Genomic DNA, 57,671 nt, shown 5'->3' on the forward strand with positions numbered 1-57,671 from the left:
CAGCGGCGCGGCTCGGCGTCGGCTCGGCGCGGGCTCGGCGGCGGCAGCGGCGCGGCACCGGCACCGGCACCGGCACCGAGCATAATCGCCTCGGAACACTCCAATCCGCGGACCTTCAGCGCCCACGGTCATTGGGCACACTCATCTGGCCGGGGAGGGGTCAGTTGGTGAGGGACTAATTGAGGATGAAGAACTGGTCCGCGATCTCGACCCGGGAACCACGCGGCACCAGATAGCGCCGGCCGGGTTCGCAGCGCACCGCCACCGCATCCGGGCGACGGATGATGGTGCCATTGCCCGAGTACCGGTCACTGACCCAGAACTCGCCATCGTACTGGCCGAACTCGAGGTGGCTCTTCGACACCGAACGGCCGAGGTCGTTGATCTGCACCAGGATGTCGACGCGTTCGGTCGGCTGGGGCAGCGGCCGGCGACCGATCAGGCCGGTGCCGAGGGCCGAGATCGTCTCCCCCGTGCTGAACTGGAGCACGAACAGGGACGCGGTAGGGGCGGGGGCGGGTTCCGGAGCCTGGAGCGGCACTGGGGCGGGAGCCTCGACCGGAGCCGACACAACCGGCACCACGACCGGCACCGACACAACCGGCACCACGACCGGCACCGACACAACCGGCACCACGACCGGCACCGACACAACCGGCACCACGACCGGCACCGACACAACCGGCACCNCCGGCACCGACACGACCGGCACCGAGATCACGGAGCGCCGACGGAGCGGCAGGATGACCGTTGTGTCGCTGGGCCGCGGGTCCGGTCGCTTCCGGGTTAGCGGGGTGGCCGTGCTCGAGCTGCCGCATTCGCCGCAGAACATGGCGCCGACGGGAAGCTGCGCACCGCAGATCAGACAGTTCATGGGCGGGCTCCTCCCGGTGCAGGGCCGCTCCCGCTCGGGGCAGATCGGCGAACGGATGCCCCTCCAGCGTACCGACCCAGCGAACGCAACGACACGAGGGCCCGAAGCCGGTCGGTGCGCCTGCTCCCCGCGTTGAGCGAGCGACGCAGGTCGGTGACCGCGGTCCACACGTCCTCGGCGGCGGCATTGCCCGGCCGTTCCGGGGAGAACACGGCACGGTCAACGGCGACGGCCAGTGTCAGAGGTTCCGGTCCCGGCACCAGCGCGGCCACTTCCGTGCGGGTGGCCCCCACCGGAACATCGATGCCATGGTCCACGGCGGCGTCGGTGAATTCTCGCCAGCCGCCCCGAATCCGGTCGAGCGGTGTGGACCGGGTGCGGCGCAGTTGCCGCCTGCGTGCTTTGGCCAGGGCGATCAGCAGGAGGGGCGAGATCAGTACGCCGAGACCGAGGAGCGTCCAGGCGGCGATGGTCGCCGCGGCGAGCAGGAAGACCAGCAGCGGGTTGAGCGGTTCCGGCGGGTCGTCGCTGGTGCTCTCCGGCGGGGCTGGCTCGCGCAGTTCCACCGGGTCGGGGAGGGCCGGGGGCACAACCGACTGCGGCCGGGAAACAACCGACGGGTCATCGGGGGCCCGAGCCGGGATGTCCCGCACGGCCGGGTTCGGATCGATCGTGGCCCAGCCCTCGGTAGAGGAAACCTCAATCCACGCCGAGATGTCGGAACCGACGACGGGGACCGCCTCGGCCCCGGAGGCGGCCTCGGCGCCGGCGGCCGCCTGCGGCACGAAGCCGATGACGACCCGGGCCGGGAAGCCGAGCCGGCGCGCCATCAGGGCCGCGGCCACGGCGTACTGCTCGGCGTCGCCGAGCATGGGCTGGTCGGTGAACAGCTCGCTGATGCGGTCGGCGCCGTGCCCGGACCGGCTCGCCGGTTCGTCCGGGAGGATGCCGTGGCTGATGTAACCATCCGTTTTCAGGCCGTCGAGCACTGCCTGCAGCTGCACACCGGGCGGGTCGCCGACTTGCACGTAGCGGGCGAGCGTCTGTTCGACCTCGTCCGGCAGAACAGCGGGCGCAGGCAGCACGGCGCTGCCGGGTCGCAGGTCGGCCAGGCTGTCCGGTGACCGCGGGATGACGCCCACGCTCTGGTAACCATCGCCCCGGACCAGCCCGGTGAGCACCGCGGCCGTGCCGCTGTTGTCGTTGTAATAGAAGGAGTCGGAGCGCAGGATCCGGGTGGGGCCGTTGAACGTGATGCGTTCGAGCTGGCCGGCGCCGGGCACCCAGACGCCGGTGTAGCCCTCGACGGTCACCGTGAGGGTGGCCGGGTCGCCGTCGACCAGGGACTGGTCGAGACGGTCCGGCAGCCGGGTGAAGGAGCCGGACGCGCTGCTGACCTGGTCGCTGCCGACCGAGTAGACGATCCCGTCGTAGCTGTCCAGGGTGGCCAAGCGGAGGCGGCCGCCGCTCGGGAGGCCGGTCACCTCGAGGAGCACCGCATCCGCCCGCCCGGCCTGCAGGTAACCGCGGAATTCGCTCAGCGGGCTCGGGTAGGCCCGAGGGTCGAACGGCTGCTGCACCCGAGCGCGCAGCACGTCGCGCGGCACGTCGGCCGGCAGCACGACCGCGGCTCCGGTTCCCGCGGCGATCGCCACCGCCACGATCACGGCTGCGCTGACCAGCCCGCGGGCCGCCGCGAGCCGCCGGTCGGACGACGACGCCGTGCTGCGGCGGGATTGCTGCAGGGCGAGCCGCACGCCGGAACGGCGGCGCATCCAGCGAAACCAGAGCAGCCAGAACAAGAGCACAACAAAGAGGCCGAGACCGGTTCCGATCGGCATGGTCGCGACCGTCGGGCCCAGCACGATGCCGCTGACGAACAGGATGGCGGGGGCCAGTGTGCCGAGCTCGCCGACCGGGGCGCGGAGGGCGACCGACAGCCCGATCACGGTGCTGAGCAGCACCAGAATGAAGGCGGGCACGAGCAGCGCCTGATAGGAACCGACCGGAAGCACGATGGTGACGAGCTGTTTCCAGCTCAGCGCGGTCGCGGCGAGCAGGTCGAGCAGGCCGTCCGGGGTGGGCAGGATGCCGCGCACCGCCCGACCAGGAACGGCCAGTGGCACCCCGGCGAGTAGGTAGACCCCCACGGTGGAAAGCGCCACCAGCCAGGTGCCCCAGCGGAACAGCGCCCCCAGTATGGCGACGACGGTACCCAGCCCGAAGGTGACGCCGACCAGCACGATGAACTCGCGGCTCTGATAGACCGGCCAGAGCGAGGCGCTCGCGATCAGGGTCGCCAGGAGCAGCCCGACGGTGTTGCCGACGATGAAGCGCCAGTCCAGACGGATGCCGCGGACCGCCATGCCGCCTCGGCGCGCGCCTCCGCTCCTCACCCACCGCGCGCTCATGCCGCCTTCGTTCGGGCGAGACTGTGCTGCAGGTCGTCGAGGTAGCCGATGGTGAGCACGCTCAACTCGGCCACGCGGCGGAGGCTGGGGACGGTCTCCGGGGCGCAGATCACGGCGACCACGTCGACGCCGGCCGGAAAACGGCTGGCGGCCGTGCGCACCTGCGTGAGGGTGGTGGCCGACCCGCACACCAGGAAGGCCACCGAGATGCCGGCCACGGTGTCCGCTGCGGCCCTGGCCAGCTCGCTGACCGGCAGGGCGGCCAGGGAGCGTTCCACGCCGCTGAGATCGTCGAGCAGCCGGGTGCGGGTGAGGGTGCTCAGCGGACGGAGTCCCGGCATCCGTCGTCGGCTGGAGTCCGGCGGCACCGCACTGGCGACAACGGAGACCGTGCGCGCGTCGCGGATGGCCCGCACCCCCAGGCTGCCGGCGACGCTGACGGCCATCTCGAATTCGTCCTCGCCGGCATAGTCGGACTGCGCCAGGCTGAGAGCGACCATGAGGTGGCTGCGGCGGGATTCCTCGAACTGGCGCACCATGTAGCGGCCGGTCTTCGCGGTGCTCTTCCAGTGGATGGTGCGCCGCTCATCCCCGGGCACGTATTCGCGCAGCGCGTGGAACGAGACGTCGCTGTTGGTCAGGTCACGGGTGGGATTGCCCTCAAGGTCGCGGATGAAGCCCGTGCTCATGCTCGGGATCGAGACCGTGCGCGGGTGCACGAACAGCGAGACCTGTTCGGCCCAGACGATCTCCCGGCGCAGTAGCCCGATCGGGTCGGCGCGCGCCGTCCGCACCGGACCGATCGGCATCACGCCGCGTCTGCGGGTCGGCACGATGAAGACGTCCGAAAAGTCCTCACCGCGGGCGAGGCTCGGCATCGAGAATTCGGCCAGCCCGGAGCCGACCGGCACCTCGACGCCCACGCCCGGCAGCCTCCGGCGGGTCGGGTTCCGCACGCTCACCTGGCCGGGCACCCGCTCCCCCACGACCACCCGCTCCACGGGCAGGTGCAGGTGGATCTCGAACGCGTTCCGACCGATCAGGAAACAGGATGCCGCCACCAGGAGCACGAGCCCGGCCCAGCCGATCACGATCAGCTCGGTCCAGCCCAGCGCATAGCCGAACAGGAACGAGACCCCCACGACCGCCAGGACGGCCCAGCCGAGCGGGGTGACCACGGACAAGACCGCACGCAGGGCGCCAGCGACACGAGCACCGCATTCCCGCCCGAACCGGACTCCCGCCGCGGCGAAGTCGGCCAGCCGGCCGTCACCGGAGACTGCGACCGGCAGAGTAGCGGGCGGCGCGGGCGCGAGCAGCGCAGGCGCGGTAGCTGTGCCTGCGCCCGGACCCGGCACGATCTGCGTCACGCAGCCTGCCTGTCGCTGGGCGGCGGAGTCTCGATCAGCACCCGGGCGATCACACTGGAGGCGGTGACACCGTCGAATTCGGCTTCGGGGTCGAGCACGAGCCGGTGCCCGAGCACGGCGTGAGCCAGCTCCTTGATGTCATCGGGCACCACGTAGTGGCGGCCGTTCGCGGCGGCGAGGGTCTTCGCGGTGCGGATCAGCGCGAGCGCCCCGCGCACGCTGACGCCCAGACGTACCTCGGAGCTCGTGCGGGTGCCGTCGATCAGTCGCGCCACGTAATCGTTGATGGTGGCGTCGACGTAGACGGTGCGGGCCAGGGCGGCCAGTTCGACGACGGTCGCCGCGGACACCACCGGAGGCACGGTCACCTCGTGCGCGCGCTGCCCGGCACCTTCGAGGATTCGAATGGTCGAGGCGTGGTCCGGGTAGCCGATGGAGGCCTTCATGATGAATCGGTCCAACTGCGCCTCGGGTAGCCGGTATGTGCCGGCCTGCTCGATCGGGTTCTGGGTGGCGATCACCATGAACGGGGCCGCCACCGGGTGGGTGACGCCGTCGGCGGTGATCTGACCCTCCTCCATCACCTCGAGCAGCGCGGCCTGGGTCTTCGGGCTGGCCCGGTTGATCTCGTCGGCCAGAACGATGTTGGCGAAGACCGGCCCGCGGTGGAATTCGAACGCCCCGCTGCGCTGGTCGTAGATGCTCACCCCGGTGATGTCGCCCGGCAGCAGGTCGGGGGTGAACTGCACCCGGTTGCTGGTACCGCGCACGCTCTGTGCGATGGCGCGCGCGAGCGAGGTCTTGCCGGTGCCGGGCACATCCTCGAGCAGCAGGTGTCCGCCGCTGAGAAGCGCGGTGAACGACATCCGGATGACGTGGTGCTTGCCCAGCAGCACCTGCTCGACCCCGGTCACCAGTCGGTCGAAAACGTCGGCGAACTGGGCCGCCTGCTCCGCGGTCATCGTCATGGGGTGATCACTTTCGTTGGTTCACGGCGCATAGGTATAGGTCTGATTATTCACGGTCACTGCCAGAAGCACGGCACCGGCCGGCGGGGGCGGCGCGCCGGTGCCGAACCTGCAGGTGTTCGGGGAGTCGGCATCCCGCGGGGTCACCGTGGCGTCGCCGGGCACCGAGCAGCTGTAGGCGGCGGGAAGGCCGTTGTTCTGAGGCCCATTGGTCCAGCTGATGACTCCGGTGGCCGGGTCGTAGGCAAGCCCGGTCACGGTGAAGCTGACGGAGGCCTCGGGCGCGGTCAGCGTGCCCGACCACGGCCCGCACGAGCCCCAGCCGGTACAGGCCGAAACCTGATAACGCACGATCTCACCGAACGGGAGACTCAGAAGTTCGCGCGGCCAGCCGGCCCCGCCGAAGACGACCTCGGATCTCGGAACGACCCCGCCGGAGCCGTCGACCGCGCGCAGCCGGTAGTCCCGGATGCCCGCACTCGGGTTGATCCCGTCGACGCGCAAATCCCAAGCATCGCCCCGCGCCGCCATGGTGCTCTGCACATCGGTGACCGGTCCGGGCGCCGGGCGCACGAGAACACTCGCCACCGCCGTCGGGGCGCAGCCGGCCTTGTTGTACCCCCAGACGGCGAAGTAGTAGCGGCCGTTGTCCGCGAGGAGGCTGTCGAACACGGTGCTGGTCGCGTCGCCGCCGAGCGCCTTCTGCTGGGCGACGATGCCGCCCTCTGTCGGTGGCTGAAGCTCCCCCGACGCGGACACCGTGCACGCCTGCGCACCCGTCGGAACCTGATCTTCGCGCAGCCGCTGCACGAAGTAGCCGCCGATGAGGGCGCCGCGGCCGTCGAACCCGTCCCACGTCACGGTCACCGCTCCGTCGGCGTCGGCCGCGCTGGCCGTGATCGCGCCGGCGCGGGCCGGGCCGAACGGCGTCGCACTCCCCGCCGCGCTGTTCCAACCGGCCAGGGCCGGGTAGGCGTCGTTGCGGGCGCTGACCGTAAAGGGAGTGTTCACGCCGTTGACGAGGCCCATCACGTCGACGGAGCAGGTTCCCGCCGCGCAACTCGATCCGGAAGCGCTGACCTCCTCCTGGACGGCGCCGTTCCGGGTCACCACATAGCCGCGAATCGCCGTCCCGCCGCCCACCGGGGCAACGGTGTTCCAGCGCAGGCGCAGCCCGCCGTCGAGCGGCTCCGCAACCAGGCCGGTCGGCGCGGTCGGCACCGAGTCGGACCAGACCCGATCGGACAGCACGGTCGCCTCGGACAGCCCGATCCCGTTCTGCGCGGCGACCGACACTCGCAGAGCATTGCCCTGGCCGTTGCCGGGCGTCGCGACCTGGCAGGAGGTCGCTGAGCAGAGCGAGGTGGACAGCACGGCCCCCGACGCGGCGTCGAGGAGGGAAATCTGATACCCGGTGATCGCTGAGTTGTTGAAGGCCCCGGCGTTGAACGAGAAGGACAGGCCCCGATCGAAGAAGCCGGTGACGCGCAGGCTGGACACCGGGTCGGGTTTGTCCTGCACCGAGATGCGCACGGTGCCCCAGGCGTAGCGGGCAGGGTCGTTCGTCGCGTCGGCCACCTGGTACTGCAGGGTCAGGTCGGTCGGCGCGGCGTCCGAGGCCACCCGGACCGACAGCCGGCTTCGGTCCGTGCTGGGCGTGATGCTCACCCCGGCCGGAACGGCGCCGCCGTCCAGGCCGCGCACCGCGAGCACGCGCAGCGGCACGGACGGGAAAGGATTGGTGGCGCCGTCGTTCGCGAGCACGTCGACGACGGTCGTGCGACCGCGGGGAGCGACCGCGGCATCCGTCACGGGGATGGCGACGGGTCGCATTGACGCGACCACGCGCAGGTCGACCCGGCCGGCTCGGCCCTCCTGAACGCCGTCGCGCACGCCGATCGTGATCGTGCTCCGCGCGCCCTTCGGGGTGGATTCCGTGGCGCGCAGGGTGAGCGTCTGCCCGTCGAGCGCGTAGCTGAAACCGGTCGGAAGCGGGTCGAGCACGGTGTACGCCAGCTCAGGTTGGTCGTTCGGATACGGGTAACTGGTGAGTCGGGTCAGGTCGATGACCTTCTCCTGGTCGGGCTCGAACTCGAGCACCGCTCCATTGAAACCGGGCGGCTGATTCTCGCGGGGCGTGACCTCGATGGGCAGCACGATGGTCGCCGTGCGCCCATCCGGGTCTTCAGGCCCCGAACCGTCGGTGACCTCAAACGAAATGGACGCCGGCCCGAAGTATTTGTCGGTGCTCGCGAACGCGAGGCCGGTGTCGTTCCGGGCCAGGTCGGCCCCGTCCGAATGCGTCGCCCGCACGAGGCTGCGGTCGGTGAGGCGCACCTTTTTTCCGCCGACCGCGACGACGTAGTCGTTGATGTCGATGGAGAGCAGCGCCTCGCTCTGCACGGTCAGCGGCGGGGCACCGCGGCGCACCTGGGGTAGGGCGTCGTCGGTCCCGGGAACCCAGATGAACGCGTAGGACACGATGCTCGCGTCCTCCGGGTGCGTCACCGCGAACGGGATGATCTGGCTGGTCGAGCCCACCGTGACCCGGATGCGCCGGGCCGGCGTCACCTCGGCGATTCCCGAGAAACGCTCGGGCACCGTCAGAGCCAATGCGGTGGCCGGCCCTTCCGCGAAGAAGACGTTGGCCAGCACGTCGACGTCGACGGTCCGGGCCTCGAGCACGTCGGACAGCGGCACGTGAGTGTCGCGTGCATCCGGACGCGAGCGCGGGGCGTCCTCGCGGACCACGACCGTGAGGAAGGTGGAACTCGTTCCGCCCCGCACGTTCTGGATTTCATAGATGAAGCCGTAGCGGCCCGGTGTCACGGGTGAGGTCACGGCCACGGTGTCGCCGTCGACGACGGCGGTGCCCGAGTCGGCCTCGCCGCTCGCCTGGCCGCTCGCCTGGCCGCTCGCCTCCACGCCGGTGATGCTCAGGGTGCCGCCGTCGGGGTCGGAGTCGTTTTCGAGCACCCGCACGGCAATCGTGCTGCCGGGGCGCACCACGACTTCATCCGGAGTGGCGACCGGGTTGCGGGCGCCGTCGAGGCGCGGGCTGATCCCCACCCGCACGGTGCCGACGGCCCGGGCCCCGAGCGCGTCGACCACCGAGTAACTGAACGTGTCCGTGCCGGCCGAGTACTCCCCGGCCGTGTAGTCGAGCGAGTCCACGCCTGTGACCGTGACCGACCCCTTCTCCGGACTGGTCTCCTGGCCGACCAGTTGCACGGAGTCGCCGTCGGTGTCGATGCCGGACAGCGGGATCGGGATGCTCACCGTGTCCCCGGCGAGCACACGGGCCGTCACGGTTTTCGGCACGGGGGCGCTGTTCGAGGTGGGATCGGCTTCCCGCACCGCGATGCTGACCTCGGCGTTCGCGAACTGGCCGTCTGGGGCGTTCACTCGGTAGACGGCGGTGACGTTGCCGGCCGTGTCCGGCGCCAGGAACCGCAGCACCCGGCCCGAGACGAAGAGCAGACCGCCGCCAGCGGGCAGTTCGGTCGCGAGCTCCGGCGCCAGGGTGAGGGTGTCGCCCTCGGGATGCTCGTCATTCGCGAGCACGGGGATGTCGATGGCGTCGCCGACGCGCACGGAGATCGAGTCCGGCACGGCGATCGGGGCCTGCTTTTGGGCCGGCGGCGGGATCTCGATCACGGTCACCGTGCCCGCGGCGTCGGCGAGGCCGTTGCTGACCCGGTAGCCGAACACGGCCGTACCGCCCTCGAGGGGTTTGGTCAGGGTCACGCGCAGGATGCGCTGGTCGAGGATCTCGATTCGAAGCCCGCTGTCGGCGGGGACATCCGTGATGCCCGTCACCAGGAGTACCCCACCGGCCGGATCGGAGTCCGTGGCGAGCACGTCCACGAGGGTGGCCTGCTGGCCGCGGATGAATGCGGTGTGCGGCACGGTGACGGGGGCGCTGCTGGCGTCGGGCGCGGCCGTCACGTTAACGCGGATGCGCCCGGTGGCGGTGAGTTCGCCATCCGTCACCGCGTACTCGATCTCGTGCACCCCCACCACGCTGCTCTGCAACCGGAAGGTGCCGGCGTCGAAGTCCGCAGTGATGTTCACCTCGGGTTTGGCCGGCACGCTGCTCAGGCGCAGCGGCGCCGATCCACCGCGCACATGCTCCAGCGGCGACACGGTCACCTCGCTGCCGGCGGTCGCAAGCACCACGAACGCCTCGGCGACGATGGGCACCGAGCCGCTCGGCCGCACCATCACCGAGAGCGCGCCGGCCCCGCCGGCACGGCCGTCGGAGACGGTGAGGCCCACCGTTTTCGCGCCCCCGCCCGCGCCGGCATCCGTGTAGACGACGGACCCGGCCGGCGTGAAGCTGACCTGGTCCGGTGCGGGCGCGGTCGCCGCCGCCAGATAGAACGGGTCGCCGTCCGGGTCGACCCAGTCGCCCAGCACCGCCGTGGTCACCCGTCCATTGGCGCGCACCGTGGTGTTCGTCGTGCGGGCCTGCACGGGTGCGGCGTTCTCCTCGGGGGAGCGCACCGCGACCGTGACCGTCGCCGAGGCGCTCCCGCCGCGCCCGTCGTCGATGATGTAGTCGAAGCTCAGTGATCCGGATGCCTCCGGCGTGAGGGTCAGCTGCACCTGCTGAGTGTCCGCCACGAGCTCGAGCCGCCCGGCCGACTCGGGCACGGGGGTGAGCGCCGAGATCACCAGCACGTCGCCGTTGGGGTCGAAGTCGTTGAGCAGTACGGGCAGGGTGACGGTGCGTCCCGGCCGGCCGCCGAAAGCGTCATCGACAGCGACGGGTGGCACCTGGGACTTCTCGAACTCCGGCGGGGTGTCGTCAGCCGCCTGCTCGACCTGCTGCTGATCGGGGTCGGTGTCGATCAGTTCGGCCCAGTTGTCGATCAGTTCGTTGCCCTGCTGCACTGCCCAGGTCGTGCCGTTGCGGGCGTCGTTCAGCACGAGTCCGGTTCCGTTCCGGCGGAAGGCCAGCCGGGCGTCCCCGGCGACGCCGGACAGGGTGGCGGTGGCGCCGTCGCTTCCGGTGCCGCCCTCCGCGCCGGCCGCCGCGCAGTCGCGCCAGACGGTGCCGTCCGACCAGGCGGCATGGGCGCAGTAGGCGTCCTGTACAGGCGCGGCGGCGTCCCCGCTCCGGCCGGTGACGAGCGGAGTCAGGCGTCCGCCGGCACGGGGCACCGCAATGAGCCCCTCACGGTGGGCGATGAGAACGCGGTCGCCCGTCACGCTCGGCTCCGACAGGACGGGCTCATCCCCGGAACGGATGCTCCCGGACAGGTCTTCAACCCCCTCCGCCTGGAACAGTCGCCGGCTCGAGGCGTTGAGCAGCGCCCACCGGCCGTCGACGCTGGTCAGCTGGTAGCGGTCATCCTTTTCGCCGGCCGTGAGCGTGACCGTACTGGTAATGGTGTCCGCGGTGAGCAGGTCGACCTGGGAGAGTTCCCCCGTCGCCGGCGTGAAGGCGAACAGCACGCCGGCCTCGTCGAGGCTGACCACGGAGCCGGCACCGAAGGCCAGCGTCGGCTCGGTGGTGCTGTCGAACTCGGACAGCTGGCTCGCGGCCACGCTCCAGACGTCGCCGTTCGCGGTGACCACCGCCCGGTCGCCGGCCAAGAAGACCGAAGCAGCGTCCGGCGGCAGGGCCACGCTGTCGGCCACCTCCGCGGTCGCGGGGTCGAGGATGTCGAGGGCGCTGTTGCCACGGTCCAGCACCAGCACGGTGGCGCCCCGTTGCACCACGTCGAGGCTGGTGCTTCCGGCGCTGACCACCGTGTTCAGTTCGAAGACGGCCGTATTCGCTCGCCCGACGACCTGGCGCGCCTCGTTACTCACCCAGACGGCCGCGTCTCCGAGGTCGAGGCGCTGCGCGGTGTATCCACCGGAGGCGATGGCCACGGTGGCAATGACGGCCACGACCACGGTGCCGCTGAGCGCGGTGGTGAAGAGCGAGCGGTGGCGGGCGAGCCAGCGACGGATCACCCGGCGCCGCCGGACGCGCCCGGAAGGCCGGTGTCGACGCATTTTTCCCCGCTCGGAGCGCCGAGCTTGCCGTCCCGGTTGACCGTGACGGTCACACAGACCCGAGATTGTCCCTGCGGGTCGACCCGGAATTCCGTTCCCCGCTGGATGCTGCTCTGACCGCTGCGCAGGGTCACCACGAAGGTGTCGCCGTCCCGGACCCCGGGGTCGGCCCAGCTGAACACGATGGTTCCAGAGCGGAGCGCGCCATCCACATCACTGACCAGAGGGATGTCGGTGCCGGCCTGGGTCACCAGCACGGTCGCCGCCGTGGTCGCGAGTCCCACGATGATCACCGCCGCAGACACGAGTCCCCATACCGTGAGCGTGCGCCTCCGCTTCTTGGGCCGGGTGGTCACAGTGTCCCCCTGCGGGCCGGTGGTCAGCTGCCCTGTACTCAGCAGTGCCGAGGTCGCCGAGCGCGCGCCGAGGCCGGTTGGCGACGCCTTCCGGCGGCGGCGGCCGGCGTAGGCGTCGACTGAGTTGATGCCCGTGATCCGGGTCCGGTCCTCCTGGTCGGCGGGGGCAGCGACGGCCCAGCCGTCCTGCTCCACCTCGAGGGGCGTCTGCGCGAGACCGAGTTCGGCCTCCACCGATTGAAGCTCTCGGATGAGTTCCAGCACGCTCGGCTGCCGCAGTTCCGGCCGCCGCGACATCGAGCGATTCAGGATGGCGCCGAGCCGGGCCGGCACGTCGGCGCGGTCGAGCGGCGGCACGCGGGCCTTGTTGATGCGGGCCATCATCTGGGCCGAACCGTTCTCGGTACCGGCCACTTCGAACGGGGACATACCGGCCAGGAGCGAGTAGAGGGTGGCGCCGAGCGACCACACCTCCGAGGCGACCGACCCGGAGATCTCGCCGAGCAGCACCTCAGGGGCCGACCACGGAATGGAGAGCCCGATGGCGTCGCTCCTCTCGGCCTCGCCGAGGGTGGCAGCGATCCCGAAGTCCGACAGCACCGGGTGCCCATACGCGGTGACCAGGATGTTGGACGGCTTCAGGTCCCGGTGGAGCACCCCGGACCGGTGCGCGGTCTCGACAGCGCTCGCTATCTTCACACCGATCCGCAGGGTATCCGGCACCGAGAGCGGTTCAAAGCGGTAGCGCTGGCTGAGGGTCGAGGAGCAGTACTCCATGACGAGATACGGTCGTCCGTCCGCGGAGACACTCGCCTGGAAAACCGTGAGAATCGACGGATGCGAGCTCAGCTGGGCCATCAGGTTGGCCTCGGCCTGGAATAGCTGGCGCACGTGATCGTTGACGATCTCGGACAGGAGTACCTTGACCGCGACCTGGCGCCTGGGCATGTTCTGCTCGTAGAGGAACACGTCGGCGAAACCGCCGGATCCGAGCGGACGGAGATAGGAGAATCCCGGCAGGTTCGGCGGCGTGGAGGGTAAGCGCCGTGCCATGTCGCCTCCCGGTGTCATCATCAGTGCGGGTCGTGCGTGAGTAGGCGCATATCGACCGGGTGACTCGACAGGCGCTCCCTAATTTTAGGTGTCTCGCTGCCGGACGGGCGGTAGAAAGCTACCCCAACTCTGGGGGTACGACATCGCCGACGGTGATCACGTCGAGCACGATCACCGTGACGTTGTCGCGGCCACCGTTGTCGAGCGCGGCTTCCAAGAGAGCCCTGGCCGCGTCATCCGCCCGCGGGTTGGAGATCAAGAAATGACGGATGCCGTACGCCGTCAGCTCCTTGGTCAGGCCGTCGGAGCAGATCAGGAGCCGCATCCCGGCCTGCAGGGGGCGGATGCGATAGTCGGGCACGGGCGGTTCGTGGAAGCCCACGGCGCGGGTGACGATGTTGCCGTGCGGGTGCACATCCGCTTCGTCCCTGGTGATCCGGCCCGCGTCCACGAGTTCCTGGACCACGGAGTGGTCGGTGGTGACCTGCTCCAGCACGCCGGAGGTGAGCTGGTACACCCGGGAGTCGCCGATGTTGAACACGATCCACTGCGGCTCGCCGGAGACGACGGCCAGCGCGGCGCCCGTCACGGTCGTTCCGGTGCCAAGGTCGGTCACACCCTCGCCCGAGGCCATGTCGACGACGGAACGGCTGAGCGCGTCGTTGATCGCCTCCGCTTCGACGTGGTCCGTTCCGGCGAGCTCGGCCAGCCGGGTCACGACGGCGGCGCTGGCGACGTCGCCGGCGGAGTGACCGCCCATGCCGTCGGCGACCGCGAAGACGGGAATTTCGGCGACAAGGCTGTCTTCGTTGATCTGGCGGCGGTGCCCGGTGTCGGTGATCGCCGCCCAGGCCAGCGTCACGGTTTTCTGCACCGATGGAAGTACGACGATGGAACCGGTTGAGCCTTGACCAATCTGGGTCACGGTTGTGCCTTCCGAAATTGCCGTGCGATTACTGACCGGGCGTGTTGCCGGCTGCGGGGAGGATCTCGATGATATTACCGTCCCCTAAGTGCACCGTCGTACCGGGCAGCACTGCGAGCGATTGGCCGGAATGGAGCCGTTGCCTGCGCCCGCGTGGCGGAGCCACCACGGTGCCGTTCGTGGAACCGAGGTCGGTGACAACGACAGAGCCGCCCTCCTGTCGTATTTCCACGTGGGTTCCGGAGACGGCGGAGGTGGGCGAGGCAACCTCGATCAGCCGCACCGGCGCGGTGGCACTGATGCGCGGCGCTCGCGGTCGGCGACCGAGCCGGCAGGGAAGGTCCAGCGGGATCTCCTCCCCGTTCGGCAGCCGGAACGCAAAGCGAGCCTCGGCGGCCCGGGCCCGTGCGCCGGCCGCAGGCCCGGGCTGCCCGGGCGCCCGGACGTCGGAGATCAGGGTGTCGGCCCCGGCCGGGCGGGCGAGAACGGTGTCGGCGTCCGCCGCGCGGCCCGCGGCGCCGGAGCGCACGATCGTGGCATCGTCGGCAGGTGAGTCGTCAGTCAGCGCAGCGTCGGCCTGCGCAGCGTCGGCCTGCGCAGCGTCGGCCTGCGCAGCGTCGGCCTGCGCAGCGTCGGCCTGCGCTGCCTCGGATTGGCTGTGCTCTGCCAGCGACCAGAACAGGGTGTTCGCGAACACGGATCCGAGCCCGAATGGTCGGCCGGAGTCGAGGGCGCGCGAGGAGGCCACGGGTCGCCCGGTGGAACCCACCGTGAGACCGGTCACGGCCTGGAAGTCGGCCAGCAGCCAGGGGCGAATGCTGACGTCCGAGAACCGGCGCGACCCACCGACCGAGTACACGTCGACCGCGACTTCGCCGCGAAGGACCACGGAGACGGGGATGCCGTCTCCGTCCGTGGAAGCGCGCTGAATGATCACCGCAAAATGCTCGACGGCGTGCTCGCCACCGAGTGGCAACAGAGCGACGAGCTCTTCGGCTTCGACGTGGGGTGCCGTCACCAGCGCGGCCAGGGTCAGGGTGATGCCCGACGGGGTGCCGGCGGGCAGGGCGGCGATGAAGCCGCGCCCCACGACGAAGGTCCAGGCGGCTTCGGTGCCGCGACCGGTTTCGTATCCGACGCGCCCCACGGGTATGGTGCCTTTCCGTTACGTTGACGATCAATATTCGGACGCCGATTCAGTGGCCGATCAGGTCGGTGGCCGATGTATGACATGGCGTGCGTGATTTGCGCGTAGTCCTCGAGCTCGTACATCGACAGGTCTTTACCGTAGCCGGAGTGCGTGAGTCCGCCGTGCGGCATCTCCGCGACGAGGCCATTGCTCCCGCCGCCGACACAATCGAGCAGTGGGCCGCGGCGCGGGATGAACGTCCGTTCCGGCCACCACGTCGATCCGAACCGAGCCGAGGATCAACTCCGTCCCGAACGAATTCGACGGAGATTCTGGCTGGATCGGCCCTGAACCCGCCGAAGCAGCTGGTTATAACCAAAATCTCCGTTGAATTGGTTATCCACGGTGGCCGCCGATGACGAAATTGCGAAGGTCGCGAGCGCTCACGGGACTCCCGAGTGGTTCGATGAGCCGGCGGAACCTCCCCATTAGCGACTATCCCAGCGGCGGGAACCGAGCCTGAACCAGGCAAACTCCCAAGGATTCCGTTGTGTTTGACGTGAATTGCTGCGGAATCGCTTGCCTGAGGTCACTCCCGCTGGCATACTCGCTGGATGAGCGTAAACGGGCGCAATGCGGGCAGGCCGGCAGCACTGGATGAGGTCTCGAAGAAGATCATCGAGCAGCTCCAGAACGACGGCCGACGCTCGTATGCCGAAATCGGCAAGGCGGTGGGCCTAAGCGAGGCCGCAGTGCGGCAGCGCGTGCAGAAATTGACGGATGCCGGCGTCATGCAGGTCGTCGCCGTCACCGACCCGATGCAGCTGGGCTTCTACCGCCAGGCCATGATCGGCATCCGCGCGACCGGGGACACTCGACTGCTCGCGGACCGGCTGTCCGCCATTCCGGCCGTCGACTACGTCGTCCTGACGGCCGGATCCTTCGACCTGCTGGTCGAAGTTGTCTGCGAGGACGACGACGAGCTGATCGACCTCCTCAATTCACAGATCCGTGGTCTCGAGGGCGTCAGCTCCACCGAGACCTTCGTTTATCTCAAACTCCACAAGCAGTTCTACAACTGGGGAACACGGTAAAAAAAATGACAATCACATTAGCCACCACCGACTCCGCCGCGCCCGTCGCCGCAGTCGCCGCCGAAGTTGCCACCGACAGCACCGGCGACACCACAGCCGAGGTGTCGGCCACACCCCGCGTCTACACGGATGCAGAGAACGCCACCCTGCAGCAGAAGGCGAAAGACCACCTCTGGATGCACTTCTCGCGCCAGTCCGTGCTCGAAAGCGGCCACGGCGTGCCGATCATCACCAAGGGTGTCGGCCACCACATCTGGGACTCGAACGGCAAGAAGTACATCGACGGCCTGAGCGGGCTGTTCACCGTCAATGCCGGCCACGGCCGCAAGCGGCTCGCCCAGGTGGCGGCGAAGCAGGCCGAGGAACTCGCGTTCTTCCCAATCTGGTCCTACGCCCACCCGAGCGCCATCGAACTAGCCGATCGTCTGGCCGCAAACGCGCCCGGCGACCTCAACCGGGTCTTCTACTCGACCGGAGGCGGCGAGGCCGTGGAGACCGCCTTCAAGCTGGCCAAGTACTACTGGAAGCTGCAGGGTCGCCCCACCAAGCACAAGGTCATCTCCCGCAACGTGGCCTACCACGGCACCCCGCAGGGCGCCTTGGCCATTACGGGCATCCCGGCCATGAAGGAAATGTTCGAACCGGTCACCCCCGGCGGATTCCGCGTCCCGAACACCAACTTCTACCGCGCCGACGAGCTGGGTTCCGGGCTCGGTGACGACGTGGAGAAGTTTGGCCTGTGGGCCGCCAACCGCATCGAAGAGATGATTCAGTTCGAGGGCCCGGAGACCGTGGCCGCGGTGTTCCTGGAACCCGTGCAGAACTCTGGTGGCTGCTTCCCGCCGCCCCCCGGCTACTTCAAGCGGGTGCGCGAGATCTGCGACCAGTACGACGTGCTGCTGGTGGCCGACGAGGTCATCACCGCTTTCGGACGCATCGGCAACATGTTCGCATCCACGACCTTCGGGATCGAGCCGGACATGATCACCTGCGCGAAGGGCATGACCAGCGGCTACTCCCCGATCGGCGCCACCATTATCAGCGACCGCATCTACGAGCCCTTCAAGCACGGTGACACGACCTTTTATCACGGTTACACTTTCGGTGGCCACCCGGTTTCCGCGGCCGTGGCCATGGCCAACCTCGACATCTTCGAGGAGGAAAAGCTCAACGAGAATGTGCGTGAGAACTCGCCACTTTTCCGGGCCGAGCTCGAGAAGCTGCTCGCCCTGCCGATCGTGGGCGACGTGCGCGGCGAGGGCTACTTCTTCGGAATCGAGCTGGTGAAGGACAAGGTCACCAAGGAGACCTTCAACGACGCCGAGTCTGAGCGCCTGCTGCGCGGCTACCTTTCCAAGGCGTTGTTCGAGGCCGGGCTGTACTGCCGTGCCGACGACCGCGGAGACCCCGTCGTGCAGCTCGCTCCCCCGCTGACCATCGGCCCGGCCGAATTCAGCGAGATCGGCGACATCCTGTACGGCGTGCTGTCGGAGGCGCCCAAGTACCTGTAGCCGCTACGGCCAACCGGATGCCTGAAGCCGGTTACCTGCCGCCGGAAGTCCGATAGCGGCATTCCACTCAGGCGTTTTCGGGTTCGTCCGGAGGGACCGCAAACGCCCAGTCTGGTAGGTGCCCCGAACCGAAAACGGTATGGAGCAACTCAGCCATGCCGTACTGCCGGTCAATGGCGAGTGCCTGGTCGACGAAGATTCCGGCGACCGACCCGCGCCCCATCGCCCACGACAGCCAGGCCAGCATGCACAGCGGCGCCGGTCTGGCCGTGCGCGGCGCCAGAGCGACCAGCACCTTCAGCAGTCGGATCGCCGGCTCGATGCGTTCGGGGTCGGGGCGCTCCCGGCCGAGCCCGAGCATAAGGTCGCTCGTGACCCGGGAGTGCGGGCTGTCGAGTCCGTCGGACTGCTCCTCAGCGATGATGTCGTCCAGGCTCCGCCCCGTGGCTCGCTGCAGGATGGCATACCGCAGGTTGAGGCAGTGCGTGTTGCGGCCGACCGTCTCTCCGAAGGCGAATTGCAGCATCATCTGGTCCCGGCAGGCCGGCCCCTGCATCAGGAACAGCAACGCGGCCGCGTCGTCAAGCCCCAGGTTCTGCGGGTCAAAACCGAGCGCCGCCTCCGCGACCACCACCGGGTCAAGGATGTCACCGGCCAGCTCAAGCAGTTCGGGCATTGTGCCGGCCTGGCCACCGAGGCGTTGATAGCGCGCCAGCCGGCGGCCGAGCCGCTCTCTCATCGACGGGTCGACCACCGGCAAGTCCGCGCGACTCTGCAGCGTCGCGAGGTCGCGGCGAACCTCGTCGGGGATGGCCCGGTGCACCTCGGAGGCGGCGATCGCGCGGAGCGGATGCCCGCCGGCCGGGCAGTCCGGGTCGAAGTACGAGCCCCACCCGTCGGCGGCCACGCACAGGGCGTCGCGAAGCAGGAAACCGGAGAGCCGGGCGCGAGCGCACAGCACCTCGACGAAGCGTTCCTGCGGCAGGCCGGCCACAGCCACGATGTTCTCGTCGCTGTAGACGACGGGCACCAGCGCGTCGACGTCCGGGATCTTGCAGAGCGTTCCCACGAGCGTGGTGGCGATGCGCTTGAGCACCTTCTCCGGTGCCGCAGGGTCGGGCAGGTTGAACCGCATCGCCCCGCAGGTACGGTTGCCACGGAAGGCGACGAGCACCAGGCTCTTCTCGGGCAAGAACCCGGCGAGCTGCGGCACGAGCGCGAGGAAGTCATGTGCTTCCCTGGTCTTGACGATTGTCCTGTTCATGGGTCCACCCTCTCCGGAGCCGCCTCCACCTCCCGATCCGGGCCGGGTCGGTGCACGACTCGGCGGATTCACATTCTGGGGAGGACTGGCCACGTACTCTGGTTCAGACGGATGCGGCCGGTGGGCAAGCGCACGACACCGACAACAGGACGAGGTTCACGGATGGCATTCTCAATTTTTCTGGATGTGTTGCTGCTGGTCGTTCTGTTCGGCTACCTGATTTCCGGATACCGCAACGGCCTCATCGGCAGCATCGCCGGAATCGCCGGACTCGCGGCGGGTGCCGTCGCCGCCTACTTTCTGGTGCCGCTCGTGGGCACCTGGGTTCCCGCCGCGGAGTGGCGCACGGCCGCGACCCTCGCGGCCGCAGCTGTTCTGCTGATCGGCGGCCTCTCGCTCGGACGCTCCATCGGCAGGATCCTGACTCCCCAGGGCACTCGCAACAAGCTCCGGGTCGTCGACCGCGTGCTCGGCGCCGGCGCAGCCGTCGCGGTGTCGGCCCTCGTGGTCTCGATGATCGCCTTCAGCGTCGGTGCCCTCGGGGTCCCCGTGGTGTCGTCGGCGGTGAGCTCGTCGAGCGTGATCCGCTCGATCGACTCCCTGACCCCGGACCAGGTGAAGAGCTTCCTGGCCCAACTGCGCTCCATCGTGGTGACCGAGGGCATCCCGCGTGTCGTGGAGGCCTTCAACGGCGAGGCCCCGGTCGTGCCGAGCGTGGGCACCGACAGCGACGCCCTGCGCGCGGCGAGCGCGTCGGTGATGAAGATCAGCGGCACCGCCTATGCGTGCGGGCAGAATCAGTCCGGCAGCGGTTTCGTGGTCGCTCCGGAACGGGTACTCACCAACGCTCACGTCGTCGCCGGGGTGGAGGAGCCCGTCGTCGTCACGCCCGACGGCAGGTCCCGTTCGGGTCAGATCGTCTACTTCGACCCGATCGTGGACCTCGCCGTGATCGCAGTGTCGGGGCTCGATGCTCCCCCGCTCTCCCTTGGCGACAATCTTCCGCCGGGCAGCCTTGCGGTGAGCAGCGGCTATCCCTTCGGCGGGCCATTCGAATCGGCGCCGGCCGAGGTCGTCGCCGTGGCCCCGGCCCTGGTCGCCGACATCTACGGGCAGGACCCGTCCTCCCGGCAGATCTACACGCTGGCTGCCGACGTCGACCATGGCGAATCGGGCGGCCCCCTGCTCAGCGAGGCCGGTATCGTAACGGGCGTCATCTTCGCGAAGTCGACCACCACCGAGAACCTCGGTTACGCCCTCGCCATGGAGGAAGTCGACCCGGTCGTAGAGCAGGCCGCCACGCTCGGCTCCCCGATCTCGTCCGGCACCTGCATCAGCGGCTAACTGAGTGAGTCCTCGTCGACTGGCTGTGTCGCTGCCTGCGGTCAAAACTGACTGTGCCCGGTGGACCCTGGTCCTCCAGAGCCGGACGCCGCACCCGGTACCGAACCAACTCGTTCGGGCTGGGCTGAAGAGCCAGTCGGAAACCCCCGTCCGCGAACTCTCAGTGGCCGCGGCCATGAGGACTCGCCCATCTGGTCCGCGATGGCAGACTAGACAGGTCCTGAACCAGCGGGACCACAGGAAAGGCTCACTGTATGACGATCATCGCCGCCGCCGACGGTTCGGCTCTGGGCAATCCCGGCCCCGCCGGATGGGCCTGGTTCGTCAACGATTCCTGCTGGGCCGCCGGCGGCTGGAAGCACGCCACCAATAATCAGGGCGAACTGAAGGCCGTGCTCGAACTGTTCCGGGCCACCGCGCACCTCGACGACGACCTTCTCGTGCTGTGCGACAGCCAGTATGTGATCAACTCCATCACCAAGTGGATGCGAGGTTGGAAGGCCAAGGGCTGGCGCAAGGCGGATGGCAAGCCCGTGATGAACCTGGATCTGCTCCAGGAGCTCGACGAAGCTCTGGCCGGACGCCGCTACCGGTTCGAATGGGTCAAGGGCCACGCTAACCACCCGCTCAACGAGGCCGCGGACAGCCGGGCCCGAGCCGTGTCAGAGGCGTACCAGCGGAACGCGCCGATCAACGCCGGCCCCGGCTGGGTGCGGGAGGGCGATGCCGCACCGGTTCGGCGCCCCGCGCTGACCTCGGCCACGAAAGCACGGGCCGTCGCTTCGCCTGCCGCCACCCCGAAGCTCCCGGCCGGCCCGTCGCATCCGGAGCTGTTCGCGTTCGACGAGCCGGATGCCTCCCACACCGTGTCTCTGGAACTCTCCGCCGACGAGCACGCCCGTCTGACCGAACGTGCCGCCAGGCTCGGCGTCAGCGTCGGAGAACTTCTTCACGGGCTTATCTGACCTCGGTCTGCTTCACCGCGTTCTTCGACGCGGTCTTCGCCGCGTTCTTCGGCGGCAGAAGGGTGTTCGCCTCGTCGAGGGACATGCCATTGGTCTCCGGAATCTTGGTCAGCACGAACACGAATGACAGCGCCGCGAACAGCGCATACAGGCCGTAGGTCAACGGCAGCGAGACTGCCGCCAGTGTCGGGAACGTGACGGCGATCAGGAAGTTCGCGATCCACTGGGCCGCTGCGGCGATGCCGAGCGCCTTCACCCGGATGGTGTTCGGGAACATCTCGCCGAGCAGCACCCAGACCACCGGGCCCCAGGACGCACCGAAGAAGACCACGAACACATTGGCCGCGACCAGGGCGATCCCACCCCACGCACCGGGCAGGCTGATCTCGCCGCCCACAGTGACCGCCTGGCTGAAGGCGATCGCCATCGTGGCCAGCGACAGCGTCATGCCGATGGAACCGGTCATCAGGATCGGCCGACGTCCGATCCGGTCGATCAGGGCGATGGCGATGAAGGTAACCGCGATGTTGGTCAGGCCGGTGAACACCGAGATGGTGAGCGAGCTCGACTCCTCGAAGCCGACCGCCTTCCACAGGGTGGTCGAGTAGAAGAAGATCACGTTGATGCCGACGAACTGCTGGAACATCGACAAGAGGATGCCGATCCAGACGATCGGGCGCAGGCCGAAGGCCTTGCCACGCAGTGACCCGGTACGCTGACCCAGCGTGTCGGCCTTGATCGAGGCACGGATGTCGCGGATCTCGCGGTCCACATCGCCGTTGGGCCACACCTTCTGGAAGACCGCGCGGGCCTCCGTCTCACGGTCTTTCAGCACCAGGAACCGTGGGGACTCCGGGAGGATCTTCGCGATCACGAAGTACACGGCGGCGGGCAGCGCGCAGGCCAGGAACATCCAGCGCCAGGCATCGATCCCGAACAGGGAGGGCTCACCCGCGCCTCCCGCGGTGTTGGCGAACAGGGCGTCGGATAGCAGAGCAGAGAAAATACCGATCGTGATGGCGAGTTGCTGGAGCGATCCGAGGCGTCCCCGAATCGCTCGCGGTGAGATCTCGGCGATGTACGCCGGGGCCACCACGGATGCGAGCCCGATGCCGAGACCGCCGACGATGCGCCAGAGCACGAGGTCGTAGATGCTGAAGGCGAAGGCGGAACCGACCGAACTGACGAAGAACATGATCGAGCCCAGAAGCATCACCGGAATTCGACCGTATCGATCGCCGACCCGGCCGCCCAGGTAGGCCCCGGCTGCGGCGCCCAGTAGCGCGCTCGCGACCGCGAAGCCGGTGAGGGTCGCCGTGAGCGCGTACTCGTCTTGAATGGCATTCACCGCGCCGTTGATCACGGACGCGTCGAACCCGAAAAGAAACCCGCCGAAGGCTCCCGCCACTGCCAGCGCAATGACCTTTCCGTTCGTGGATGGTTTCTCGGTCTGGGTCATCGTCAGGGCCTCTGTCCTTTTTGTTGAACAATCCGAAAAGACTACGCCCCAACGAAGGGGCGCCGAACCTCGGCGGAACCTGCGCCCGCCATCTCCCTGTGCTATCCATAACTCATGACGCGATTCCTCGGAGTTGACCTGGCCTGGGCCGAAGGCAGCACGTCGAAACCGGCCAATGAATCCGGCCTGGCTTGCATCGACGAGAGCGGCCGGGTGCTCGACGCCGGCTGGGCCCGCGGCACGGATGCCGTGATGCGCTGGATCGACTCCCTGTGGGAACCCGGCGCCGTGCTGGCGGTTGACGCGCCCCTGGTGGTGAACAACCCCACCGGCATGCGCCTGTGCGAGCGGGAAACCGGCAGTCGCTACGGCCGCTGGCATGTCTCCGCGAACGCCTCGAACCTCGGCCGCCCCTGGGCCGGCGGGGTGACGATCCGCCGCCGATTGGAAGCCTCCGGCTGGACCTACACCGACGGCCTCGCGCCGATGGATAAGGCCACCCCCAGCTTCTTCGAGTGCTACCCCTACACGACGCTCGTGGGTGCGGCGGAGTTCGGCTACCTCGACAAGCGACCCCGCTACAAGCGCATGGGCACCTCTCTTCCGCCGGACGAACGCCGGACTGCGCGGGCCATGGTCTGCGATGACCTCATCCAGCGGATCTGGGGGCTCACCCGAGCGTCGCCGCCGCTCGACCTGGGCTCCCATCCCGTCTCGGACGCCCTGGTGACGGAGCATTCACCGTTGGTCGACCGAGCCTACAAACACCGGGAAGACCTGATCGACGCCCTGCTCTGCGCCTGGACGGCCTCGCTCTGGTGGCACCGGGGCACGGAGCGCTGCCAGGTTCTCGGCGCCCGGGACAACGTGTCGGAGCTCGGTCACCGACCGACCATCATCGCGCCGGCCCGGCCTGAGCAGCGCCGCGGCGACGAAGGGGCGCGGCTCGTCACCGCACCGGGTACCAGCGCGTCGTGACCCGCTCGGTCACCTGCCACGACACCGGCTCCACGTGGGTGCGGGCCGCGACGAGCACTCGGTCGCCGACCCGGAGGGCCATCGCGGCGTCATCCGCCGTGAAGCGCACGATCGCGCGCGGAGAACCGGCCACCACGGCAAGATCGGATGCCTCCACGGTCGTCAGCTCCGCGGCGGCGGCCGTCAGATGCGGCAGGACGGAGTCCGGGGCGATGCCCGAATGGAGAGCACCGATGATCAGGGTGATACGGAAAGACGGCATCCTGTCAGCGTAGGCGGGTGCGAACGAACAGGTGTCTACCGGTCTTAGGTGTTTCCCGACGTCCCGACGACCCGACGATTCGACGGAATCGAGGCCCACCATGATCTGGCGCGGCCCTCTTCTAGCACTGCAGGCGTTCCTGACACTCACCTCCCGGTCGGGAGGTCTAACTCTGCAACTCGGGCTGGACGTGCTCAGTCCCCGGTGGCCGACGCGGAATCCGGCTCCGGCTCCTGCCCCGGCCCCGGCCCCGGAAAGCGCACCTCGACCCGGGTCCGGTCCGCCAGCTCGTCCCCGGCCGGATGAGTCAACTCAATGATCACGACGCTCGGTGACTGGCCGAGCAGGTCGAGGATGGATCCGATCTCCAACCCGGAGTAGGGGTCGTCGACATCGAGCACCTCCGGCCGCATCCCGAACAGAGGGTCGGACTCGGCGATCATCAGCACGGCGCCGCGGTGTTCGGCCTGTTCGAAGATGCGGCCGAGGTTGTCCTCGGTGGCGGCAGCACTGGCTCCCACGACCTCGTTCAGGGGCACCGTCACGAGAGGCTTGCCCAGTTCGTTCGCGACGGATGCCGCGGCCTCGGCCTTCGTCACGGCATCCGCTCCCGTGAACACGGCGAGCGCACCTGCCCCGGCCAGCTTCACGACATCACGGACGGTTCCGACCACTGCCGTGCGCTCAGCTGCGTCCAGGGTGAACGAGGCCATCACGCCGAAGGACAGTCGCAGCGGTGCATTTGATGCCAGCCAGAGGGAGGTCAGCACCTCGTTGGTCAGCGGCGAGGGTGAGAGCCAGACCTGCAGGTTGTCTGCCGAGCCGATCGGGACGTTCAGCACGGGATGGCGTTCGATGGCGGCCCGCGCTGCACCGAAGGCACGGTGGCTGCCGGCATCCGTGTCGACGTCGTCGCCGGGAAAAGCACTCACCAGGTAGTGCAGCTCCGAAATCACTCGGCTGGGTCCCCTCTGGGTCTCCTCCCGATAACTGATCAGGCTGTCGTAGTAGAGGAACAGGTTGATGGAGGGGCCGATGACACCGGTGCGGGGTGCGCCGAGCACGTAGGCCGTGACCTGCAGCCCGATCGGCGGAGAAGACAGCAGTCGTTGGAGCGCGACGGTCGTCGAGGCGATGGCCTGGCCGTAGTTGGTGAGCGACGACATAGGGACCCCGGCCTCTGAGAGCTTCTGGATGCGAAAGTGAGCAGACAGTGCCACGGTACTCCGGCTCACCCACAGGTCGAGGAGTTCGGCTGCGCCACGGCGGAACCGGCCCGGTGCCCATCCCGCGGATGCCGTAGCCTGCTTCGATAGATGTGTTCCTCGCGATGTCCGCCTCAGTGAAGGAGTTCCATGGACTACTCGGCAACGATCGTGGCCCAGACCCACGTCACCAAGCCCGACGCACTGCGGCTGATCGCGGAGGCGGCCGGGTCGACCGTGCGAAATGCCGGGACGGCGCATCCGTTCGTGCCCCTCGTCGGCGGCGGTCGCGTCGAAGTGGAGATCCCCAAGTTCGGCGAGGGCCCGCCGCTCGCGATCGATGTCTTCAACCCCCACGGGGCCGAGCAGGCTCGGGCTTCGGCACTGTCATTGCAGGCTGCCCTCGCCAGCGTGACCGATTGGCCGACCGAGGTCAGGTAGCCGCGTGCGCGGCAACCCGCCCAGATAGACCCCCACCCGCCGCTGGACTCCTCCCCCCTTCCCGACGCGGATCAAGCCCCAGCAAACCTCGGTGCGACGACCGCGTCCCGATGACGCGCTCCCGAGGTCTCCCTCCCGCCTGCCATCCGCGGCCAGACCCCTGCACGCCTCGCGGCGCACCTTATAAGGTCGGCGCAGGTTAGATCCTGCGCCGGCTTCCACGACCCGCGCCGCCCTGTGCCTGGACTCAAGCTCTGACTGACCTACAGAACCACACACTTGCGCGGCAGCTCGCTCAGGGGAAGTCGAGGGCTGCTCGGGTTACAGGTCACCTTCTGAGAAGTTTGACTCTAACGGTGTCGTGGTTGACCTACGGGCCGCGACGGACTCACGAGGCGCCCCGCGGGCGACGCTCACCACTCGGTGCGTGCACGCTCCTGCTCGACGACCTCTTCCCGGTCGACCAGGCGGCGCAGTCCGGCGAGCGGTTGCGCCATACGGTGATTGCCCCGGATGTGTGGCTCCACCCGGTCGAGGAAGGCCCAGTACCCGGCGGTGAACGGGCATGCGTTCTCGCCCAGGCGTTTCTTCGGGTTGAACGTGCACGCGCCACAGAAGTCGCTCATCTTCGAGATGTAGGCGCCCCCGGAGGCATACGGCTTCGTGGCGACGATCCCGCCGTCGGCGTGCTGGGACATCCCGACCACATTGGCGGGCATCACCCATGGGGCGCCGTCGACGAAGGCGTTCGTGAACCACTCGGTGAGCTCGACCGGTTGGTAACCGCGCTGCAGCGCCCAGTTGCCGAGCACCATCAGCCGCTGAATGTGGTGCGCATAGCCCGTGCGGCGCACCTCGTCGAGCACATGGCTGAGGCACTTCGCCCGCACGGAACTGCCATCGAGCTCAAGGAACTCCCGCGGCAGGGCCACCCGCGCCTCGAGGTGGTTGCTGCGCCGCACGTAGTCCTCACCCAGGTGCCAGTACAGGTGCCAGACCCAGTCCCGCCAGCCCATGATTTGGCGCACCACGGCCTCCACGCTCTGCAGTGGGGCTCCCCCGGTCTCGTACGCGGCGACTACGGCGTCGATCACCTCCCGCGGATGCAGCAGCCCCAAATTAAGGGGAACGCTCAGCCTGGCGTGGGCCATCGTCTCATCCCCGAGCAGCGAGGCATCCTCGAAGGGGCCGAAGTCGCTCAAACGCGTCTCGACGAAATCGGCGAGCGCCACAAGCGCTTCCGCCCGGGTGGCGGCGAACCGGCGGGGTCCGTCCTCGCCGATCAGTCGAATGCGCCCCTCGGCCTGCCACCGGTCGAGGTCGGCGCGCACCTGCTCGTCGATGTCGTCCTCCACCGGATGGAAGGGGTCCGGCAGCCCCAGGCCCACCGCTCCCTTCGGCGGCGGCTGACGGTTGTCGTGGTCGAAGTTGAACCGGCCGCCCTCGGGATCGGGCCCGCGCATGAGCAGCCCGGTTTCCGTGCGTGCACGGCGATAGAACTGATCCATGATCAGCCGGGACGGCGGTCTCCCCGCGGCCCAGACGGCGAAGTCGGCCTCACTGGTCACGAAGCCGCGGCTGGGCAGCACCCGCGCGCCGAGCTCGTGAACCAGCGCGCGGGAACCCCACGAGGTGGGGTTGACCACCTCGAGGTCCCGGCCGGCCAGCACATCCCGGTAGTGCTCGGCGCGCAGGTACTCGACCCGATCACCGAGCTCCCTGGCCCGGTGCCTGAGGGCGCTGAGAATGAGGTGCGCCTTGGCGCGATGGTAGGGGCGCCGACCGAGAACGCCGACGGACTCCACCATCAGGATCGGTCCGCCGTCGTCGAAATGCGGGCCGAGCTGGTCGGCGAACAGAAAGCGAGGCACTGCCATGGCTTCGAGTTTAGATGCTTTGCCGCACGCAAGGTTCGAGGCCGATGCCCAGCCGCGACGGGTTAGCCTCGGACCATGGGCAGGTTCGTGGACAGTTGGCGGTCGCATCTTCTGGTGACCTTTTCGGGGAACGGGTCTGGTCGCCCGCAGTGGGTCGAAAAAATCGAACAGGGCGACGATATCGGCTTCTTCGGTCCGGGCTCCGCCTCCTGGGCCGTGCACGGCGGGATGGCGACGATGGTCGCCGGCATCCGTGCCCTGCTCATGCAGACCCTTCATCCCGGCGCGATGGCCGGCGTGCACGATTGGTCGCGCTATCGGGAAGACCCGCTCGGACGGCTCTCCGGCACCATTCAGTGGCTCGTCACCGTGACCTTCGCCGACACGACCCTGGCCGAGCACGAGTCGTCCCGCGTGGGGCGCTTCCACGACCGGGTCACCGGCACCTACCGCGACGCCCACGGTATCGAGCGCCCCTATGCCGCCGGGGACCCCGAACTGCTCGCCTGGGTGCACATCGTTTTCACCGACGCCTTCCTGGCCTCGCACACACTCTGGGGCGACCCTATCCCCGGCGGGGCCGATAGCTACGTGCGCGAATGGGCCAAGGCCGGAGAACTCGTCGGCGTGCACAATCCGCCGCGCTCCGCGTCCGAACTGCAGGCACAGCTGGATGCGTTCAAGGATGCCGGCATCCTCAAGAGCGACGAACGCGTGGCCGAGGCGGTGCGCTTCATTCGCAATCCTCCGCTCCGGCCCGCCATGATGCCCTTCTACCGGGTCATGTTCGCCGGCGCCGTCGCCTCGATCCCCCGCGAATACCGCGAGCTGCTCGGCCTGCGGCGCTCCCTGCTCCCGGTGGTCTGGGGCACCGGAGCCGTTCTCCGCCTGGTGCGCCTGCTCCTTGGCCGGTCGTCGACCTCGGAGGATGCCGCCCGGGCCCGTATCGCGCGTCTCTCCGCCGAGAACCCCGCCTAGACTGCACGGATGCCTCCGCGCCCTGACCTCTCGCGTACGGGCGCGACTCGCACTCGCCGCTTCCCCTTCCGACTGCTGGTGATCGGGCTGGCTGCCCTCGTTCTGACCTCACTGGGAATCTTCGCAGCCGTCAACCCCGACCTCTCGGAGACCGACGGGGACGTGCAGGTGACCCGCCCCACTGACCGCCCCCTGCGCGTGCTGTTCGTGGGCGATTCGATCAGCTACGGCCTCAACGCGGAACTGCAAGACCTGGGCTTCCGTCCGCTGATGGTCGATGCGCTCGCAGAGGGCGGCCCGGTTCAGGAATTCCACAAGAATCGGGCCGGTGCCACCACCCGCACGGTATCCAGGCTGGTCGATGTGCCGGAGAACCTCGACCTGGCCGTGGTCGAGCTGGGCACCAACGACGTGCTCGACCAGACCGCGCCCGACGAGTTCGCGCTCAGCTACCGGTCACTCCTGGACCGCGTGCACACCGAATCTCCGGGCGTCCCCCTCGTCTGCGTTGGCACCTGGGGCAGCGCGGATGAGACCGACGCGTACAACGACATCATCGACCACGAGTGCGCCCGAGAAGGCGGCGCCTTCGTCAGCCTCTACGACCTCTATCTGATCGAGGCCAATCGCGGCCCCGCCGGACGGGATGTCTTCGGCGGCACGAGCGATCGTTTCCACCCCAATGACGCAGGCTACCGAGCGATTGCCGAGCACCTTCTGGGCCACATCAGCATACGCTGAACTGTTTTGCATATCGCGGGGTGAAAGTACACCCCCTTGATGATTTCCTCTCTGTGAGGAAACCTCCAAGCATGAGACAAAACGACTGGGTACTCACCGTCCACTGCCGGGAGTGCGGGATCGGCGGCACAGCCCAAGTCGGAACCGACCGGCGCATCGTCTGGCCGGTGATCGTGCACGAGGGCGACTGCGAACTCGCCGATGACAAGGACCTCGTGGAGTCCCGCTCCGGGCATCCCGTGCATGGAGTCCGCCAGTCGGCTTACGCGCTGTGACGCCCCGCGGCACCCCGAACGAATTCGACGACGGCCAGCCACGTGCGGCCTGCCGTTAGACCTCCGAGGCGAAGAACGCGCCGATCGCCTTCCGGAGAGCGACCGGGTCGCTCACGTGGCACAATTCGCGGGCGGAATGCATCGAGAGCAGCGGGATACCCACGTCGACCGTGCGGATGCCGAGCCGCGTGGCGGTCAGCGGGCCGATTGTGGAGCCGCACGGCACCGTGTTGTTCGACACGAATTCCTGGTATTCCACGCCGGCCTGCGCGCAGGTTCGGGCCCAGAGGGCCGCACCCGCCGCATCCGTCGCGTAGCGCTGAGTGGCGTTGATTTTCAGCAGCGGGCCGCCCCCGGCGACGACCATGTTCGCCGGGTCGTGCTTCTCCGGGTAGTTCGGGTGCACCGAGTGACCCGCGTCGGCCGACACGCACCACGAGCCGGCGTAGGCGCGCAGGCGATCACTGACGGATGCCCCGAGTCCTACCCCGATCCGGGTCAGGATATCGCCCAGCAGCGGCCCGCTCGCACCCGTTCGGGTCTCGGAACCGAGTTCCTCGTGATCGAAGGCCGCGAGCACCAGGATCTGACCGGCCGGTGCCGGGGCTCCGATCAGGGCGACCAGGCCGGCGTGCACCGAGGAGAGATTGTCCATGCGCCCCGCGGCGAAGAGTTCGCGGCCGAGGCCGAACCGGGCCGGATTGGCCGTGTCGGCCGTGAGGATGTCGTAGCCGGCGACCTCCTCTCCCGCCAGCCCGGCCAGGCCCGCCAGATGCCCGACCAGGTCGGCCTGACTCGTTTCCCCCACCCCGAACACCGGGGTCAGGTGCCGCTGACGATCGAGAGTGAGGCCGGCGTTGGCGTCCCGGTCCAGGTGGATGGCCAGCTGCGGGATGCGGCAGAACGGGCCCGTGCGCACGAGGTGTTCGGTGCCGTCGATGGTGGTGAGGCGGCCGGCGAGTTCGAGTTCGCGGTCGAGCCAGGAGTTGAGCAGAGGACCGCCGTAGACCTCGATCCCGGCCTGCAGCCAGCCGTGGGCGCCGATGGTCGGCTTCGGCTTCAGCTTGAAACCGGGCGAATCGGTGTGCGCCCCCAGAATGCGAAACGGTGTCGTCGGGCCGGCCCCGTCCGGCTGCACCCAGGCGACGACCGCGCCGTCGCGCACGAGGTAGCGCCGTCCGGGCGCACCGGACCACTCCTCGGTTTCGCTCACCCGGTCGAAGCCGGCGGTGTCCAGGCGTCGGGCAACCTCCGCGGCAGCGTGGTACGACGACGGGGAGGCGGTGATGAACTCGGCGAAATCGTCGATGTAGTCCGGTGTGGATGTCATGGGTCATATCCAACCACCCTGCGTACTATGTCCACATTCAGGGCCGAGCAGTCACGGCCAGGCATTCACGGCCCAGAGGAGCGCCCATGAACCAGCCGAACCAGCCGAGCCAGCCGCCGCACCCGGCCCGCGCCGCCTTCGACGCCGTGATCTTCGACCTCGACGGCGTGGTCACCGACACGGCCGCCGTGCACGCCCGGGCGTGGAAGGCCCTGTTCGACGAGGCACTGCCGGGGCTGACGAAGTCGCCGGTGCCTTCGTTCGAAATCGAGAGCGACTACCGGCGGTACGTCGACGGGCGGGCGCGGGAGGACGGCATCCGTGCGTTCCTGGCCTCGCGCGGGATCGAACCGACGCATGGCCGGGCGACCATCGACGCTCTCGCCGGCCGCAAGCAGGAGCTGTTCACCCGCGAGCTCGCCGTCGGCGGCGTGCAGGCGTTCCCCGGCACGCTGGAGCTGCTGCGCCGGTTGAAAGAGCAGGGGCTGCCGGTGGCCCTCGTGACAGCGAGCCGCAACAGCGCCGCCGTGCTGACCGCGGCGCGCCTTACGGGCCTATTCGACGTCACAGTCGACGGCACCGACGCCGTGCGGATGCGCCTGGCCGGCAAACCCGACCCGGCCCTGTTCCTCGAGGCGGCCCGGCGACTGCACGTGACGCCGGACCGCACAGTGGTCGTCGAAGACTCCGAGGCCGGGGTGCAGGCCGCGGCGCGCGGCGGATTCGCCCTGGTCATCGGCATGGAGCGTACGGGCGACAGCCGGCTGCGCTCGGCCGGCGCCGATCTCGTGCTCACCGACCTCGCCGACCTGGACCTGGCCGGCCTGGACCCCGCTCTGACCGGGAAGAACCGCGGCTGGGCCGGAGGCGAGACCGGCAGCGACCCGTGGTTGCTGCGCTACATCGGCTATGACCCCGCGACCGAGGGGCTGCGGGAGGCGCTCTGCACACTCGGAAACGGCTACTGGGGCACTCGCGGCGCGGCGGCCGAGTCCACCGACGACGGCGTGCACTACCCCGGAACCTACCTCGCCGGCGTCTACAACCGGGTGCAGACGACCCTCGGCGAGCGCACCGTCGAAGACGAGCACCTGGTCAACGCCCCCAACTGGCTGCCGCTGGGATTCAGGGTGGCCGACGGGGACTGGTTCGACGTCGGCCACACCGAGCTGGTCACCTATCTGCAGGAGCTGGACCTGCGGCGCGGCGTGCTGACCCGGGTCATCCGTTTGCGCGACGAGGCGGGGCGCACCACCCGGGTGACCTCCCGGCGGTTCGTGTCCCAGGCCGCCCCGCATGTGGCCGTGCTCGACACCACGTTCGAGGCGGAGGACTGGACCGGCCCGGTGACCGTGCGCTCGGCCCTCGAGGGCCGGGTCTTCAACCGCAATGTTGCCGCCGACCGGCTTCTCACCAACGCTCATCTGATTCCCCACACCGGCACGCAAATCGACGCCGAGACCGTGCTGCTCGAGATGGAGACCACGCAGTCCGGCATCCACATCGCCCTGGCGGCCCGCACCCGGGTGCGGAGGGACGAGCAGCCGGTCGAGCCCCCGCGGCACCTGCTCACCGACGACGCCGGCTGGGTGGCGCACGAGTTCACCCTGGATCTGGAGCCGGGGCATCCGGTCAGGGTGGAGAAGACGGTCGTCGTCACCACCTCCCGCGACCGGGCCATCGCCTCGCCGGCCCGGGCGGTGGCCATCTGGTTGCGGCGCCTGCCGCACCCGGCGGACCTGTTGGAGGCGCACGAACGGGCCTGGCAGGTGCTCTGGGACGAGTTCGCGGTGGGCATGCGCGCGAGCGATCACCAGTCGCTCGCGCTCAACCTGAACACCTTCCACGTGCTGCAGACGGTGGCGGCCGTCGACGCCGACCTCGACGCGAGCATGCCGGCCCGAGGGCTACACGGCGAGGGGTACCGCGGGCACGTCTTCTGGGACGAGCTGTTCGTCTACCCGATTCTCACCCTGCGCCGCCCCGACCTGAGCCGCGCCCTGCTCGGCTACCGGTACCGGCGCCTGGGCGAGGCCCGCGCGGCCGCACGGGGCATCGGCCGCGAGGGCGCGATGTTCCCCTGGCAGAGCGGCATCGACGGGCGTGAGGAGACCCCGACGAACCTCTTCAACCCGCTGAACCAGCAGTGGATGCCCGACAATTCCCAGAACCAGCGGCATGTGGGCCTCGCCGTGGCCTACAGCATCTGGGAGTATTACCAGTCCACCGGCAACACCGAATTCCTGATTCAGCAGGGTGCCGAAATGCTGCTCGAAGTGGCTCGTTTCTTCGCCAGCCTGGCCCGCTACGACGAGGTGGACGACCGCTACGACATTGACGGGGTGATGGGGCCGGACGAGTTCCACGACGGTTACCCCGGGGCGTCGGGCCACGGCCTCCGCAACAACGCGTACACGAACGTGATGACCGCGTGGGTACTGCACCGCGCGGTCGACACCGTGGCTCTGTTGCAGAACCGGTACTGCGGGCCCCTCTGGAACCGGCTGCGACTGCGGCCGGACGAGGTCGACCACTGGGCCCGGATCAGCCTGCGGCTGCGGGTGCCGTTCCACGCCGACGGCGTGATCAGCCAGTTCGAGGGCTACGAGGGCCTGCCCGAGTTCGACTGGGACGCCTACCGGGCCCGGTATCCCTCGATCGCCCGCCTCGACTTGATCCTCAACGCCGAGGGCGACAGCACGAACAACTACCGGCTCTCCAAGCAGGCCGATGTGCTCATGCTGCTCTACCTGCTCTCCGCCGAGGAGCTGCGCGAACTGCTTGAGACCATGGGCTACGAACTGCCGCCGGAGGCGATTGTGCGAACGGTCGAGTTCTACTCGGCACGCTCCACGCACGGCTCCACGCTCAGCAACGTGGTGCACTCCTGGCTGGACGCCCGGCGCGACCGGGAACGGTCGTGGGACTATCTGACCCGGGCCCTCGACAGCGACCTTGGCGACATCCTCGGCGGCTCCACCCACGAGGGCATCCACCTCGGCGCGATGGCCGGATCGATCGACATGGTCGTGCGCTGCTACACCGGGCTGGAGATCCGGGAGAACATGCTCTGGCTGCATCCCGTGCTGCCGAAGGAGCTCGCGGAGGTCACCTTCGCCATCAACTACCGGGAACAGCCGATCCGGCTGAAGCTGACTCCCGGCAACGTGCGCCTGCAGCTGCGGGCAGGCGGCGCCGCTCCGATACGGATACGGGTCGAGGGCAAAGAGGCCGTGCTTGCGCCCGGCGAGACCCGCGATTTCCCGCTCGGTTAGCGTCGGTTGGCCCCGGACTCCTGAAACCACTATCCCTGTGGGCCAAGGCCGCTCGGGGCAGCCTCGGGGTTGGCGAAGGCGGCCAGCAATTCCCCGATGCGGTGACCACGATCCAGAGGGTGGCGAAGCGGCATTCCCGTGTTGAGGCGATAGATGTTGCGCCGTCCCTCCCGTTCGCGCTCGAGATAACCGGCGTCTTCGAGTTCGGTGACGATGCGTTGAGCCGCCCGCTCCGTGATGCCCACCTGGGCCGCGACGTCGCGCAATCGCACATTCGGGTTCTCCGCCACGCACAACAGCACGTGCGCGTGATTGGTTAAAAACGTCCACTGAGCCATTCTCCTATTCTCACCCAACTGACCATTGTTTCCTCACACGTGAATCCCGACACTCGATGCGTGCTATGTTTTTCGTGTTTTATGAATCGTGAGAGAAGGAGCAGCTTTGAACGAGAATGCGACGGTGGCAATGGTCCTGGCGGGGCCGTGGGTTGCCGTGCTCGCCGCGGCGATCGCCGGGCGTTTCGGCCGGAGCGGTGATCTGGTTGCTCGCATTGCCGCGGCGGTCGTCGGTCTGGGGTTCGTCTTTACGGCAGCCGTCGCCATTGCCGTGTCGACCCTGTGGACGGGTTCAATCCAGGTGGGCTTCGGGGAGACAAGCCTGCAACTCGATGCCCTGGCACTGATCATGTCGATGATCGTTCTGGGGCTGTCCTCCCTCATTCAGGGGTTCGCCGTGCGCTACCTGCGCGGGGATCCTCGTCAGGTCTGGTTCGTGGTGACCGCGAACCTGCTCACCGGGTTCACCGTGCTGATGGTGTGTGCAGGGTCCGTGGCCCTGTTCGCGTGCGCCTGGGTCGGCGCCGGCGCCGCACTTGTGCTGCTTCTGGCCACCTACTGGCCGCTGGCACAGGCGCGGGAGGGTGTGTGGCGCACCGCGGTTCGCTTTGGTGCCGCCGACACCGCGTTCCTCCTCGCGGTGGCAGTGCTGCTCGTTGGTGCCGGCGGGGACGTGTCCTTCGATCAGCTCGGCGCCGGTGCGTCCGGCCTGAGCGCGTCGGCCCAGCTCACCCTCGCGGTAATGTTGGTCCTCGCCGCCCTGGCCCGATCCAGCCAGATCCCATTCCAGGGCTGGTTGCCGTTCACTCTCGGCGCCCCGACACCGGTCTCTGCGCTGTTGCATGCCGGGGTGGTCAACGCGGGCGCCATCCTGCTTCTGCGATTCGCGCCGGCGATCGCCCCTCACCGGTCCGTGATGATCGTCGTCTGCGTGGTGGGCGCGGCCACCCTGGTGTTCGCGTCGGCGGTGCGCCTGGCACGCCCGGACGTGAAGGGCCGACTGGTATTCTCCACGATGGCGCAGATGGGGTTCATGATCATGGCCTGCGGGTTGGGCCTGTTCGCGGCTGCAATCTTCCACCTGGTTGCCCACTCCCTGTACAAATCGACACTCTTCCTCGGCGCGGGAACCGGAGTGCGACAGCACGCCACCGACCGCGACCTTCCCACCCGCACAGCCCCGTCACGCCTGGTGGCGGGCCTCGCGGTGGCCATCTCCGTGACCGTAACGGTTGCCGTACTCGTGGCAGCCAAACTGGTGCTCTCCCCCGCCGTGTCGCCCTCCAGCATCGGCCTGTTGGCGTTCGTCGCCCTGACCGCCGGCGTCACCCTGGCCGTGGCACTGGCAACCCACTTCTCGATCCGCACGATGGTGGTCGGCACCACGGTGACGGCGGCCGTCGGAATCGGCTACGTAGCCTTCCTGCACCTGTTCACGGGAGCACTGCAACCCGGGGTGCCGGTCCAGGGGGCCCCTGGCTGGCTGCTCGTTCTGCCCGCGGTCGGCCTGATCGCCGTCGAGCTGCTGGCTCGAAGCAGCACCGGTGCGGTCTGGCTGCGCGATCGTGTCTACACGTCCGCACTTGCCGCCTCCCTGCCCCGTAACCCCATCAGAACTGGAGCACCCCTGTGAGTCTGATCCTACGCGCGCAGGTCGCTGCCGCCGCCCACGACATCGTTCCGGCCTGGCCGTTGGACTCCTTCATCGCCGTGAACCCACTGGCCGGCCGCGAATCTTACCCATTCGAGACCGAAACAACCGCGGAGGCGGCAACCACCCGCCCCGGGAGCGCCTACCTGGCTGACTATCAGCGCGGTCGAATCACCCGTGATGACATCGACGCAGCACTCCTCGAACGTATCCCCCAGCTGGCCGACCGACGCTTGCGGATCGGCACCGCAGCCGTGTCCGCGGTCCGGGTTGCCGAACTCGATATGCGCCTGGTCGCAGCCGCACCTGAGCCCGAACCGGTTGCGGTGGCGGAGCTGACGTGGCTCGATGAATACCTGGCCGTCTGGGTTGCCGGCTATCTGTGCCCGGACCCGGCGTGGCCCATGCCACACCATGCCGACGGGTTCTACCGGGCCTGGCGAACCCTGGCCTGCCTCGATCCGTCCCTCCCCCGCACGGTTCGGCGCACCCTCACCACACTTTCGCCCGAACCGGACGCGGCGCTGGCGCACGCCCTGCAACGCCTCGGCATCACGGCGGCCGACGTCCCACGTGCCCTTCGGACCGCACTCGGGCACCTGCCCGGGTGGGTCGGGCACATCAAATGGCGGGCCGAGAAGGTCGGCGACATCGACCTGACCTCGTACCTGGCCGTCCGATTCACGGTCCAGGTTGCGCTCGGAATTACCCCAGCAGCCGACCAGACAACACAGACGGCACAGCGCGACCACACCACGCTGACCTCGGCACCGTTCTGGTTGCGGGCCGAACGGGTTGCGCAGGCGCTTACCGCCGCACGGCCGAGCCGCGAGGACGTCGCCGCGGTCGCTCGGGTTCTGTCCACCCATCCGATAACTGACCAGCGGTACACCTGGCAGAAAGCCTACGAACTGAACTACCGCACCGCCCTGATCGGGGCACTCCGCTCCACCGTCGAGACCCGGGACGGCCGCAACGTGCAGTTGGTGATGTGCATCGACCCCCGGTCCGAGGGGTTGCGCCGCCACCTCGAAGAAAGCTCCTCCGTCGAGACGTTCGGTTTCGCCGGCTTCTTCGGCGTCCCCATCCGGTTCGCCCGCTACCAGGCGCGCGGAGCAATCGACTCGCTCCCGGCACTGCTGAGCGCGCGCCACCACATCACCGAGATCCCCGTCGACCACGAACAAGCACACAGAGTCGTTGCCGCTGGAAAATTCCGAGACGCCCTGCGGCATGCCGTGCATACGGCGGACTCGACAGCGGCGACACCGTTCGCGTTCGCGGAAACGGCAGGATGGTTCTACGGCGGCATCAGCATCCTGCGCACCCTCACCCCGCGCATCCACGCACGGATCGTGCGCGCCCTCTCCCTCTCGCCCCGGGACCTGCGCAGTGACGTGACGATCGCGGACGCGTTCACGCTGGACGAGCGTGCCACGCTGGCCGAAACGGCCTTGCGGATGATGGGCCTGTCCCAGTTCGCCCCGCTGGTCGTTTTGGCAGGTCACGGCTCCGAATCGGAGAACAACCTCTACCAGTCCGCACTGGACTGCGGCGCGTGCGGCGGTAATCCGGGGCACGCCAACGCCCGCGCCGCCGCCGCCATCTTCAACGACCCCGAGGTGCGACTGCTGCTCACCGACCGCGGGCTGCCGATTCCCTTCGACACGTTCTTCGTGGCCGCCGAACACAACACCGTCAGCGACATGGTCACCGTGCTCGACCGCCACCTGATCCCCGACAGCCACACGAGTTCGGCAGACCGCTTCGAGCAGCTTCAGCGCACCGCGGCGGACAAATTAGTGACCGAACGCGCCCGGCACCTACCGGGAGCATCACCCCGGCATTCCCCCGCACGACTGCGCGGACGTGCCCACGACTGGGCTGAGGTGTATCCAGAGCTCGGGTTGGCGGGAAACGCCACCATGATCATCGGACCCCGCGATATAACCAGGAACGTTGATTTGGGCCGGCGGGTGTTCCTGCACTCCTACCGCACCGAACTGGATCCCACCGGGGCCGCCCTGGAGACGATCATGACCGCCCCCCTCGTCGTGGCGCAGTGGATCAACCACCAGTACTACTTCACAGCCCTGAACCCCGACACTCTCGGCGCAGGAACGAAAACCATCCACAACGCCATCGGCACACTCGGCGTGATCTCGGGCCACAGCGGGGACCTCCGCCGCGGCCTGCCGTGGCAATCCGTGGGTCTGGGCACGGAGCTGTTCCATGAGCCGATGCGCCTCACCGTCGTTGTCGAAGCACCGCTGGCCCGCATCGGAGAGATCATCTCGCGCAACCAAGTCCTGCGAGATCTTTTCGACAATGACTGGATCACCCTCACCGCACGAGATCACCCCGCTGCCCTCTGGCACCGCTATACCGCCTACGGCTTCACAGCGACCGCAACCGCTACTCCCGCCGCCACTGCCACCCCGATGGAAGGACCACACACATGAACAATCTCACCAAGATGACCCGACTGGAGATCGTCGTGCCTGCGCGCGACGCCCCCGCCATCCGCGAGCTGGTTTCCTCCGCCGGCGCCACCGGGTACACCTCCGTCTCCGGTGTCTCCGGCATCGGACACCACGGACAACACTCTGGATCCCTGCTCTTCAACGAGTACGACACCCTCACCATGCTCATCACCGTGTTGCCCCCCGACAAAGCCGACGAACTCATCAACGCCGTGCGCGAGCTGCTGAACACCTCCAGCGGCGTCATGTTCGTCGCCGAGACCTACGTCTCAAGGCCCGACTACTTCCAATGACTTCCTCCCACGCCTACTATGCCGGGCGCCTGATCACCTTCGCCACCATGCACGGCAAGGAGCACCTCGCCCAACAGGCATTCCGCGACATTCTCGGCGCGACAGTCAGCGCTGCGGGGGGCCTGAACACTGACCAGTTCGGGACCTTCGCCGGCGATATCCCACGCACCCTCAGCCCCCGCTCGGCAGCCCGCGCCAAAGCGCGACTGGGTATGCAGATCGCCGGCTCCACTCTTGGACTTGCCTCCGAAGGCAGCTTCAGCTCCGGATTCGGTCCTCTCGTTGAAAACACGGAGATTCTCCTGTTCATCGACAAAACCCTGGGGTTGGAACTCGTCGAGGGCGCCGTGAATATCTCCGCGCTGCCTGGAGGCAGACGCGTCGACAACGCCGACAGCGCTCTCGCGTCCGCGTCAGCCGCGGGATTCCCCGAACAGGGAGTGATCGTGCAGAGCACAAACGATAATCACCTGACTGTCTACAAGAACTTCACGCAACTCAGCGACCTCGAGGAAACCGTCGACATGCTTCTGACGGACCAGTCCACCGTCACGATTCTGCCGGACTACCGAGCGCACAAATCGCCAGCGCGGGCAGAGACGATTCGCAGGCTGAGTTATCAGATGGCTCGTCGCCTCGCTACACCCTGCTCCCTGTGTCAAGCACCTGGGTTCGGTCAGGTAGACATCGAACGCGGCGTTCCCTGTTCCGACTGTAGATCAGCGACCGCATTGATCGCCGCGGACCTCCACGGCTGCGGACGCTGTACCCACAGGACCCGGATACCGCGTGGCCAGGCCACCGCCGACCCGCAATGGTGCGACTATTGCAACCCGTAGCGAGGTCAGGCGTTATTCGTGCTCCCCGTCGGCCTCATGCATGGTGGTCCGCGGCGCGCCTCAGACCTCGGACTGCAGGGCCGCCCGGGCGAACGCGGCCCCACCGGGCGTGACGATCCAGCGCGTGTAACTGCTGGTGCCGGCATCGAACACACCGAGTCGGCGCAGCAAGCGCCACTTCGGCAGCACCAGGTTGAACGCCGCGTCACTGGAGAGCGGGGCACCGTCGGCCCGCACCCAACCGATGGTCTCCAAACTGAGGGCCAGCAGCTGTTTGAACAGCTCGGCCTCGTCAAAACCCCGCCGCGCGATGAGTAGGAGCAGCAGCCTGGTGGCGTCGGACTCGGCCGGGTCGCGGCTCTGGTGCGCGGTTCTGGCCAGATGCCACCACAGATCGCGCGGCGCCTCGACGAGCGCCCGGCCGCGACTGGTCTGCAGCAGCATCCCCTTGCTCACTCGGAGCAGGCCCACGCTGCGCAGGTGTGCGCGCAACTCCAGCAGAGGCAGGAAGTGGCTCTCCCGGCTGGCCGTGACGGGCCAGCCCCAGTCGAGCTGGGTCGAGGCTTCCACGACCACCGCGGGCGGGAGGTAGCCGGCCTGGGTCAGACGGATACCGTGCTCACCGACGCGGCGCAGCATCCACTGCACGGGCGCCACCATGCGCTCCATCGCCCGCACCGGCAGCAGAATGGAGTCGGTCACCCGTGCCTCCGCGAGCACCAGGCGGAACCCGGCGACGGAGTCGGGGTGCATGCGTGTTTCGAGTTCCTGGACGACCTTCACGGTGCGAGCATAGCGAGGTGTGGCCGCGGAGCCTGATGCGACCGATCGTGTCGGGCATCCGCTCTGCCGTAGCCTTGGATCATGGCCAGAGACATTGCAACCACCACCACAGTCGACCTCGCCGAGATGCTCGCTTTCGTGCGCCCGAGGCACCGGATGCTGCTGGCCACCACCCGCACCGACGGCCGCCCGCAGATCTCGCCCGTGACCGGCGGGGTCGACCCCTCCGGCCGAATCGTGATCTCCTCCTATCCTGCCCGGGCGAAAACCCGCAACGCGGAGCGAAATGTGCTTGCCTCCGTACTGGTGCTCTCGAAAGACTGGGACGGCGGCTGGATCCAGGTCGACGGCGACGCCGAGGTGCTGCACATGCCCGAGGCCGGCGACGGGCTGGTCGAGTACTTCCGCTGCATCTCCGGCGAGCACTCCGACTGGGCCGAGTACCGGGCGGCGATGGCGCTTCAGGACAAGTCCCTGATCCGCATCACCCCCAGCCGGTGGAGCCCGATCGGCACGGGCGGCTTCCCGGCCGACGTCGCCGCCCGGCTCGACGCACTGTAGCCGCGCTCGCAGGATCGGCGTCGCGGCGCACCCTGGGGAAGCAGGCGCACGTTCGTCCGTGCGCCCGCTTCCATAACCTGCGCCGCGAGGCCTGGCGCCCGGCGCGCTGTCACCAGCATCTGCGAAGCTGGACGGATGACCGACACCCGCGCCGCCGCCCTCGAGATTCTGCGCAACCTGGTCGGGCGTGACGACGCCGACTTCCACGAGGGACAGTTCGAGGCGATCGAGACCCTCGTCGACCAGCGCCGACGGGCCCTGGTCGTGCAACGCACCGGGTGGGGCAAGTCGGCCGTCTACTTCGTCGCCACGCTGCTGCTGCGCCGCCAGGGAGCCGGCCCCACCATCCTGGTGTCGCCGCTGCTCGCCCTGATGCGCGACCAGGTGGACGCGGCAGCCCGGGCCGGGGTGCGCGCCGTGTCGATCAACTCCTCCAACCCACACGAGTGGGCAGAGGTGCAGCAGCAGCTGATCGACGACGAGGTCGATGTGCTGCTGGTGTCGCCGGAGCGACTCAACAACCCGAAGTTCCGCGACGAGCAGCTCCCCGCGCTCCTCGCCCGGGTGGGCCTGCTCGTCGTCGACGAGGCCCACTGCATCTCCGACTGGGGCCACGATTTCCGGCCCGACTATCGGCGCCTGCGCGACCTGATCGCCCAGATGCCCGCCGGGGTGCCGGTGCTGGCGACCACGGCCACGGCGAACAGCCGCGTGGTGACGGATGTCGCGGCACAGCTGGTCTCGACCGGCGCGACGGTCGCGAACGGCGCAACCGGCGTGGCAAGCGCTGAGGTGGTCACCATCCGCGGCCCGCTCGCCCGGGCATCCCTGCGCCTCGGCGTACTGCGCCTGCCCGACTCGCGCACCCGGCTGGCCTGGCTGCTCAGCCACATCGACGAGCTGCCCGGTAGCGGCATCATCTACACCCTCACCGTCTCGGCGGCGGAAGACACCGCACGTCTGCTGCGGGAGGCCGGGCACCCGGTGCGCGCCTATACCGGGCAGACCGACACCGCGGAGCGGGAGGAGTCCGAGGGCATGCTCAAGCGCAACAAGGTCAAGGCCCTCGTCGCCACCAGCGCCCTGGGCATGGGGTTCGACAAGCCCGACCTCGGCTTCGTGTTGCACCTGGGTGCCCCCTCCTCCCCCGTGGCCTACTACCAGCAGGTCGGCCGCGCCGGCCGCGCCACCGAGAACGCCGACGTGCTGCTGCTGCCCGGAGTCGAAGACGAAGACATCTGGCAGTACTTCGCCACCTCCTCGATGCCCAGCCAGCACAAGGCGGAAGCCGTGATCGGGGCGCTCACGGAGCACGGATTTGCCCCGCTGTCCACACCGGCGCTCGAGGCCCGCGTCGACCTCAAGCGCAGCCCGCTCGAGCTGCTGCTGAAGGTGCTCGACGTCGACGGCGCCGTGCGCCGCGTCACCGGCGGCTGGGTGTCCACCGGCCGGCCCTGGTTCTACGACCGGGAACGCTACGAACGCATCGCCGCCGCCCGGGTGAGCGAGCAGCAGGCGATGCTCGACTACGAGCGCACCACCGGCTGCCGGATGGAATTCTTGCAGCGCGCGCTCGACGACGACACCGCGGTGGCCTGCGGCCGCTGCGACAACTGCACCACGGCCTGGTTCCCCGGCGACGTGCGGCCCGAGATGACCTCGGCCGCCGCCCGAGCCCTCGACCGGGTCGGCGTGGCTCTCGAGCCGCGCGCGCAGTGGCCCACTGCAGTGGCGAGCCTGGGCGTGAACGTGCGCGGCAACATCCCGACCGGCGAACGGATGCTGCCCGGCCGCGCCCTCGCCCGCCTCACCGATCTGGGCTGGGGCGGCCCGCTACGCGACCTGTTCGCCACCCAGTCCTCCGACGCGCCGTCCACGGATGCCCCGGCGAGCCCAGCCCTGATCCAGGCCTGCATCCGCGTGCTGGTGGAGTGGGGCTGGGACGAACGGCCGGCCGCGGTGGTGAGCGTGCCCTCGCGGCGGCATCCGTTGCTGGTCGGATCGGTGGCTCGGGCGTTCGCCGAGGCCGGCCGCCTGCCCTGGCTCGGCTCGCTCGACCTCGTGAACGGCGGCCCCACCGGCACGGCGGGCGGCAACAGCGCCTACCGGCTCTCCAACGTCTGGGACCGTTTCGCGGTGGGACCGAAGCTGGCCGCGGCCCTCGACACGGTGCAGGGCCGACCGATCCTGCTCGTCGATGACCTCGCCGACAGCCGCTGGACGCTCACGGTTGCGGGCCGCCTACTGCGTCGCCAGGGGGTGGCGGCCGTGCTGCCGTTCGCGTTGGCGTTGAAGTCCTGAGCTGCCGGAGAACTGAAGCTTTCGCCCTGACGTCAACGCAGCGCGCGCAGCTTGACCGTGCGCTGCAAGCCGACCTCGTCGGCCCGGACTCCCCCGACCGTTCCGCAGTGGGCTGACTGCATGGACAGGCGCACCAGGTCAACGCCGCGCAGCCCCGGCCAGCCCTGCACCAGGTGGCGCCAGGTTGTTGGCACAGCTTCCAGCCCCCAGCGGGCGGCGGTCAGCGCGCCAGCGACACCTGCTACGGCGTCGGTGTCGCCGCCGCCGCGCGCCGCGACTTCGATGGCGCGACGCACCTGGCCGGCATCCGTTCCCCGGGCGTACGTGATCGCCGACCAGGCAGCCTGCAGGGTCTGCACGACCCAGCCGTTACCCGGGAAATCCGCGGGCCGTTCACGCTCGGCATCGTCGAACCGGGTCGACCAGTCCGCGCGGCGCTCGCTCGTCAGGGCGGACAGGCCCACCCGAATGTCGAGTTCGCCCTCGAGCACGGCGTGCCGCAAAGCGAGCCCGAACAGCACGCAGGCATCGCCTGCCTCGGTTTCACGGTGCGTCAGCTCGCTGACCAGGCGCGCGGCCTCGGCCAAGGCGACCGGATCGCCGAGGAACGCCAGCGCCACCGGCGCGGTTCTCAGGAGCGATCCGTTGCCGGCGCTGCGCCCGTTGCGATCATGCTGCTCCCTCGCCCCGCGACGCACGGAGTCGGCGTTCGGCTCGCTGCCCGAGAGCACCGCCCCCAACTGCACGCCCGCGTACGGTGCCGATTTCGCCCAGGCCACCCAGTGGGCCACGACGATGTCGAGGACCGAGTCGTCTCTGAGATCCCCGCCCTCCGCCGCGGCGATCGCGAGCGGCACCGCCATGGCCGTGTAGTCGGTCCACTCGCCGGGTACCCAGTGGAAGCCGCCGCCGCCGCGCATGCTGACCGGGGTGGTTTCCGGTAGCGGCCCGGCAAACTCGTAGCCGGCCCCGAGCGCGTCCCCGCAGGCCATGCCCAGCAGCACCGCTGCTGATCGGTCGTGTTGGTCGGCAGTCAGCTTCATTGCAGGCTCCTTCGGGTCGGGCCGATTCGGGTCGGGTAAGGACCGGAGTACCTGCACATCCGAGAACGAACGTCGGGTGCACGGGATGAGCGCAGCCTATTCCGGCCCAAAATCCCCGGCAAGGCCATTGACCGGGGCCTAACCGGTGTGTGACGCGGCGCGTCACGGGAATACTTACCGGGGCGCACTCCTTGTTAGTCTTCAGACATCGCTTTTCGGCGATGAATACGCACCTGCAACCTCGGTTAGGCCAGAAAAATGAAGCTCAAGATCCTGTCGGCGGTACTACTCACAGCGCTCACCGTGTCGCTGGCCGGCTGCTCCGCGAGCACCGACACCGACGACGCAACCACGACCGGCGCCGACACCTCGCTGTCCTCCGTCATAGACGCGGGCGTGCTCACCATCGGCACTGAGGGCACGTACCGCCCGTTCACTTTCCACGAGGGTGGCTCCGGCGCACTGACCGGCTACGACGTCGAGATCATCGAGGCCGTCGCAGCCGAGCTCGGAGTCACGGCCAAGTTCGAGGAAACCCAGTGGGACGGCATCTTCGCCGGCCTCGAGGCCGGCCGCTTCGACGTTATCGCCAACCAGGTCACGGCCACCCCGGAACGCGTCGCCAAGTACAACTTCTCGACCCCCTACACGTTCTCGACCGGCGTGATCGTGGTCAAGAGCGACAACACCTCGATCACCTCCTTCGAGACCCTGGCCGGCAAGACCACGGCCCAGTCGCTCACCAGCAACTGGAACACCCTCGCCACCGAGAGCGGCGCACGTGTGCAGGCCGTCGAGGGCTGGGCCCAGTCGGTCGCCCTGGTCGAACAGGGCCGCGTCGACGCGACCGTGAACGACAATCTTACCTTCCTCGACTACCAGAAGCAGACCGGCGCCACCGGGCTCAAGGTCGCCGCGAACACCGACGAGGAGTCCGCGACCTCGTTCGCTTTCGTCAAGGGAAGCACGGAGCTGACGGATGCCGTCGACGCGGCCCTCGAGAAGCTCGCCGCCGCCGGCACCCTGACGTCGATCTCGGAGAAGTACTTCGGGTCCGACGTTTCCCAGTAACCCCGTCCAGCCATGAACCAATCCGCCTGGGACCTATTCTGGACCTCGCTCGGTCCCATCGTGCAGGGGGCGATTCTCGGCACCATCCCGCTGGCGCTCGCCTCGTTCACGATCGGTCTGGCGCTCGCGCTCGGGCTGGCGTTGATGCGCCTCTCCCGGCGCCGGTGGGTGTCCGGCATCGCCCGGGTCTACATCTCGATCGTGCGCGGTACCCCACTGTTGGTCCAGTTGTTCGTGATCTTCTACGGCCTGCCGTCGCTGGGCATCCTGATCGATCCGTGGCCGAGCGCTGTGATGGCGTTCTCGCTCAACGTCGGCGGCTACGCCGCCGAAGTGATTCGGGCTGCCATCCTCTCGGTGCCCAAGGGACAATGGGAGGCGGCCTACATGATCGGCATGTCGCACCGTCGCGCGCTGACCCGGATCATCCTGCCGCAGGCCGCCCGTGTCTCGGTTCCGCCCCTGTCGAACACCTTCATCAGCCTGGTCAAGGACACCTCCCTCGCCTCGCTGATCCTGGTCACGGAGCTGTTCCGCGAAGCACAGCAGGTGGCCGCCTTCAGCCAGGAATTCATGCTGCTCTACCTCGAAGCCGCCCTGGTCTACTGGGTGATCTGCCTGGGCCTGTCCTCGGTGCAGAGCGTTCTCGAGAAGCGATTGGACCGCTATGTCCCCCACTGATCCGATTGATCCGACCGAACCGACGGCCCCGGATGCCGCGGCGACCTCCGACGCCCTGCTCCGCGTGCGCGGGCTCCAGAAGAGTTTCGGCGCCAACCAGGTGTTGCAATCCATCGAGCTGACGGTGGGTCGCGGCCACGTGCTCGCCCTGATCGGACCCTCCGGTTCCGGCAAGACCACCATCCTGCGCTGCCTGAACGGCCTGGAACTGGCCGACGGCGGAACGATCGACGTGGCCGACGAACTGTCGGTCGACTTCGCAGCCATACCGGGGAAGAGTCAGCGTGCGGCTCTGCGCGACCGGTCGGCCATGGTCTTCCAGCACTACAACCTGTTCCCGCACAAGACCGTACTGGAGAACGTGCTGGAGGGGCCCGTGGTGGTGCAGCGCCGCCCGAAGGCGGAGGTCGAAGCGGAGGCGCTCGCGTTGCTCGACCGCGTGGGCCTCAGCGCCAAGAAGGACAGCTACCCGTTCGAGCTCTCCGGCGGCCAGCAGCAGCGTGTGGGCATCGTGCGCGCGCTCGCCCTGCGCCCGCAGCTGCTGCTCTTCGACGAGCCCACGTCATCCCTCGACCCGGAACTCGTGGGCGATGTTCTGCGCCTGATCAAGGAACTGGCGGTGGAGGGCTGGAGCATGGTGATCGTGACCCACGAACTCGAATTCGCGCGCGAGGTAGCCACCGAGGTGGCCTTCGTCGACGGTGGCCGAATCGTCGAGCATGGCGACCCGAATCAGCTGCTGCGCCACCCGAAGGAGGAACGCACCCGGCAGTTCCTGCACCGGCTGCTGTTCCCCTTCTAGGTGCACATCCAGGCGTGGGGCCGACCTCGCCGGGCAGCGGCTCAGCCCCTCACCTGCCCGTCAACTCTTGTGCCCGGAGTCGGGCTGATCCGCTGGTTCAGTCTCGGAATGATCCGCTGCCCGGAGTGAGCCGGCATGAGCTCGCACCGTGGGATCCTGGCGTGTCTTGATCAGGCTGGCGACCGTGGTCACGGTCAAGACCACACCGATGACGATCAGGCTGAGATTCGTGCTGATCTCCGGCACTCGGCCATCAAGGCCGTGTGCCCAATGCAGAACGAGTTTCACACCGATGAAGGCCAGGATGAGGGACAGGCCGGTCGACAGGTAGACCAGCCGGTCGAGGAGCCCCTTGACGAGGAAGAATAGCGCCCGGAGCCCGAGCAGCGCGAAGGCGTTGGCGGTGAAGACGATGTACGCCTCATCGGTGATTCCGAAGATCGCCGGGATCGAATCGAGTGCGAACAGGAGATCGGTGCTGCCGATCGCTATCAGCACGATAAACAGCGGTGTCACCGCGCGGCGGCCGGCGCTCCGCGTGAACATACGACCGTCGACATAGTCGTCGGTAACGGTCAGGCCCCGACGGGCCACCCGGACCAGTACGTTGTCTTGCACGTCAGGGTCGACGTTACGGTGCCGGAAGAGCTGTACGGCTGTGAAGATCAGGACCAGACCGAAGATCAGGAACATGAATGAGAACAGCGAAAGCAGGGCGGAACCCAGTGCAATGAAGATCGCCCGCAGAATGAGTGCCAGCAGGATCCCGAAGATGAGAACTTTCTGCTGGTATTTTTCCGGGACCGCGAAGGTCGACATGATGATCACGAAGACGAAGAGGTTGTCGATGGACAGGCTCTTCTCAACGATGTACCCGGCGAAGTATTCCGCGCCGAACCCCCAGCCCACCTGCGCCGCGAAAACGAGGCCGAACAGGATCGCGACCGCGATGTACAGCACCGACGAGAGTGCGGCCTCCCGAAACTTGACGACGTGCGGCCGGGCGATGGCCAAACCCAGGTCCAACGCGAGCAGACCCAGAATGACGGCGATGGTGAGCGTCCAGCGGAGCGCAGTTACTTCCAGCAACTGTGACCTTCCTGTCGTGTCCTCAGCGAGAATTTCAGCGTGAGCCTACTCATAAGAGGAACTAAATAAGCATGAACGTCAACAGTATCCTGCCTCTGCTGCTGACCCCCTTCCGGGCAAGCGGCCTGCCTTGCTAAATCCCCAGCTCGTCCGCACTATTCTTTTCCAGTGACTTCAACAGCGATCTCTCCGGTGGGCTCCGACTCAGCATCGCCCTCCACCTTCCGGCAGCTTTCCGGTCTGCTGCGGATCGGCATGGGACTGCTACTCCTTGCGAGCATCATTACGCAGATCACCGACCAGCTCTGGAACGACGCCTTCGTGGCGACCGAGTATTTCGGCTACTTCACCATCCAGTCGAGCCTGATGAACGTGGTCGTGCTGCTCGTGGGAGGTTCCCTCGCCCTTCGCCGAAGCACGGATTCCCAACTCCTCACCGTGGTGCGAATGTCGGTACTCACCTACGCGGTCGTCACCGGGGTCGTCTACAACGCGCTGCTGCGCAACGTCGTCTCCGATGGCTTCATCGGTGTCGGCTGGCCCAACGAGGTGTTGCACGTCTGGGCGCCGATCTTCATCGCGCTGGACTGGATCCTCTCGCCGGGGCGCCCGGCCCTGGCCTGGAAGCGCCTCGGTGTTGCCCTGATCTACCCGCTGGCTTGGGTGGCTTACGCCGTGGTGCGGGGCACCCTGACCGGCTTCTACACCTATCCCTTCCTCGAACCGGCCCAGCCGGGCGGCTACGTGACCGTGATCTTCTACGTGCTCGGCATCGCGACCTTCATCACCGGTCTCGCCGCGGCCGCAATCGCCGCGAGCCGCCTCCGGCCACAGGTTTTGACGACCGAACCCGTGGCCTGATCCGCTGTCGCGGTCAGACCGATCGCGGCGGCGGCGCGAATGTGCTGAACGCGGCGATCATCTCGTCGACGCTGTGCGCCGCGGTCGACGGATGCCGGAACGGCCGGTTCCGCTCGATGCTGTAGTGATTGCGCCGCCCCACCCGTTCGCGCCGGATGTAGCCGGCCTTGACCAGGTCCGCCATGATGCTCAGCGCCGCCCGGGTTGACACCCCCACCGTGTCGGCGAGCTCCTGCACCCGCGCATCGGGGTTCCCCGCGATAGCCAGGAGCAGGTGCGCGTGGTGGGTGAGGAACGTCCACGGCTTGCCGGGGGCATCCGTCGGTCCAGGCGGCGGAACGGGCGGCGGTTCGGGCAGCATCTCGGTCATCGGAGGGTCTCGTTCACCTTCTTCTGCTCAGCCTTCTGTTCGGCCTTCTGCTCGGCATTCTGTGCCTTCTGCTCGGGCGTGCGGGCCGATCGGCGCCAGACCGGCTCCATCTGGGCGAGTTCCTCAGGGGTGGCCTCGCGGAACGAGCCGACGGGAGCGGCCTCGAACTCGCGCCGCCCCTGGCCGCGCGTGGCCCGGAGGCTGAGCATGACCGAAACCGCGATGATCAGCGCGATCACAGATAGGGAAACGGTCGTCGGGATGTAGAAGACGTCGAGCAGCAGCATCTTGACGCCCACCCAGATCAGCACCAGCGAGAGACCAATCTTCAGGTAGACGAATCGGTGCATGAGGTCGGCGAGCAGGAAGTACATCGCCCGGAGGCCGAGGATTGCAAAGGCGTTGGCGGTGAAGACGATGAACGGTTCACTGGTGACCGCGAAGATGGCCGGGATGGAGTCCACGGCGAACACGACATCCGTCACCTCGACGAGCACGAGAACCGCCAGCAGCGGTGTGGCGAGCAGAATGCCGTTCTTGCGCACGAGTAAGCGCTGGCCGTGGAACGTCTCGGTCATCGGGATGAAGCGGCGGAAGAGACGCAGCACTTGGGATTTCTCGGGGTGCGCGTGCTCGTTGCGGGTGCGGATCATGCGGTAGCCCGTGAAGATCAGGAACGCAGCGAACACGTAGAGAATCCAGGAGAAGTTCTCGATCAACACGGCGCCCGCGGCGATGAAGATGCCGCGCAGCACGAGCGCACCAAGAACGCCGAGGAACAGCACCCGGTGCTGGTACTGGCGCGGCACCGCGAAAGCGGCGAAGATGATCGCCCAGACGAAGACGTTGTCGACCGCGAGGGACTTCTCGATCAGGTAGCCCGCGTAGTACTGCTGCCCGAACTCGGCCCCGGCCGTCACCCAGATCACGACGCCGAAGGAGATGCCGATGAGCACCCAGATCACGGACCAGATCGCGGCTTCGCGCACTCCGATCACATGGGCCTTGCGATGGGCGAACAGGTCGACGGCGAGCATGACGGCGATGATGCCGAACACCGCCAGCCAGGCGTAGAGGGGAACGTCCATGGGGAATGCCTTCCAGTCACTGCTTCGACTGGAGGTCTGGTCCAACCCGGATCGGGTCCCTGTGGCCGGGCTCCGATGACGGAACCGTAATGACGACCACACGCTGGGGATTACTCCCCTCCTAAAACAAGTGAAGCATACTTCACCCTTTGGCGCAAACAGCGGGGTTGACTGCGGCGGTTGAGCACTTCCGCCGCCGCGACTACCGCGCACTGGAACAACGGAGGATCCCATGACGGGTTTTGTCGACAAAATCGAGGACGCGGCCATCCGCAACTCGAATTTCCGCCAGGTGCTGTACACCGCCCGGGGGCTGCAGCTGGTCGTGATGGCGCTGGAGCCGGGCGAGGACATCGGGGAAGAGGTGCACCCGGATCGAAACCAGTACTTTCGGGTGGAGAAGGGCAAGGGCGAGATCTGGATCGACGGCACCAAGACGAAGATCAGGAAGAACTCCGCCATGGTCGTGCCGGCCGGCGCGCGGCACAATGTGCTCAACACGGGCGGCAAGGTGCTGCGGCTCGCCACGATCTACGCGCCGCCGGAGCATCAGGACGCCATCGTGCACCTGACCAAGGCAGACGCCCAGGCCTCGGGGAAACACTTCGACGGCACCGTCACGGAGCCGAAGCCGAAGCAGAAATCACGCCAGGCGAAGCCGGCCGCCACGCAGGCTACGGCAAAGCCGACGTCGAAGAGGGCCGCCAAGCCCGCCGCGAAGACACCACGCAAGCCGGCGGCAAAGCGCCCCTCGACGAGGGCGCGGTCCGCCGACACCAACTAGCTGAGTGCGGCCTAACGAATTCGACGGAGATTTTGAGCATTTCGGGCTGAAACGGATGTTTGGGGCCGGTTTTGAGCAAAATCTCCGTCGAATTGGTTCGAGACCGCCTGGCTGGCGCCTAGCGGGTCCGGGCTCCGGCAGGCGCCGGCCGCACCCGCTGCGCCTGCAGCGTGCGTTCCCGCATTGCGAGGAAAAGCGGGAAGGTGAAGGCGAAGGCTGTCAGACCCGAGAGCACCACGTAGAGCCAACCCCGCTTCATCCCGATCCGCCTGGCCTCGACGATGATCAGGATGCTGCCGGCCACCGCCACCACCAGCAGGTCAACGGTCAGTGACGACACCGCCGGACCGCTGTTCACCCAGTCACCGACGAAGTCGCGTAGCTGCACGATCGCCAGCAGGTTGAAGGTCCAGGTGCCCACGAGGCCGCCGAGGCTGAGCGCCAGGTAGACGGCGGCGAGCGGGGTCCAGTTTTTGGTCATACGTCATTATTGCCGCCCGGTAGGGTCGAAAGCCGACCCTGGGAGCACCATGCCACACGCATCTCGCAAGCCTGCGTCAACCCGCAGCCGGCGTTCCAGGCGACGGCCCGTCACCGCCCTGATGGTGGTCCTGCCGCTCCTGGCTTTGGTCTGGGCGATCGTGGTCGGCGTGCCCGGCGTCACACCGGGCGAGACATCCGTTCCCTTCCCGGTCGGATCCACGGCCGCGGCCCCGGTGACCGGCGACGCGGCCGACCTGCTCGCCACCCTGCCGGTCAAGGGCAAGGCCGCGAAGACCGGCTACGACCGCACCGGCGAGTTCGGCTCCGCTTGGCGCGACGTGGACGACAACGGCTGCGACACCCGCAACGATATCCTGGCCCGCGACCTGGCCGCGATCGTGACCGACGCGTCCTGCCGGGTCTTGAGCGGCCAGCTGCTGGCGCCGTACACGGGCGAATCGGTGTCGTTCGAGCGCGGCGAGACCACCTCGATGCTCGTGCAGATCGACCATCTGGTCGCTTTGTCGAACGCCTGGCAAACCGGCGCCGCACAACTGACCCGGGAAGAGCGGATCGCCCTGGCCAACGACCCGCTGAACCTGCTGGCCTCCGACGGTGTCTCCAACTCGCAGAAGGGCGACGGGGACGCCGCCACCTGGCTACCCGCGGAGAAGTCGTTCCGCTGCGAATATGTGGCCCACCAGATCTCCGTGAAGGCCACCTACGGCCTATGGGTGGCCCCGGCCGAGCACGACGCCATGGTGCGCGTGCTCGCGACCTGCCCCGGCCAGCCTGCCTACTCGGCCACGCCCGGTCTGGACTAGTTCCGCGCCGGCACAGCACGAACCGGCACAGCCCGGCTACACCGACACGAGGACCTCGCCGATCTCGCTGAAGCCCTGGTCGCTGACGGTGATGACCAGCTTGGCCGGGATCTGCTCCTTCATGGAGTCGACATGGCTGATCAGACCGATGGTGCGGCCGCCGGCGCGGAGGCCGTCCAGGGTGCTCATCGCGGTTTCCAGGGTGGCGCCGTCGAGGGACCCGAAGCCCTCGTCGACGAACAGGGTGTCGAGGGCGATGCCGCCGGCCTGGTTCGACACGATTTCCGCCAGCCCGAGGGCGAGGGCCAATGACGCCAGGAACGTCTCGCCGCCGGAGAGCGACTGGGTGGGGCGGGCCCGCCCGGTGTGCGCGTCCCGGATCATCAGCCCGAGCCCGGACTGGCCACCACGGAACTGCACCGAGTCGTCGTGTTCGAGGGTGTAGCGGCCCCCGGTCATGGTGCGTAGCCGGTTGTTGGCCGCTGCAATGATCTGCTCGAGCTGCGCGGCGAGAACGTAGGTCTCCAGGCGCATCCGTTTCGTGTTGGGTTCGTCGCCGTGCACGGCCGCCGCCAACTCCCTAACCTGCGTCTGCGTGGACAGAAGCTCCGCGCCGGCGTCGAAGTGCACGCGGGCATCCGTGACCAGGCCGGTCATGACGGCCACCCGCTCCCCCAGGGAGCCGCGTTCGGCCAGCGCCGCATCCCGTTCCGCCGCCGCCGTCACCAGGGTTTCCCGGGCCGGACCGACGTCGGTCAGGCCGGCGGGAAGACCCGTGAGTGCCGGTTCAGCCAGCACCGAGCGCGCCGCCGCGCGCGAATCGTCGTGGCCGCGGATCAGCTCTTCCAGCTGCCGCACGTCGGCGTCGTTCTGGTGGGCGGCGGCCACGTCCTGCTCGTCGACGAAACCTTCGCGGTCCAGCTGAGCCTGAACGGATGCGCCGGCGGCGTTCCGCAGGCTCCGGCGCTCACGGCTGTGGTCGAGGGCCTCGCCGAGGGCCCGCGCGGAGGCCAGCTCTGCCCGCAGCCGATCGACCCGGTGGCCCACCGAGGCGAAGTCGCCGCGCTGGGCGGACACTCGGTCGTCGATGGCCTGTCGGGCGCTGCGGCGCTCGGCAAGCTGCACGGCCGCCACATCGCGGGCGGAGCAGAGGCCTGCCAGGGCACGGCCGGCCTCGTCGAGTTCGGCCCGCAGCCGGCTCTTGTCGAGGCCGAGCGCTGCCGCCCGCACGCCCGCGTTCACGGCCGCGGCGAGGGCCACCTCGGACGCGGCCATTTCGGCGACGATTTCGTCGATGGTGCGCTCCCCGGCCCGGGCCCGGGCCTCGGCCAGATCGGTGGCCACGGTGCCTGCGGCGACGTGCGTCTGATCGAGTCGGGTCTGCGCCTGCTTCAGGCATGCCCGTGCCGCCACGATGTCGGCTTCGGTGACCGGTTCTTCATCGCCGGTGGCGGGAGCCGGATGCGCGGTCGAGCCGCACACCTCGCACGGCTCCCCCGGCACGAGGTGCGAGGCCAACTCGACGGCGTGGCCGGCCAGCCGCCGGTCCACAAGGGTCTGGTAGCGCACCGCCGCCGCCGCGTTCTCGCCGGCGGCGACCGCGTCGGCCCGGTGCGCCACCTCCAGCTCCGCGTCGAGACGCCGCACCTGGCCGGCCGCGCCCTCGGCCGCCCGCAGCCGCTCCGCCTGGGCGCGCGCCTCGGGCTCGCTTGCCGCCGCCAGCGCGGCCGCCGCCAGGGCCTCGTTGACGTCATCCATCCGGTCCGGTAGCTCGTCCAGGAGCGCCTGGGTCTGCTCGACGGATGCCACGTGCAGGGCGAGCTCCTCCTGCAGCGTCACAATCTTGGCCTCGATGCCGGGCAGCAGCCGTTCGACGTCGAGAACGTCCTTCAACGATCCGAGCCGGCCCAGGAGATTCTCGATGACGGCCTTGAGGCTCTCAGTCGTTTCCACCAGACCTGGGTCGTCCTGGTACTCACGCCAGGCGCCGTGCGCGTACGATTCGCCGACCAGGGCACGTTCGAGCGCTTCCTCCGCCTCTCGACGCGTGCGGAGCGCCGGCCACACGCGGGACGCCCGGTTCGCGGCCAGCACGGCCGCCCGGTCGAGGGCGACCGCCACCTGCCGGGCCTCGAGAACGGCCAGGGCCGAGTGGGCTTCGTTGCGGCGGTCCTGCCGGCTGCGCAGGTCTTCCTGGGCCTGCACGCCGGCGGCGGCCAACTCCAGCGCCGACGTGGCCCGTTCGGCCCCCGCCGACGCCTCGGCCAGCAGCTCGTCCAGCTCCGCCAGGGCGGCGTCGAACCAGGCCCGGTCGCGACTGCCGGGCGCGTCATCGGAGTCGTCGCCGGGCAGGTCTTCGCGCTGCAAGTGCCGGGACGCGGTGGCCGCCAGGCCGGCCAGGCGCTGGCGCACGGATTCCAGCCCATCATCGAGCGACTTGCGCCGGCTGATCAGCCCGAGTTCGAGCTGCTCGAACCGGGCGGTGCCGAAGAGGGTGCGCAGCACCCCTCGCCGGTCATCGGTCTTGGCCAGCAGGAACCGCTGGAACCGGTTCTGGGCCAGCAGGATCACCTGCAGAAACTGGTCCTGCTTGAGCGGCAGGATGCGGCTGAGCTCGTGCCCGACGTCGACCGGACGGGTCGCCACGCTGCGCCAGCCCTCAGGGGTGTCCCGGTCGTCGTGCAGGTCACGGATGTCGAGGCGCGCGTCGGGCGGTGACATGGTCGTACCCGGGCCACGCTTCTTGTTCTTCTCGTACCTGGGTGTGCGGTAGATGCGGTAGTCGTTCTCGTGCAGTGCGAATTCCAGCTCCACGAAAGTAGGGTCATCCGGTTCGCAGTGGTCACTGCGCAGCTGGGACTCCGTTCCCTCATAGCGCGGCACGCTGCCGTAGAGGGCGAAGCAGACGGCGTCGAGGATGCTGGACTTGCCGGCCCCGGTCTTGCCGGTGATCAGGAAGATTCCATCGGCATCGAAGCGCTCGAAGTCGATCACCTGTTCGTTCTTGTAGGGGCCGAATCCGGCGATCCGCAGGCGTTTGATCTTCATCGGCTCAGCTCCCTCAGGTCACCCTCGGTGAGGAGTTCCGCCACCAGGTCTCGTTCGAAATCGGATTGGCCGACCCCGTTGCGCACGAACTCGAGGAACCCGGCGACAATCTCGCGGTCACTCTGGCGGTCGATGCGCTCACCGTAGCTGACGGCATCCGAGTCGACGACGACAGCGGGCCGGTGCTCGAGCGTGACGCAGTGCGGGAATCGTTTCTGCAGGCGCCGGATGCCGTCGAGGGGACGCACCTGGTCGGTCAGGATTGCCGACACCCAGTCGGGCTCGAACTCGGCCAAGGCGTCATCGGTCAGGAGCTGTTCGATCTCGCCGGTGAGCACGCTGAGTCGCCGCGGGACCGGAAGCTCGATCCATTCGATGTCGGCGGCAGGGCCGGCCTGGAGCTCGACCAGCCAGCAGCCCCGCGGTTTGCCGGCCTCCGAGAAGGAGTAGTGCAGTGGTGCTCCCGAGTAGCGCACGCGGTCGGTGAGGTGGGCCCGCCCGTGGATGTGGCCGAGGGCGACGTAGTCCGGTCCTGTGAAGACCGACACGGGCACCAGATCGAGGCCGCCCGCGGTGATGTCCCGCACGGTATCGGTCGCCGCGGCCGCGGGCACTCCCGCCGCGAAGCAGTGGCTGAGCACCACCGATCGCCCGCCGCGCACGGCCAGGTCATCGCGGATGCGCTGCATCACGACGGTGAGCACCTGCTCGTGGGTCTTGAGCGGTTCGTCTGCCGGCCCGTGAAAAACGCTGAGGTGCCGGACCAGCGCCGGCTCCAGGTAGGGGATGCCATAGAAGTGCACGGGCCCGTGCTCGTCCGGCACGGTGACCGGTTCGAGGAACTGCTCCGGCCGGGTCAGCACATGGACGCCCGCGAGTGCGGCCCACTCCGCCTGGAAGCCGAGGCGGGTGGCGGAGTCGTGGTTGCCGCTGGTCATCACCACCGTGGCCCCTGCCTGCTTGATTTCCCGCAGCACCGCCGCGAGCAGCGTGTAGCTCTCGGCCGACGGCATGGCCGAGTCGAAGATGTCGCCGGCCACCGCCACCACGTCGATCCGGCGCTGCCGCACCACCTCCACCAGCGCATCCAGCACCTGATGCAGGGCATCCAGGGTCGAATGGGTGTGGAAGGTTCGCCCGATGTGCCAGTCGGAAGTGTGCAGGATCTTCATGATGCTCACGCTATCGCCGACGGCCGACACCCGGCGGCACCCGGCGGCGCCGGGCAGCACCGGGCAGCACCGCGCAGCGGGTTCTTTGTTTGTCTTTGTTTTTCTTGACAAACAAAAACAAACACAGGTAAAGTTTTTGTATTCTACAAATTCGTGGTTTCGGCCACTCAGCGTCGAGGAGGTCGCCATGTTCGCCGAAGAACGTCAGGCCCTGATCGTCGATCTGGTCACCAGTTCGAACCGGGTCACGGTCAGCGATCTCGCCTCCCGCTTCGATGTCACCCCCGAAACGGTGCGCCGCGACCTCGACAGCCTCGAGGGCGCCCGCCAGCTGCGCCGGGTGCACGGCGGCGCGGTCGCGTTCGACCGGCAGAGCATGTCCGAGCTCAGCCTCGAAGAACGCCAGACGCAGCGGCAGGACGAGAAGCAGCGCATCGCCGCCGCCGCCCTCACCATGATTCCCTCGAGCCAGACCGGCTCCGTCCTGCTGGATGCCGGCACCACGACCGAACTGCTCGCCGACCTCCTGCTCGACTGGACACCGGCAGCCCCCGGTGACGAACTCCTGGTCATCACCAACGCGGTGCCGATCGCCACGAAACTCGCCGGCAACGACGCCATCTCGTTGTATATCCTCGGCGGCCGCGTGCGCGGCCTCACCCGCGCCGTCGTCGGCCCCAGCACCATCGCCCAGCTCGATTCGTTGCGGCCCGACATCGCGTTCGTCGGCGCCAACGGCGTGCACGCCGAATTCGGTTTCAGCACTCCGGATGCCGTTGAATCCGCCGTGAAGACAGCCATCGTCCGTTCGGCCCGTCGTGTTGTCGCACTGGCCGATTCGTCCAAGCTCGACAAGGAAACCCTGATCCGCTTCGCGGCCCTGGGCGACATCGACGTGCTGATCGCGGACGCTCTCCCATCAGATGAACTTGCCGCAGCCCTGGCCGCGGCCGACGTTGAGGTTGTGATCGCGTGATCATCACGCTTACTCCGAATCCGAGCCTGGATCGCA

47 protein-coding genes (1 of these 47 running past the window's edge) are annotated in these 57,671 nt (G+C 68.3%); 24 read left to right on the forward strand and 23 right to left on the reverse strand.

Annotated features, from left to right (window positions below):
* Positions 1-175: 175 nt before the first annotated feature.
* The 8 genes from E3O28_RS16285 to E3O28_RS07545 all read right to left on the reverse strand — a co-directional run bounded on the left by E3O28_RS16285 (position 176) and on the right by E3O28_RS07545 (position 15,113).
* Entirely contained in the window at positions 176-874 is a 699-nt protein-coding gene (locus E3O28_RS16285; protein WP_166784763.1) for an FHA domain-containing protein, read from the reverse strand.
* A complete protein-coding gene (locus E3O28_RS07515) occupies positions 871-3,285 on the reverse strand; it encodes a transglutaminase-like domain-containing protein (RefSeq protein ID WP_241973052.1) in 2,415 nt (804 codons plus the stop codon). The genes E3O28_RS16285 and E3O28_RS07515 overlap by 4 nt, the downstream gene beginning before the upstream one ends.
* Entirely contained in the window at positions 3,282-4,655 is a 1,374-nt protein-coding gene (locus E3O28_RS07520; protein WP_241973053.1) for a DUF58 domain-containing protein, read from the reverse strand. The genes E3O28_RS07515 and E3O28_RS07520 overlap by 4 nt, the downstream gene beginning before the upstream one ends.
* Positions 4,652-5,623 (reverse strand): MoxR family ATPase, encoded by a 972-nt coding sequence (locus E3O28_RS07525; RefSeq protein WP_104099631.1) that lies wholly within the window; start codon positions 5,621-5,623, stop codon positions 4,652-4,654. The genes E3O28_RS07520 and E3O28_RS07525 overlap by 4 nt, the downstream gene beginning before the upstream one ends.
* 21 nt (positions 5,624-5,644) lie before the next feature.
* Positions 5,645-11,590: an Ig-like domain-containing protein gene (locus tag E3O28_RS07530; RefSeq protein ID WP_134415518.1), complete on the reverse strand. Its 5,946-nt coding sequence runs from the start codon at positions 11,588-11,590 to the stop codon at positions 5,645-5,647.
* On the reverse strand, positions 11,587-13,041 hold the full coding sequence (locus tag E3O28_RS07535) for a serine/threonine-protein kinase (RefSeq protein WP_134343316.1): 1,455 nt from the start codon (positions 13,039-13,041) through the stop codon (positions 11,587-11,589). The genes E3O28_RS07530 and E3O28_RS07535 overlap by 4 nt, the downstream gene beginning before the upstream one ends.
* 118 nt (positions 13,042-13,159) lie before the next feature.
* Positions 13,160-13,957, reverse strand: a complete 798-nt coding sequence (locus tag E3O28_RS07540; protein ID WP_233191185.1) for a protein phosphatase 2C domain-containing protein — start codon at positions 13,955-13,957, stop codon at positions 13,160-13,162.
* 37 nt (positions 13,958-13,994) lie between these two features.
* Entirely contained in the window at positions 13,995-15,113 is a 1,119-nt protein-coding gene (locus tag E3O28_RS07545; RefSeq protein ID WP_134415519.1) for an FHA domain-containing protein, read from the reverse strand.
* 596 nt (positions 15,114-15,709) lie between these two features.
* On the opposite strand from E3O28_RS07545, the gene E3O28_RS07550 reads away from it, so the two are divergent.
* Positions 15,710-16,189 carry an Lrp/AsnC family transcriptional regulator gene (locus tag E3O28_RS07550; protein ID WP_104099637.1) on the forward strand — a complete coding sequence of 160 codons (480 nt, stop codon included), beginning with the start codon at positions 15,710-15,712 and terminating at the stop codon, positions 16,187-16,189.
* Between the two features lie 5 nt (positions 16,190-16,194).
* Complete coding sequence (locus E3O28_RS07555) at positions 16,195-17,700, forward strand: aspartate aminotransferase family protein (protein ID WP_104099638.1); 1,506 nt, start codon at positions 16,195-16,197, stop codon at positions 17,698-17,700.
* A 67-nt stretch (positions 17,701-17,767) separates the two neighbouring features.
* Here the strand turns inward: E3O28_RS07555 and E3O28_RS07560 are convergent, their stop codons facing one another.
* Positions 17,768-18,964: a DUF4192 domain-containing protein gene (locus E3O28_RS07560; protein ID WP_134415520.1), complete on the reverse strand. Its 1,197-nt coding sequence runs from the start codon at positions 18,962-18,964 to the stop codon at positions 17,768-17,770.
* 162 nt (positions 18,965-19,126) lie between these two features.
* Here E3O28_RS07560 and E3O28_RS07565 point away from each other — a divergent pair, with 162 nt between their 5' ends.
* Both E3O28_RS07565 and E3O28_RS17325 read left to right on the forward strand, forming a co-directional pair.
* Entirely contained in the window at positions 19,127-20,308 is a 1,182-nt protein-coding gene (locus E3O28_RS07565; protein ID WP_134342022.1) for a MarP family serine protease, read from the forward strand.
* A 254-nt stretch (positions 20,309-20,562) separates the two neighbouring features.
* Complete coding sequence (locus tag E3O28_RS17325; RefSeq protein WP_134415521.1) at positions 20,563-21,273, forward strand: RNase H family protein; 711 nt, start codon at positions 20,563-20,565, stop codon at positions 21,271-21,273.
* Here the strand turns inward: E3O28_RS17325 and E3O28_RS07575 are convergent.
* Positions 21,266-22,909, reverse strand: a complete 1,644-nt coding sequence (locus tag E3O28_RS07575) for a sugar porter family MFS transporter (protein WP_255409011.1) — start codon at positions 22,907-22,909, stop codon at positions 21,266-21,268. The two genes, E3O28_RS17325 and E3O28_RS07575, sit on opposite strands and share 8 nt — an antisense overlap.
* On the opposite strand from E3O28_RS07575, the gene E3O28_RS07580 reads away from it, so the two are divergent.
* Positions 22,847-23,710: a DUF429 domain-containing protein gene (locus E3O28_RS07580; protein WP_104099669.1), complete on the forward strand. Its 864-nt coding sequence runs from the start codon at positions 22,847-22,849 to the stop codon at positions 23,708-23,710. The two genes, E3O28_RS07575 and E3O28_RS07580, sit on opposite strands and share 63 nt — an antisense overlap.
* Here the strand turns inward: E3O28_RS07580 and E3O28_RS07585 are convergent.
* Positions 23,682-23,972: a hypothetical protein gene (locus E3O28_RS07585; protein ID WP_134375057.1), complete on the reverse strand. Its 291-nt coding sequence runs from the start codon at positions 23,970-23,972 to the stop codon at positions 23,682-23,684. The genes E3O28_RS07580 and E3O28_RS07585 overlap by 29 nt on opposite strands.
* A 194-nt stretch (positions 23,973-24,166) precedes the next feature.
* Positions 24,167-25,192 (reverse strand): Pvc16 family protein, encoded by a 1,026-nt coding sequence (locus tag E3O28_RS07590; RefSeq protein ID WP_134342021.1) that lies wholly within the window; start codon positions 25,190-25,192, stop codon positions 24,167-24,169.
* A gap of 135 nt (positions 25,193-25,327) precedes the next feature.
* Between E3O28_RS07590 and E3O28_RS16290 the strand changes: the two genes are divergently transcribed.
* A complete protein-coding gene (locus E3O28_RS16290; protein ID WP_104099644.1) occupies positions 25,328-25,618 on the forward strand; it encodes a hypothetical protein in 291 nt (96 codons plus the stop codon).
* 413 nt (positions 25,619-26,031) lie between these two features.
* Here the strand turns inward: E3O28_RS16290 and E3O28_RS07595 are convergent, their stop codons facing one another.
* Positions 26,032-27,495, reverse strand: a complete 1,464-nt coding sequence (locus tag E3O28_RS07595) for a cryptochrome/photolyase family protein (RefSeq protein ID WP_134415523.1) — start codon at positions 27,493-27,495, stop codon at positions 26,032-26,034.
* 75 nt (positions 27,496-27,570) lie between these two features.
* On the opposite strand from E3O28_RS07595, the gene E3O28_RS07600 reads away from it, so the two are divergent.
* The 3 genes from E3O28_RS07600 to E3O28_RS07610 all read left to right on the forward strand — a co-directional run bounded on the left by E3O28_RS07600 (position 27,571) and on the right by E3O28_RS07610 (position 29,489).
* Positions 27,571-28,473 carry an oxygenase MpaB family protein gene (locus E3O28_RS07600; RefSeq protein WP_134401949.1) on the forward strand — a complete coding sequence of 301 codons (903 nt, stop codon included), beginning with the start codon at positions 27,571-27,573 and terminating at the stop codon, positions 28,471-28,473.
* Between the two features lie 9 nt (positions 28,474-28,482).
* Positions 28,483-29,214: an SGNH/GDSL hydrolase family protein gene (locus E3O28_RS07605; protein ID WP_104099647.1), complete on the forward strand. Its 732-nt coding sequence runs from the start codon at positions 28,483-28,485 to the stop codon at positions 29,212-29,214.
* A gap of 71 nt (positions 29,215-29,285) precedes the next feature.
* Positions 29,286-29,489 (forward strand): hypothetical protein, encoded by a 204-nt coding sequence (locus tag E3O28_RS07610; RefSeq protein WP_104099648.1) that lies wholly within the window; start codon positions 29,286-29,288, stop codon positions 29,487-29,489.
* A gap of 55 nt (positions 29,490-29,544) precedes the next feature.
* Here the strand turns inward: E3O28_RS07610 and E3O28_RS07615 are convergent, their stop codons facing one another.
* Positions 29,545-30,819, reverse strand: coding sequence for a M18 family aminopeptidase (locus E3O28_RS07615; RefSeq protein ID WP_134415524.1), 1,275 nt, complete (start codon positions 30,817-30,819; stop codon positions 29,545-29,547).
* A gap of 86 nt (positions 30,820-30,905) precedes the next feature.
* On the opposite strand from E3O28_RS07615, the gene E3O28_RS07620 reads away from it, so the two are divergent.
* Complete coding sequence (locus tag E3O28_RS07620) at positions 30,906-34,094, forward strand: beta-phosphoglucomutase family hydrolase (protein ID WP_134415525.1); 3,189 nt, start codon at positions 30,906-30,908, stop codon at positions 34,092-34,094.
* 29 nt (positions 34,095-34,123) lie between these two features.
* Here E3O28_RS07620 and E3O28_RS07625 read toward each other — a convergent pair whose 3' ends face one another.
* Positions 34,124-34,432, reverse strand: coding sequence for a winged helix-turn-helix domain-containing protein (locus E3O28_RS07625; protein ID WP_104099651.1), 309 nt, complete (start codon positions 34,430-34,432; stop codon positions 34,124-34,126).
* A 106-nt stretch (positions 34,433-34,538) separates the two neighbouring features.
* Here E3O28_RS07625 and E3O28_RS07630 point away from each other — a divergent pair, with 106 nt between their 5' ends.
* The 4 genes from E3O28_RS07630 to E3O28_RS07645 are packed head-to-tail and all read left to right on the forward strand — an operon-like array spanning position 34,539 to position 39,698.
* A complete protein-coding gene (locus E3O28_RS07630) occupies positions 34,539-36,065 on the forward strand; it encodes a proton-conducting transporter membrane subunit (RefSeq protein ID WP_134415526.1) in 1,527 nt (508 codons plus the stop codon).
* Entirely contained in the window at positions 36,062-38,545 is a 2,484-nt protein-coding gene (locus tag E3O28_RS07635; protein ID WP_134415527.1) for a DUF2309 domain-containing protein, read from the forward strand. The genes E3O28_RS07630 and E3O28_RS07635 overlap by 4 nt, the downstream gene beginning before the upstream one ends.
* Positions 38,542-38,859, forward strand: a complete 318-nt coding sequence (locus E3O28_RS07640) for a DUF190 domain-containing protein (protein ID WP_104099654.1) — start codon at positions 38,542-38,544, stop codon at positions 38,857-38,859. Before E3O28_RS07635 ends, E3O28_RS07640 begins: the two co-directional genes overlap by 4 nt.
* The gene (locus tag E3O28_RS07645; protein ID WP_134415528.1) at positions 38,856-39,698 is read left to right on the forward strand and encodes a DUF6671 family protein; all 843 of its coding nucleotides are present in this window, start codon (positions 38,856-38,858) and stop codon (positions 39,696-39,698) included. The genes E3O28_RS07640 and E3O28_RS07645 overlap by 4 nt, the downstream gene beginning before the upstream one ends.
* A gap of 60 nt (positions 39,699-39,758) precedes the next feature.
* Here E3O28_RS07645 and E3O28_RS07650 read toward each other — a convergent pair whose 3' ends face one another.
* Entirely contained in the window at positions 39,759-40,481 is a 723-nt protein-coding gene (locus E3O28_RS07650) for a hypothetical protein (protein ID WP_104099656.1), read from the reverse strand.
* 81 nt (positions 40,482-40,562) lie between these two features.
* On the opposite strand from E3O28_RS07650, the gene E3O28_RS07655 reads away from it, so the two are divergent.
* The gene (locus E3O28_RS07655) at positions 40,563-41,042 is read left to right on the forward strand and encodes a PPOX class F420-dependent oxidoreductase (protein ID WP_134415529.1); all 480 of its coding nucleotides are present in this window, start codon (positions 40,563-40,565) and stop codon (positions 41,040-41,042) included.
* 135 nt (positions 41,043-41,177) lie between these two features.
* Positions 41,178-43,343 (forward strand): DEAD/DEAH box helicase, encoded by a 2,166-nt coding sequence (locus tag E3O28_RS07660; protein ID WP_134415530.1) that lies wholly within the window; start codon positions 41,178-41,180, stop codon positions 43,341-43,343.
* Between the two features lie 32 nt (positions 43,344-43,375).
* Here E3O28_RS07660 and E3O28_RS07665 read toward each other — a convergent pair whose 3' ends face one another.
* Positions 43,376-44,386, reverse strand: a complete 1,011-nt coding sequence (locus E3O28_RS07665) for an ADP-ribosylglycohydrolase family protein (RefSeq protein WP_104099659.1) — start codon at positions 44,384-44,386, stop codon at positions 43,376-43,378.
* Positions 44,387-44,644: 258 nt separating this feature from the next.
* On the opposite strand from E3O28_RS07665, the gene E3O28_RS07670 reads away from it, so the two are divergent.
* Genes E3O28_RS07670 through E3O28_RS07680 form a run of 3 tightly spaced genes read left to right on the forward strand, consistent with a single transcriptional unit; the run spans position 44,645 to position 46,940 of the window.
* Positions 44,645-45,457 carry an amino acid ABC transporter substrate-binding protein gene (locus tag E3O28_RS07670; RefSeq protein WP_104099660.1) on the forward strand — a complete coding sequence of 271 codons (813 nt, stop codon included), beginning with the start codon at positions 44,645-44,647 and terminating at the stop codon, positions 45,455-45,457.
* Positions 45,458-45,469: 12 nt separating this feature from the next.
* Positions 45,470-46,138 carry an amino acid ABC transporter permease gene (locus E3O28_RS07675; protein WP_104099661.1) on the forward strand — a complete coding sequence of 223 codons (669 nt, stop codon included), beginning with the start codon at positions 45,470-45,472 and terminating at the stop codon, positions 46,136-46,138.
* The gene (locus E3O28_RS07680; protein ID WP_134342010.1) at positions 46,125-46,940 is read left to right on the forward strand and encodes an amino acid ABC transporter ATP-binding protein; all 816 of its coding nucleotides are present in this window, start codon (positions 46,125-46,127) and stop codon (positions 46,938-46,940) included. The genes E3O28_RS07675 and E3O28_RS07680 overlap by 14 nt, the downstream gene beginning before the upstream one ends.
* 60 nt (positions 46,941-47,000) lie before the next feature.
* Here E3O28_RS07680 and E3O28_RS07685 read toward each other — a convergent pair whose 3' ends face one another.
* The gene (locus tag E3O28_RS07685; protein WP_104099663.1) at positions 47,001-48,029 is read right to left on the reverse strand and encodes a TerC/Alx family metal homeostasis membrane protein; all 1,029 of its coding nucleotides are present in this window, start codon (positions 48,027-48,029) and stop codon (positions 47,001-47,003) included.
* 168 nt (positions 48,030-48,197) lie between these two features.
* On the opposite strand from E3O28_RS07685, the gene E3O28_RS07690 reads away from it, so the two are divergent.
* Complete coding sequence (locus E3O28_RS07690; RefSeq protein ID WP_104099664.1) at positions 48,198-48,890, forward strand: Pr6Pr family membrane protein; 693 nt, start codon at positions 48,198-48,200, stop codon at positions 48,888-48,890.
* Positions 48,891-48,903: 13 nt separating this feature from the next.
* Here the strand turns inward: E3O28_RS07690 and E3O28_RS07695 are convergent, their stop codons facing one another.
* A complete protein-coding gene (locus E3O28_RS07695; protein ID WP_104193928.1) occupies positions 48,904-49,260 on the reverse strand; it encodes a winged helix-turn-helix domain-containing protein in 357 nt (118 codons plus the stop codon).
* Positions 49,257-50,348 (reverse strand): TerC family protein, encoded by a 1,092-nt coding sequence (locus tag E3O28_RS07700; RefSeq protein WP_104099665.1) that lies wholly within the window; start codon positions 50,346-50,348, stop codon positions 49,257-49,259. Before E3O28_RS07700 ends, E3O28_RS07695 begins: the two co-directional genes overlap by 4 nt.
* Positions 50,349-50,580: 232 nt before the next feature.
* On the opposite strand from E3O28_RS07700, the gene E3O28_RS17215 reads away from it, so the two are divergent.
* Entirely contained in the window at positions 50,581-51,132 is a 552-nt protein-coding gene (locus tag E3O28_RS17215) for a cupin domain-containing protein (protein WP_134415531.1), read from the forward strand.
* Between the two features lie 118 nt (positions 51,133-51,250).
* Here E3O28_RS17215 and E3O28_RS07710 read toward each other — a convergent pair whose 3' ends face one another.
* Positions 51,251-51,613, reverse strand: a complete 363-nt coding sequence (locus E3O28_RS07710) for a DUF2834 domain-containing protein (protein ID WP_104193930.1) — start codon at positions 51,611-51,613, stop codon at positions 51,251-51,253.
* Between the two features lie 49 nt (positions 51,614-51,662).
* On the opposite strand from E3O28_RS07710, the gene E3O28_RS07715 reads away from it, so the two are divergent.
* The gene (locus tag E3O28_RS07715; RefSeq protein ID WP_134415532.1) at positions 51,663-52,439 is read left to right on the forward strand and encodes an HNH endonuclease family protein; all 777 of its coding nucleotides are present in this window, start codon (positions 51,663-51,665) and stop codon (positions 52,437-52,439) included.
* A 36-nt stretch (positions 52,440-52,475) separates the two neighbouring features.
* Here E3O28_RS07715 and E3O28_RS07720 read toward each other — a convergent pair whose 3' ends face one another.
* Together E3O28_RS07720 and E3O28_RS07725 are read right to left on the reverse strand one after the other, a co-directional pair.
* A complete protein-coding gene (locus E3O28_RS07720; RefSeq protein WP_134415533.1) occupies positions 52,476-55,487 on the reverse strand; it encodes an AAA family ATPase in 3,012 nt (1,003 codons plus the stop codon).
* Positions 55,484-56,659 carry an exonuclease SbcCD subunit D gene (locus E3O28_RS07725; protein WP_104099259.1) on the reverse strand — a complete coding sequence of 392 codons (1,176 nt, stop codon included), beginning with the start codon at positions 56,657-56,659 and terminating at the stop codon, positions 55,484-55,486. Before E3O28_RS07725 ends, E3O28_RS07720 begins: the two co-directional genes overlap by 4 nt.
* A gap of 187 nt (positions 56,660-56,846) precedes the next feature.
* Here E3O28_RS07725 and E3O28_RS07730 point away from each other — a divergent pair, with 187 nt between their 5' ends.
* The gene (locus E3O28_RS07730) at positions 56,847-57,635 is read left to right on the forward strand and encodes a DeoR/GlpR family DNA-binding transcription regulator (protein ID WP_104099255.1); all 789 of its coding nucleotides are present in this window, start codon (positions 56,847-56,849) and stop codon (positions 57,633-57,635) included.
* Positions 57,632-57,671 carry the 5' portion of a 1-phosphofructokinase family hexose kinase gene (locus tag E3O28_RS07735; protein ID WP_134415534.1) on the forward strand. Its footprint extends 932 nt past the window's final position, so 40 of the gene's 972 nt are visible here — the first part of the coding sequence; the start codon lies at positions 57,632-57,634; the stop codon falls past the right edge of the window. The genes E3O28_RS07730 and E3O28_RS07735 overlap by 4 nt, the downstream gene beginning before the upstream one ends.

Origin of the sequence: Cryobacterium sp. TMT2-14 (assembly GCF_004402465.1) — a bacterium.
Classification (GTDB): Bacteria; Actinomycetota; Actinomycetes; order Actinomycetales; family Microbacteriaceae; genus Cryobacterium; species Cryobacterium sandaracinum.

Excerpts from the sequence above, each read along its gene's own strand:
- E3O28_RS07550 (WP_104099637.1), top strand. The coding sequence starts at position 15,710 with ATGAGCGTAAACGGGCGCAATGCGGGCAGGCCGGCAGCACTGGATGAG.
- E3O28_RS07580 (WP_104099669.1), top strand. The coding sequence starts at position 22,847 with ATGACGCGATTCCTCGGAGTTGACCTGGCCTGGGCCGAAGGCAGCACG.
- E3O28_RS07535 (WP_134343316.1), bottom strand. The coding sequence starts at position 13,041 with ATGGCACGGCGCTTACCCTCCACGCCGCCGAACCTGCCGGGATTCTCC.
- E3O28_RS07610 (WP_104099648.1), top strand. The coding sequence starts at position 29,286 with ATGAGACAAAACGACTGGGTACTCACCGTCCACTGCCGGGAGTGCGGG.
- E3O28_RS07730 (WP_104099255.1), top strand. The coding sequence starts at position 56,847 with ATGTTCGCCGAAGAACGTCAGGCCCTGATCGTCGATCTGGTCACCAGT.
- E3O28_RS07725 (WP_104099259.1), bottom strand. The coding sequence starts at position 56,659 with ATGAAGATCCTGCACACTTCCGACTGGCACATCGGGCGAACCTTCCAC.
- E3O28_RS07625 (WP_104099651.1), bottom strand. The coding sequence starts at position 34,432 with ATGGCTCAGTGGACGTTTTTAACCAATCACGCGCACGTGCTGTTGTGC.
- E3O28_RS07555 (WP_104099638.1), top strand. The coding sequence starts at position 16,195 with ATGACAATCACATTAGCCACCACCGACTCCGCCGCGCCCGTCGCCGCA.
- E3O28_RS07675 (WP_104099661.1), top strand. The coding sequence starts at position 45,470 with ATGAACCAATCCGCCTGGGACCTATTCTGGACCTCGCTCGGTCCCATC.
- E3O28_RS07605 (WP_104099647.1), top strand. The coding sequence starts at position 28,483 with ATGCCTCCGCGCCCTGACCTCTCGCGTACGGGCGCGACTCGCACTCGC.
- E3O28_RS07720 (WP_134415533.1), bottom strand. The coding sequence starts at position 55,487 with ATGAAGATCAAACGCCTGCGGATCGCCGGATTCGGCCCCTACAAGAAC.
- E3O28_RS07515 (WP_241973052.1), bottom strand. The coding sequence starts at position 3,285 with ATGAGCGCGCGGTGGGTGAGGAGCGGAGGCGCGCGCCGAGGCGGCATG.
- E3O28_RS07615 (WP_134415524.1), bottom strand. The coding sequence starts at position 30,819 with ATGACATCCACACCGGACTACATCGACGATTTCGCCGAGTTCATCACC.
- E3O28_RS16290 (WP_104099644.1), top strand. The coding sequence starts at position 25,328 with ATGGACTACTCGGCAACGATCGTGGCCCAGACCCACGTCACCAAGCCC.
- E3O28_RS07640 (WP_104099654.1), top strand. The coding sequence starts at position 38,542 with ATGAACAATCTCACCAAGATGACCCGACTGGAGATCGTCGTGCCTGCG.
- E3O28_RS17215 (WP_134415531.1), top strand. The coding sequence starts at position 50,581 with ATGACGGGTTTTGTCGACAAAATCGAGGACGCGGCCATCCGCAACTCG.
- E3O28_RS07670 (WP_104099660.1), top strand. The coding sequence starts at position 44,645 with ATGAAGCTCAAGATCCTGTCGGCGGTACTACTCACAGCGCTCACCGTG.
- E3O28_RS07715 (WP_134415532.1), top strand. The coding sequence starts at position 51,663 with ATGCCACACGCATCTCGCAAGCCTGCGTCAACCCGCAGCCGGCGTTCC.
- E3O28_RS07600 (WP_134401949.1), top strand. The coding sequence starts at position 27,571 with ATGGGCAGGTTCGTGGACAGTTGGCGGTCGCATCTTCTGGTGACCTTT.
- E3O28_RS07680 (WP_134342010.1), top strand. The coding sequence starts at position 46,125 with ATGTCCCCCACTGATCCGATTGATCCGACCGAACCGACGGCCCCGGAT.
- E3O28_RS07525 (WP_104099631.1), bottom strand. The coding sequence starts at position 5,623 with ATGACGATGACCGCGGAGCAGGCGGCCCAGTTCGCCGACGTTTTCGAC.
- E3O28_RS07700 (WP_104099665.1), bottom strand. The coding sequence starts at position 50,348 with ATGGACGTTCCCCTCTACGCCTGGCTGGCGGTGTTCGGCATCATCGCC.
- E3O28_RS07565 (WP_134342022.1), top strand. The coding sequence starts at position 19,127 with ATGGCATTCTCAATTTTTCTGGATGTGTTGCTGCTGGTCGTTCTGTTC.
- E3O28_RS07620 (WP_134415525.1), top strand. The coding sequence starts at position 30,906 with ATGAACCAGCCGAACCAGCCGAGCCAGCCGCCGCACCCGGCCCGCGCC.
- E3O28_RS07645 (WP_134415528.1), top strand. The coding sequence starts at position 38,856 with ATGACTTCCTCCCACGCCTACTATGCCGGGCGCCTGATCACCTTCGCC.
- E3O28_RS07665 (WP_104099659.1), bottom strand. The coding sequence starts at position 44,386 with ATGAAGCTGACTGCCGACCAACACGACCGATCAGCAGCGGTGCTGCTG.
- E3O28_RS07585 (WP_134375057.1), bottom strand. The coding sequence starts at position 23,972 with ATGCCGTCTTTCCGTATCACCCTGATCATCGGTGCTCTCCATTCGGGC.
- E3O28_RS07710 (WP_104193930.1), bottom strand. The coding sequence starts at position 51,613 with ATGACCAAAAACTGGACCCCGCTCGCCGCCGTCTACCTGGCGCTCAGC.
- E3O28_RS17325 (WP_134415521.1), top strand. The coding sequence starts at position 20,563 with ATGACGATCATCGCCGCCGCCGACGGTTCGGCTCTGGGCAATCCCGGC.
- E3O28_RS07595 (WP_134415523.1), bottom strand. The coding sequence starts at position 27,495 with ATGGCAGTGCCTCGCTTTCTGTTCGCCGACCAGCTCGGCCCGCATTTC.
- E3O28_RS07660 (WP_134415530.1), top strand. The coding sequence starts at position 41,178 with ATGACCGACACCCGCGCCGCCGCCCTCGAGATTCTGCGCAACCTGGTC.
- E3O28_RS07695 (WP_104193928.1), bottom strand. The coding sequence starts at position 49,260 with ATGACCGAGATGCTGCCCGAACCGCCGCCCGTTCCGCCGCCTGGACCG.
- E3O28_RS07560 (WP_134415520.1), bottom strand. The coding sequence starts at position 18,964 with ATGAACAGGACAATCGTCAAGACCAGGGAAGCACATGACTTCCTCGCG.
- E3O28_RS07655 (WP_134415529.1), top strand. The coding sequence starts at position 40,563 with ATGGCCAGAGACATTGCAACCACCACCACAGTCGACCTCGCCGAGATG.